Source organism: Nocardioides sp. (assembly GCF_041913365.1).
Taxonomy (GTDB): domain Bacteria; phylum Actinomycetota; class Actinomycetes; order Propionibacteriales; family Nocardioidaceae; genus Nocardioides.
Genome location: NZ_JAYSFM010000013.1, coordinates 1 through 55,404, shown reverse-complemented (window position 1 = coordinate 55,404; position 55,404 = coordinate 1). Strand labels below are relative to the sequence as shown.

Below are 55,404 nucleotides of genomic sequence, written 5' to 3'. Positions count from 1 at the left end.
GTTCACCACCAATGTCTGAAGGAGGTTCGGTGCCATGATCGACCACCCCTCCTTGCAGCACATCTCCGCCGCCGAGACCATGTCCAGCGAGGCAGCGACGCTCGCGAGCGAGATCCTCGAGGGCGAGATCAGCATCGACCACTCGATCGCCAAGGTGGCCGACCTCCTGCTGTCCAGCGCCCGGGTCGACGTCGTGGCCACGGCCTTGACCAGCTTCAGGCCCGAGGACGAGACCGGCTGGACCCGGCTGGGCGGGCGCGCGTGGGTGCGCGAGTGGGTCCGCCCCGGAGCCCGGGCCACCATCCTGCCCCCGGCCGGCGCGGGCCCCGAGCACGCGTTGAGCATGCCGTGGGTCTCCCAGGTCGCGCGGGCCGGGCTGGCCGCCATGATCGACCGCGACCTGATGCCCCCCGAGGCGGACCAGGACCGCGAGGAGCTCACGCGCGTCGGCGTGCGGAGCCTGCTGGGCTCCGTCTACAGCGCCCGGGGCGAGATGTTCGGGAGCCTGTCGGCGGGCAGCGAGGACGTCGGCACCTGGCCCGACGTGCTGGTCGGTGACTTCCGGCTCCTCAACGCCGCCCTCACCTCGCGCCTCTCGCTCGAGGCCTCCCGCCGAGCACTCGCCGAGGCGATCGAGACCGGCAGCGAGGCCCAGCTGGCCTACCAGCACTTCTTCGGCGCGGTCGGCCACGAGCTGCGCACCCCGCTCGCCGCGATCATGGGCTACACCGAGGTGCTCATGGACGACGCGAGCAGCAACCCGCAGGACCCGGTGTCCGCCGGGCTGCTGGCCGACGGGCCGGTCATCCTGCGCGCCTGCGAGCAGCTGGTCTCGGTCGTGGACAGCCTGCTCGGGGCCGGGCGCACCTTCTCCCACGACGACCAGCGGCAGGACGTCGTGGTCGCCGACGCGGTCGCCGACGTCGTCCACTGGCACCGGGCGCCCTCGCGCAACGCCAACGTGACCGTGGAGGCGGAGGTCGACCCGACGATCACGACCTGGGCCCACCCCGCCGCCGTCCGCCAGGTGCTCACCAACCTCGTCGGCAACGCCATCGCCTACCACCGCCCCGAGGGCGGGACGGTGCACCTGTCGGCGGAGTCGCTGCTCGGCGAGAGCGGCCAGGAGATGGTGCGGATCATCGTCCGCGACGACGGTCCCGGGCTCACGCCCGAGCAGCTCCACCGGGTCTTCGAGCCGTTCGTGCGCTTCGCGGACCGCACGTCGAAGGGCAGCGGGCTCGGTCTGTCCATCTCCCGCACGATCGCCGAGCGCGACGGCGGCGCGGTGCAGGGCACCTCGACGGCGGGTGTGGGCTCGTCCTTCTGGCTCGAGCTGCCGGCGAAGGACCCGTACGGCCTGTGAGGCCGGTCGATTCTCCGCAGCCGGGAGGCCTGCGGTAGTCTCCTCCGCGTTGGCCAGGTAGCTCAGTTGGTACGAGCGACCGACTGAAAATCGGTAGGTCGGCGGTTCGACCCCGCCCCTGGCCACCACACACGCCGCAGGGCCCCGATCGCGTCCCGATCGGGGCCCTGCGGTGTCTACCGACACAATGGCCGCGTGCTCCCCCGCCTCGAGATCGTGCGACGCCTGCGCCCGATCGACCTCGTGGCTCCCACCGCCGTGCAGGTCGAGACGACGTCGGGCGGCACGTTCCCGCTGCCGAGCCCGGCACCGTACGTCGCCGCGTCCACGGGCCTTGAAGGCCCGGTGGTGCTTCACCTCGGCGAGCACCGCCTCGCCGCCGTGCTCGACGACGGGTCGGTGTCCCTCGACGTGACCGGCAGCGGGACGCTGCGCAGCCGGCGCTTCCACCGTGCCGAGTCGCCGATCGGGCTCGGGCTGAGCCTCACCGGCACCCACGTCACGGCGTGGAGCCACGAGGGCGGCCGGTGGGTCGCCCGCGCGCGGCACGACCTGCGCGAGGTCGTCGACACCCGCGACGAGGCGGCGCTGTCCGCCCTGCGGGTCGAGCTCCCCGCCGGCGGGGGCACCGCGGGCGGCTTCGGCCAGCTCGGCCTGCGCGACGTGCGCTTCGTGACCGACGAGGACGGTACGCCGCTGCGCGAGGGCGACAGCCTCTGGCTGACCGCGACGTCGGCGGGCCCGGGGTTCTTCGACACCGCCCACACCAGCGTGTGGCGCTTCGACCCCACGGCGGTGGAGGTGTCGCACACCGCGGACCTGTACTTCCGGCGGCCCGACCGGTCGGGGGTCTTCGGCGACCACGCCACCCACCTGCTGCGCAGCGACGGCCGGTGGCTGGTGGCGACCAGCACGTGGGGCGACTTCGAGCGTCCGCGGACCAGGGCCGGACGGCGTACGCCGTCTGAGCTGAGGGTCACCCTCGCCGAGTCGACCGCCGACCTGCTCGACGGCCGGCACGTCCTCGACACCCGCGAGCTCCCCCTGCCCACCGACGGCTTCCCGTCGATCGCCACGTGGGACCCGCACCTGGTCCGCCGCGACGGCGGGTGGCTGGTCGGCTTCGTGAGCGCGCGGAAGTTCTTCGACTTCCACCCCGCGGTCGCGGGTGGCCCCGCGCTCGACGACCTGCACCTCCTCGGGGCGGCCACAGACCGCACGGCCACCGAGGGCACCACGCTGCTCGAGGTGGACGGCGAGGTGGTGGTGCTGGCCAGCGACGGACGGGACGGACCTCGGGGCCTGCGGGCCCGCTTCCCCGCCTTCGACCTGGCGATGGCGGACCGCGGCGTGCTGGACGCGCCGTACCCCACGAACCTGCCGTGGCCGTCCCTCGCGCGCGTCGGCGGGGACTGGCTGATGGCCTCCTTCAACGGTCGTCCGGCCGGCGGGAAGCTGCTCGGCTACGGCACGCACGGGGACCTCGTGGTGATGCGGTCGCGGTGACCGCTCAGGGCTACCCTGAGGGTGACGGCGGTCACCACCCCTCGACCGCGCTGACCAGGTCCGCACACCCCGCGGCCGCACCCACCAGAAAAGGATCCAGGCATGTCAGGAGCACGCAGTTCCGGAGTCGACGTCTTCGAGCTCGGGAGCGAGCACGAGCAGGTCGTCTTCTGCAACGACCAGTCGACCGGCCTCAAGGCCATCATCGGCATCCACTCCACGGCACTGGGCCCGGCCCTGGGCGGCACGCGGTTCTACCCCTACGCCAGCACCGACGACGCGATCGTCGACGTCCTCAACCTCTCGCGCGGCATGTCCTACAAGAACGCGCTCGCCGGCCTCGACCTCGGCGGCGGCAAGGCCGTCATCATCGGCGACCCGGCCGAGCTGAAGACCGAGGCGCTGCTGCGCGCCTACGGCCGCTTCGTCCAGTCGCTGAACGGCCGCTACTTCACCGCGTGCGACGTGGGCACCTTCTCCGACGACATGGACCACATCGCCCGCGAGTGCGACTTCGTCACCGGCCGCACCGTCGCCCACGGCGGCGCGGGCGACAGCTCGGTGCTGACGGCGTACGGCACCTTCCAGGGCATGCGCGCCGCGGCCGAGCAGGTCTGGGGCGAGCCCACGCTCGCCGGCCGCACCGTCGGCATCGCCGGTGTCGGCAAGGTCGGCCGCCACCTGGTGCGCCACCTCATCGAGGACGGCGCGACCGTCGTCGTCACCGACGTGCACGCCCCGTCCGTCGAGGCCGTCCGGGCCGAGTTCCCGCAGGTGCAGGCCGTCGCGTCGACCGACGAGCTGGTCGCGAGCGAGCTCGACGTCTACGCCCCCTGCGCGATGGGTGGCGCGATCAGCGACGAGGTCCTCGAGGTGCTCACCGCGAAGATCATCTGCGGCGCGGCCAACAACCAGCTCGCCCACCCGGGCATCGAGAAGCAGGTCGACGAGCGCGGGATCCTCTACGCCCCCGACTACTGCGTGAACTCCGGCGGCGTGATCCAGGTCGCCGACGAGCTCGAGGGCTTCTCCTTCGAGCGTGCCAAGCAGCGCGCGACGGGCATCTTCGACACCACGCGCCAGGTCTTCGAGCTCGCCAAGGCCGACGGCGTCACCACCGCCGCTGCCGCCGACCGCCTGGCCGAGCGCCGGATGCGCGAGGTCGGCCGCCTCCGCGGCCTCTACCTCGGCTGACCGGGCGGTTCATCCCCGTCACGAGCACCGACCGGGCACCTCGTCCGCCACACGGCGCGACGAAGTGCCCGGTCGTCGTACGTGACGGGGAGGACGTGCCCGCTCGCTGTGCGTGACGGGGACGAAGTGCCCGGTCAGCTCGTGTGGGCGCGGTCGTACGCCCGGAGGACCGGGACGGTGCTGCGCTCAGTCAGGCAGCGGGTGGATCAGTCTGCGCGACGACGCGGGTCGGCGTAGTCCGACCATTCGTCGTCATCGGGCTCGACCTCACTCGAGGAAGAGTGATGGTCCTCGCCGTGCAGCTCCTTCGCCAACGCGCCGAAGTCCGTCTCGTGGGTACGGTACTTCAGGTCGCGTGCGACCTTCGTCTGCTTCGCCTTCGCTCGGCCGCGCCCCATAGGGTCGACCCCCTCGCACACTTGGCCGGGGCTGCCGAGGAGCACCTCGACGCGCCCGGTCTGATCGGTTACATATCGTGAGGACAACGCTACCTGAGCGGTGGCTGTTCCCGCACACCGAGACGCGGCATTTCGTTCCGCTCGCAGCGAAAATACCGACTCGGAGGTCTACCAGCCGGGGTGCTGACCCTCCAGGTGGACCCGGCCGCCGTGCTCGGCGTCGGCACGTGCCTCGCCCGCGACCCAGGCCCGGATGCCGTGGCCGGCGAGGACGGAGATGGCGGTGTCGACCGACTCGGGCGCGGTGAGCGCGACCATCCCGACGCCGCAGTTGAGCGTCGCCTCGAGGTCGGCCTGCGACACCCCGCCGACCCGGCGTACGACGTCGAAGACGGGCTGCGGCGTCCAGGTCGACCGGTCGATGCGGACCGACAGCTCCTCGGGGAGCACCCGCTCGAGGTTGGCCGCCAGGCCACCACCGGTCACGTGCGACATGGCGTGGGTCTCGGTGCGCTCGGCCAGGTCGAGGCAGGCCTTGGCGTAGATCCGGGTGGGCTCGAGGAGCTCCTCGCCGAGCGTGCGGCCGAAGTCGTCGACGTGGCGGTCGACCGTCCAGCCCGCTCCCCCGGAATCGAGCGAGCCGAGGAGGACGTGGCGCACGAGCGAGTAGCCGTTGGAATGCAGGCCGCTGGCCTCCATCGCGATGACCACGTCACCGGGGCGGACCCGGCCGGGACCGAGCAGCTTGCTGGCCTCGACGACGCCGGTCGTGGCGCCGGCGACGTCGTAGTCGTCGGGGTCGAGCAGGCCGGGGTGCTCGGCGGTCTCGCCGCCGATGAGCGCGCAACCGGCGACCACGCACGCCTCGGCGATGCCCTTGACGATCGCCGCGATGCGCTCGGGGACGACCCGGCCGCAGGCGATGTAGTCGGTCATGAAGAGCGGCTCGGCGCCGCAGACCACCAGGTCGTCGACGACCATGCCGACCAGGTCGAAGCCGATGGTGTCGTGGACGTCCATCAGCTGCGCGATCGCGACCTTCGTGCCGACGCCGTCGGTGGACGTGGCCAGCAGCGGGCGTTCGTAGCGGGTGAGCGCGGAGGCGTCGAAGAGGCCGGCGAAGCCGCCGAGGCCGCCGATCATCTCGGGCCGGCGGGCCTTCTCGACCCACCCCTTCATCAGGTCGATCGCGCGGTCGGCCGCCTCGATCGAGACCCCGGCGGCGGCGTAGGCCCCCTCGGATGCGGCAGCGTGCTGGTCGGTCAACGGGGCTCCCTCGGTGGCGGAACGGGGCTGGTCAGGGGTTGTTGAGGACCGGCAGCGCCCGGCCCATCGTGGGCGACTGCAGGGTCGCCTCGAGCAGGTGCTTGCCGAGCAGGCTCTCGTCGGGGAGCTCGATCGGGTACGCCCCGGTGAAGCACGCCTGGCACAGCCGCTCGGCGGGCTGGCCGGTGGCCTCGATCATCCCCTCGAGCGAGATGTAGCCGAGGCTGTCGGCGCCGACGCTCGCGGCGATCTCGTCGACGTCGAGCCCGTTGGCGATCAGCTCCGCGCGGGTGGCGAAGTCGATGCCGTAGAAGCAGGGCCACTTCACCGGCGGGCTGGAGATGCGCACGTGGACCTCGAGGGCGCCGGCCTCGCGCAGCATCCGCACCTGCGCGCGCTGGGTGTTGCCGCGCACGATCGAGTCGTCGACGACGACGACGCGCTTGCCGCGGATCATGTGCTCGAGCGCGTTGAGCTTGAGCCGGATGCCGAGCTGGCGCAGCGTCTGGCTGGGCTGGATGAACGTGCGACCGACGTAGGCGTTCTTCACGAAGCCCTGGCCGAACGGGATGCCGGACTCGGCGGCGTAGCCCGACGCGGCGGGCGTGCCGGACTCGGGGACGGGCATCACCAGGTCGGCCTCGACCGGGAACTCGCGGGCCAGCTGGCGGCCCATCTCGACGCGCGCCTCGTGGACGTTGCGCCCGGAGATCGTGGCGTCGGGGCGGGCGAGGTAGACGTACTCGAAGACGCAGCCCTTGCGGTCGGGCTCGGCGAACTTGTGGGACCGCAGGCCGTTCTCGTCGATGACGATCATCTCGCCGGGCTCGACCTCGCGCACGACGCTCGCGCCGATGGTCGCGAGGGCGGCGTCCTCGCTGGCGACGACCCAGCCGCGCTCGAGGCGGCCGAGGACCAGCGGACGGATGCCCTGCGGGTCGCGGGCGGCGTAGAGGGTGTTCTCGTTCATCCAGACGAAGCAGTAGGCGCCGCGCAGCTGGGGCAGCACCTCCAGGGCCCGCTGCTCGAGCGAGGTGTCGGGGTGGTGCGCGAGCAGCGCGGTGACGAGGCTGGTGTCGTTGGTCGCGGACTCGACGCCCTTGATGTCGAGCTCGCCGTCGGGCCCGGGCAGCGCCTGGACCATCTCGCGCAGCTCGTGGGTGTTGATCAGGTTGCCGTTGTGGCCCAGCGCGATCGAGCCCTCGGCCGTGGGCCGGAAGGTCGGCTGCGCGTTGTGCCACGTGCTCGCGCCGGTCGTGGAGTAGCGCGAGTGGCCGATCGCGAGGTGACCCTTGAGGGACTCCAGCGTCGACTCGTCGAAGACCTGGGAGACCAGGCCCATGTCCTTGTAGACCAGGATCTGGCGCCCGTTGCTGACCGCGATGCCCGCCGACTCCTGGCCGCGGTGCTGCAGGGCGTAGAGCCCGAAGTAGGTCAGCTTGGCGACGTCCTCGCCCGGGGCCCAGACGCCGAAGACGCCGCACGCGTCCTGCGGGCCCTGGTCGTGGGGGTCGATGGCCGTGGTCAGACGGCCGTCGCCGCCCTTCCGCATGCTCGTCTGGTAGGGCACGACCTGCAGTCTACGGGCGTTCGCCGCCAGCGCCGCACTCGCGCCGCACCCCGGTCACCCGAGGAGCGAGCGGACCCGGTGGACGGCCAGCCGGGCGGCGGCCTTGCCGACCGCCGGGAGCGGTACGACGTCCAGCACAGGCAGCGGCCGGGTCCACGCCGGGTCGGAGGGCAGCGCGCCCTCCGGGCCGGCATACATCGGGGTGGACGCGCGCCGGACGGCCTCCTCGACGTCGAGCAGCTCGCCGCCCTGCGCGGGCGCCCACGTGCGGCCGGGGCGGCAGACCATGTCGTGGTGCAGCGACTCGATCAGCGCGGTCACGGTGTGGAACGGCGCCGTGGTGGCGAGCGCGGTGGCCAGGCCGACGAGGCCCGGCGGGGCGACGGGGGTCGGCAGGCTGAGCCGGGACAGGCCGGCCTCGCGGCCGCAGGTGCGCATCAGGTCGGGGTAGGAGAGGACGTCGGGGCCGCCGAGATCGACCGCGCCCTCGACCGGGCCGTCGAGCAGCTCGCGGACCGCCCGCAGCACGTCGGAGACCGCCACCGGCTGGACCGAGTGGTACATCCACGTCGGCACCGGCTGCACGAGGAAGAGCGTGGCGATCTGCCGGATGATCTCGAAGGACGTGGACCCGGCGCCGATGACGACGCCGGCCCGGAGCGCGACCGCGCTGGTGCCGGCGGCGAGCAGGATCCGCTCGACCTCCAGCCGCGAGGCGAGGTGGGCGGAGAGGTCGGCCTCCGGCACGTCCGGGACCAGGCCGGAGAGGTAGACCACGCGGCGTACGCCGGCCGCCTCCGCCGCACCGGCGACGTTGTCCGCCGCCCGGCGGTCGCGGTCGGTGAAGTCGGTGCGGTCGAGCGAGTGGACGAGGTAGACCACCGCGTCGACACCCGTGACCGCCTGCGCCACCGCGCCGGCGTCCGTCACGTCGCAGCGCACCGCCTGCACGCGGTCGTCCCACCCGAAACGCTCGGGGTCGGGAGCCGAGGAGGACGCGGCCACCACCTCGTGGCCGTGCTCGAGCAGGTGCGGCACCAGGCGGGACCCGACGTAGCCGGTCGCCCCGAGGACGAGGACCCGCATCAGGCCTCGCCCAGGTGCTTCAGGAGGTTGCGGGAGAAGACCGTGCCCATGTGCTTCACGACGCCGGCCATCACCCGCTCGACCGCGGGCCGCGCGAGCCCGGGCAGCGGCAGGTGGCAGGAGATGTCGAGCTCGATGCTGACCTCCGTACCTCGCTGATGGTCGGCGAGGAGGTAGACGCCCTCCACCGCGGTCATCTCGTCCGGACGCGTGGGGTCGTGGGTGAAGTCGATGCGGTCCTCGGGCGCGAAGGTCATCACCTCGGTGAACCGCGGCGCCACCGAGGCGCCGAGGACCGGGATGGTGCCCATCCGCCAGGTCCACCGGTCGCCGTCGACCTCGATCGAGGTGACGTACGGCGTGATCCTCGCGATCAGGTCGGCATCGGTCAGGGCCGCCCACACCTCGCTGCGCGGGGAGCGCAGCACGGCCGTGGAGCGGTCGCCGGCACGGAAGGTCGCCATGCCGTCACGCTACCGACGTACCCGAGTGCCCGGGCTCACCCGCCCGAGCGAGACCACGAGCGGTGGTCCACCTACATTCCGACGCGCAGGAATGTAGGTGGAGCACCGCCCGCCGGCGCGTCGGAACAGACACGCCGTGGTGGCGGTGGTGGACCCACATTCCATGAGCCCGGAATGTAGGTGGAGCACCGCTGGGGAGCGTCAGCGGGGCAGGTCGCCGAGGTTGCGGAGCAGCAGCGCCTCGGCCTTGACCACCTTCTCGAACTCGGCGAGGTGCAGGCCCTCGTTGGCGCCGTGGGCCCGGGTGTCGGGGTCCTCGACGCCGGTGACGAGCACGCTGGCCTGCGGGAAGGCCTCGAGGAACTCGGCGATGAACGGGATCGAGCCGCCGACGCCCATGTCGACGGGCGCGGTGCCGTCCCAGGCCTCGGCGAAGGCCGCGCGCGCGGCGTCGTACGCCGGTCCGCTGGCCTCGATCTGGGTGGCCTCGCCGGTGTCGACCACGGTCGTGGTCAGCGTGGCGCCCCACGGCGTGTGCTTCTCGAGGTGGGCCTGGAGGCACTGCACGGCGTTGGCGGTGGTGTCGCCCGGGGCGATGCGCATGCTGATCCGGCAGCGCGCGGCCGGGACGAGGGTGTTGGAGGCCCCGTCGACCTTGGGGGCGTCGAAGCCGGTGATGCTGATCGACGGCTTGGTCCACAGGCGCTCGACGACGGAGCCGGAGCCGATCCACTCGATGCCCTCGGCGGCGCCGGACTCGGCGCGCAGGCGGTCCTCGGGGTACTCCACGTCGGCAGCCGGGCCGGAGTGCAGCCCCTCGACGGCGACGTTGCCGGCGTCGTCGTTGAGCGAGGCGATGAGCCGGCTCAGGGTCATGATCGAGTCGGGGACGAGACCGCCCCACATGCCGCTGTGCACGGCGTGGGTGAGGGTGCGGACCTCGACGTCCATCCGCACGAGCCCCCGCAGCGACGTGGTGAGGGCGGGCTCGCCGATGTCCCAGTTGCCGGAGTCGGCGATGACGATGACGTCGGCCTCGAGGCGGTCCTGGTAGGTGTTGAGCAGGTCGACGAGGGTGTCGGAGCCGACCTCCTCCTCGCCCTCGATGAACATCACCAGGTTGACCGGGAGGTCGTCGCCGAAGATCCGGACGGCGCCGAGGTGGGCGGCGATGCCGGCCTTGTCGTCGGCGGCGCCGCGCGCGTACAGCCGGAGGTCGCCGCGCGCATCCTCTCGTGACGTCGGCTCCCACGGCGGGGAGTCCCAGTCGGCGTGGTCGTTCTCGGGCTGCACGTCGTGGTGGGCGTAGAGCAGGACGGTCGGGGCACCCTCGGGGCCGGCCTTCTTCGCGATCACGGCGGGCGGGGCGCCGTCGTACGCCCGGACGATCTCGCACTCGAAGCCCTCGGCGGCGAACAGGTCGCGCGTGGCCTCGGCGCTGCGCTCGACCTCACCGGCACGAGCCGGGTCGGCGGACACCGACTCGATGCGGACCAGGGCCTCCAGGTCACGGCGGATGCCGGGCATGACCTCGGCGAGACGAGCGGGGATGTCGACAGTCATGGCGACACCCTAAGCGCGGGTGTCTAGCGGTCGAGAGTCGCCCATTCGCCGCTGCGCTTCTCCATCATCAGCTGGCGTTCGGAGTCGGCGAAACCGAGCCGGCGGTAGATCCCGATGGCATCGCCGTCGGTGTCCGCGACGATCACCAGGGTGCGTACGCCAGCCCCGTGGAGGAGGTGGTCGAGGGCGTGCTGGCCGGCCGCGTGGACGCTGGCCGCGGCCAGCCCCTTGCGGCGGTGGTCGGGGTGCGTCTCGACGCTCTGGAAGCGCGCGACGCCCTCCTCGGTCACGAAGATCCCGGCCGTCGAGGCGAGCACCCCGTCGACGTACGCCCCGAGGCGGGTGCCGCGGCCCGCGTCGACGAGTCGGCGCTCCTGGGCGTTCTTCTGGCGCGCGAAGGTCATGAAGGCCTCCTCGGAGGTCTGCGGGTAGAGCTGCTGGCTCAACCGCGCACGCGCCTCCCAGTCCTCGTCGCTCACCAGCTCGCGCACCTCGGCCTCGACCTCGCGCGGCGGCTGCAGCGTCCCGGTGGTGAGCACGGTGGCGACGTCGACGGTCATCCCGGCGGCCTCGAAGGCGGCGCGCCCCTCGTCGGACAGGTCGGCGGTGTCGATGCCGATGCTGACGTGGTCGGCCTCGGGGAACTCGGTGTGGAACGCCGCCACGACCTCCTTCTCGCCCCCGGGCACGGGCGGCTTCCCGAGCAGGATGAAGTTGCCCCAGAAGTACGACGGGTTGTCGGGCGAGCGGACCACGAGGTGCGTCCCGCGGTCCTCCACGACGCTGCCCGAGGAGGTCAGGAGGGCGAGGTCGGTCCGGAAGCCGAGCGAGGTGACGTGCATGGGCGCACGCTAGTCCCCCGGCCCCTAGATGTTGTCCGCGGAGGTGTCCGGGTCGGCGGTCGTCGACGGGGACTCGCCGCGCTCGGGGTCGGCGTCGGCGTCCCACCGCCAGTCCCGCACCTCCGGGAGGTCGTCGCCGTGCGTGCGCGTCCACTGCCGGGCCCGGCGGCGGGTGTCGGTCATCAGCTGGCGCACCTCCGCGGCACGCTGCCCGAGCCCGGGCACGCGGTCGATCACGTCGAGCACGAGGTGGTAGCGGTCGGTGTCGTTCATCATCACCATGTCGAAGGGCGTGGTGGTGGTGCCCTCCTCCTTGTAGCCGCGCACGTGGATGTTGTCGTGGTTGGTGCGGCGGTAGGTCAGCCGGTGGATCAGCCACGGGTAGCCGTGGTAGGCGAAGATGACCGGCTTGTCGGTGGTGAAGACCGTGTCGAAGTCGCGGTCGCTCATCCCGTGCGGGTGCTCCCGCTCGTCCTGCAGGCGCATCAGGTCGACGACGTTGACGAAGCGGACCTTGAGGTCGGGCAGGTGCTCGCGCAGCAGCGAGGTCGCGGCCAGCGCCTCCAGGGTGGGTACGTCGCCCGCAGCGGCGATCACGACGTCGGGGTCTCCCGCGTCGTTGGACGCCCAGTCCCAGATGCCGAGCCCCCGGGCGCAGTGCAGGTCGGCCTGCTGGGCGTCCAGCCAGTCGAAGCTGGGCTGCTTGCCGGACACGACCACGTTGACGTAGTGCTCGCTCTCCAGGCAGTGCGCCATCGTGGAGAGCAGGGTGTTGGCGTCCGGCGGCAGGTAGACCCGGACGACCTCGGCCTTCTTGTTGACCACGTGGTCGATGAAGCCGGGGTCCTGGTGGGAGAAGCCGTTGTGGTCCTGCCGCCACACGTGTGAGCTGAGCAGGTAGTTGAGGCTGGCGATCCGCGGGCGCCACTCGATCTCGCGGGTCGTCTTGAGCCACTTCGCGTGCTGGTTGAGCATCGAGTCGACGATGTGGATGAAGGCCTCGTAGCAGCTGAACAGGCCGTGCCGCCCGGTCAGGAGGTAGCCCTCGAGCCAGCCCTGGCAGGTGTGCTCGGAGAGGATCTCCACCACCCGGCCCGACCGGCCGAGGTGCTCGTCGAGGTCGCTGAGCTCCCCCGCCCAGACCTTGTCGGTGACCTCGTAGACCGCGTCGAGCCGGTTGGAGGCGGTCTCGTCGGGGCCGAAGATCCTGAAGTTGGTGTCGTTGTCCTGCACGACGTCGACGAGGTACTGCCCCAGGACGCGGGTCGGCTCGTGGATCGAGGCCCCCGGGCGCGCGACCTCGACCGCGGAGTCGCGCCAGTCTGGCAGCCGCAGCGGGCGCTTGAGCAGGCCGCCGTTGGCGTGCGGGTTGGCGCTCATCCGCCGCGTCCCCGCGGGCGACTGGGCGGTGATGGCCTCGACGGGCCGTCCGTCGTCGCCGAAGAGCTCGTCGGGGCGGTACGACCTCAGCCACTCCTCGAGCTGCGCCCGGTGGTCGTCGTTCTCCCGGGTGCCGGCGAGCGGCACCTGGTGGGACCGCCAGGTCCCCTCGACCGGCTTGCCGTCCACCTCGGCCGGGCCGGTCCAGCCCTTCGGCGTGACGAGCAGGATCATCGGCCACGGCCGCCGCTCCACGTCACCGTCCTCGCGGGCGGCCCGCCAGATCTCCCGGACCATGTCGTGCGCCTCGTCGAGCGCCGCGGCCATCTGCCGGTGCACGTCGGCGGGGTCGTCGCCCTCGACGGTGATCACGTGGTGCCCGTAGCCGCGCAGCAGGCTCTCGAGCTCGTCGCGGTGGATGCGCGCCGGGATGGTCGGGTTGGCGATCTTCCAGCCGTTGAGGCTCAGGATCGGCAGCACGGCGCCGTCGTGCACCGGGTCGACGAACTTGTTCGCGTGCCAGCTCGCGGCGAGCGGCCCGGTCTCGAACTCGCCGTCGCCGACGACCGCGGTCACCAGCAGGTCGGGGTTGTCCATCGCGGCGCCGTACGCGTGCGAGAGGACGTAGCCGAGCTCGCCGCCCTCGTGGATCGAGCCCGGCGTCTCCGGCGCCACGTGGCTGGGGATGCCGCCGGGGAAGGAGAACTGGCGGAACAGCCGCGCCATCCCGTCGCGGTCGTGGGTGACGGCATGGAACACCTCGGAGTAGGTGCCCTCCAGCCACGCGTTGGCCACCGCAGCAGGGCCGCCGTGACCCGGGCCGCACAGGATGATCGCGTTGGTGTCGCGCTCGCGGATCAGCCGGTTGAGGTGGGTCCAGACGAGGTTGAGGCCGGGCGTGGTGCCCCAGTGGCCGAGCAGCCGCGGCTTGATGTCGTCGCGTTCGAGGGGGCGCTCGAGCAGCGGGTTGTCGAGCAGGTAGATCTGCCCGACGGCGAGGTAGTTGGCTGCGCGGAACCAGAGGTCGAGGTCGTGCACCTGCTCATCGCTGAGGGTCGCCATGGACCTTTCGTACCGGAACCGGGCATGCGCGCGCATCCCCTCCCGAGCCGGTCTGGACGGCTCAGCCGCTCACCACGTTGACCAGACGCTCGCCCGCGACCATCCGGCGGAGCTGGTCGCGCACCAGCGCCGAGACCCGCGGCAGCATCGCGGTCGTGCCGCCGGCGATGTGCGGGGTGATGAGCACGTCGGGCGCGCCCCAGAGCGGGTGGCCGTCGGGCAGCGGCTCGGGGTCGGTGACGTCGAGGGCGAAGCGCAGGCGTCCCGCGTGCGCGAGCACCGCGTCGGTGTCGACCACGGGCCCGCGCGCCACGTTGACCACCAGCGCACCGTCGGGGAGCAGCGACATCGCAGCGTGGTCGAGAAGGCCGCGGGTGGCGTCGCTCAGCGGGACCAGGACGACCACGACGTCCTGCTCGGGCAGCAGGTCGGGCAGGTCGGCGATCGACCGCACCCGGCCCACCAGGTCGTCGTCGCGCTCGCGCGTGGCGACCGCGGTCAGCGAGGTCTTCATCGGCAGCAGCCGCTCGGCCAGGGCGCGGCCGATGGAGCCGTAGCCCAGGACCATCACCCGCGAGTCGGCGAGCGAGCGCCGCATCTTGTCCGAGGTCCAGTGCCCGTGGCTCCGCACGGCCTCGGGGATCCCGCGCAGGCTGGCCAGGACCAGGCCGACCGCGTGCTCGGCGGTGGCGTCGTCGTGCACGCCGGTCGCGTTGCACAGCGTGATCCCGTCGGGCAGCCGCGCGGCGATCCCGTCGTAGCCGGCGCTCTGCAGCTGCACCACCCGCAGTCCCTCGAGCAGGTGGCCGCGGTCGATGACGTCGGCGCGGGTGGCGTAGTGCGGCACCCAGAACGGGACCTCGCCCTCGGGCGGTGGGCCGTCGCCGTTCCAGACCACGACCTCGACGCCGTCGACCGGGCCGACCGCGTCGGCGAGCTCCTGCGTCGCCAGTGCGGCCCTCATGCCTGCCCGCCCGTGAGCGGGAGGTACGGCGTCAGGTCGGTGCGCTCACCGCTCGCGGACACCTTGCCGGAGTCGAGCGCCTCGGCCCAGGTCGTACGTCCTGTGGCGACCGCGAGCCAGGTCTCGGCGTCGGTCTCGACGACCGCGGGCGGCGTGCCACGGGTGTGGCGGACGCCGGGGATCGCCTGCACCGCGGCGAAGGGCGGCACCCGGACCTCCACCGAGCGGCCGGGCGCGCGCGTCTCGAGGACGGCCAGGTAGTGCTTCACGAGCGCCTTGGTGTCGGCGCCCTCCAGCTCTGCTGCGGTGAGGACCTTGAGTCGTGCGGGCACCCGTCGAGCCTAGTTGCCGGGTCGAGTGCGCAGCCCCGCGGCGACCAGTGCCGCGGGCGCACTCGACTCAGGCGATCGAGTCGAGCACCTCGACGCAGGCCGCCCAGGCGTCACCGGCGGTGTCGATCACGCCGAAGTGCCCGCCGGTCACCTCGACCAGGGTGGCGTCAGCACCGGCCCGCTCGGCCGCGGCGACGTACGTCTCCGCCTGCGCGAACGGCACCGTGTCGTCGTCGCGCGCGTGCACCGCCCACACCGGCACGTCCAGCGGCACCTGCGCCAGCGGGTCCGCGCGGTCGTACGCCGCCTCGTCGGGGTCGCCGAGGAAGGCCAGCGCGGCGTCGGTGCCGAGGTGCTCGCGGACGGCGGACCGGAGGTCGAGCACGCCGGCCTGGCTGACCACGTGGGTGAGGTCGGGACCACCCGACCACCGGTCGAAGCGGCCACGCGCGGCGGCCCAGGTGGCGAGGTGGCCGCCAGCCGAGTGCCCGAGGGCGACCAGCGGCCCAGCCGCGAAGGGGGCGAGCACGCCGAGGGCGGCGTGGACGTCGTCGAGGGTCTCGGGGTAGCCGCCGCCGTTGCCGACGCGGCGGTACTCGAGGGTGGCGGTGGTCCAGCCGCGGCCGACCAGGTCGACGGCGAGGGGCTCGGCGTACTCGGCGCCGTACTGCGCCTTCCAGAAGCCGCCGTGGATGACGGCGACCAGCCCGCGGCTGGGGACCTGGGGTTCGCGGACGTCGACCCACTGGCTGGGGTCGTCGCCGTAGGTGATCCGCTGCACTCGTGGCTCCACGGCCGCCACCCTGCCCGACTCCGTGCGCTCGCAGCCAGCCGCGGCGACGCCGATCCCGCCGGAGGCGAGGAGCACCGTCCGCCGGGAGACCCTCACCGCTCCTCGTCCGCCGGCTCGGTCTCGGGGTAGGGCTGCACGAGCTGGAGCAGGAGGTAGGTGCGGCGCTGCGGGTCGCGGCCGCGCGTGCGCGTCGCCCACGACTCGACGAGGTCGTCGATCTCCTGGCGCAGCTGGTGCGCCTCCTCGTCGGTGAGCTTGATCGCGTGGTCGGAGGTCGCGAAGACGCCGCTGCCCTTCGGCATGCCGGTGGCGAAGGCCCGGTCGACGACGTGGCGCATCCAGGCCAGCTTGCTGGTGCGGAAGACGTTGACCGCCGCCCGGCCGCCGGGTGCGTCGCTGAGCTCCGTGAGGTTGACCGTCAGCCCCGCACCGGCGGCCGCCTTCCACACCCGGTCGCGCTTGTCGCGCGCCTCCTCGGGCGCCTCCTCGACCAGGCCGTACTTCGCGAGCTGGCGCAGGTGGAAGCTCGCCTGGTTGGCGGGGATGCCGAGCTCGCGGGCGATGTCGGCGGCGCGGACCGGCCCGCTCGCCTCGAGCTCGTCGAGGATCCGGGTGCGCACCGGGTGGGCGATCGCGCGCAGGACGCGGGGGTCGCTGACGGGCTGCATCTCGGCCATGTCGGCATCCTACCGAATTGCGCACGCACTGTTGCGCAACGTTCCTTGCGCAACATATGGTGCGCATATGCCCGGATACCGCCAGCTCTCGAAGAACCGCGACTTCACCGTCCTCTGGATCGGGGACACCGCCAGCGAGCTCGGCAGCACGCTGTCGATGTTCGTCTTCCCGCTCATCGCCTACGCCCTCAGCGGCTCGGCACTCACCGCCGCCGTCGTCGAGGCGGCGTACCTCGGCGGCCTCTGCGCGACGCTGCTCCCCGCCGGCGTGCTCGCCGACCGCGTCGACCGGAAGCGGATCATGCTCGCCTCGAGCGCGACCGGCCTCGTGTCGTACGCCTCGCTCGCGACCGCGGGGGCGCTCGGCTCCCTCACGCTCCCGCACCTGGTCGCCGTCGCGCTCGTCAGCGGCGTCGCGGCCGGCGCCTTCGACCCCGCGCAGCTGTCGGCGATCCGCTCGGTCGTCTCGACCGAGGACCTGCCCACGGCACTCAGCCAGAACCAGGCGCGCCAGCACGTCGCCTCCCTGCTCGGCGGCCCGCTCGGCGGCGCGCTGTACGCCGTCACCCGCTGGCTGCCGTTCGCGGTCGATTCGCTGACGTACGCCATCGCGTGCGTCACGGTCAGCCGGGTCCGCACGGACCTGTCGGCGCCCCACCGCCGGCACGAGCCGTTGCGGCAGCAGCTCACCGAGGGCTTCCGGTTCATGTGGGCGCGGCCGTTCTTCCGCACGCTGATGACGTGGTCCTCGCTGGCCAACCTCGTCGTCAACGCCCTGTTCTTCGTGGTCGTGCTGCGGATGGTGGCCGCCGGCGTGCCCGCCGCCCAGATCGGCCTGGTCTCGACCGCCGCCGGCGTGGGCGGGATCCTCGGCGCGATGATCGCGCCGAGCCTGATCCACCGGATGCCGACCGGGCGGCTGACCGTGCTCATCGGGTGGATGTGCTGCCTGCCGCTCGTGCCGCTGACGCTGTCGGACAGCGTGTGGACCGCGTGCGCGAGCACCTTCTTCCTGCTGCTGCTCAACCCCGTCGGCAACGCCGGCATCAGTTCCTACCGGATGGCGGTCACCCCCGCCCACCTCCAGGGCCGGGTCGGGTCGACCAGCCAGTTCGTGTCGATGTCCGTCATGCCGCTCGCCCCGCTCCTCGGCGGCTGGTTGCTCGAGCACCAGGGCGGCACGACGGCGATCACCGTGCTCGTCGTGGCCTCCGCGCTCCTCGCGCTCCTGCTCACCGCGAGCCGCTCGATCCGCTCGGTCCCGCGGCCGTCGGAGTGGGTGCTCGAGGACGCCCCGCCGGTCAGCACCCGGGTCGCCGCGTCGCCCTGGGGCAGTGGGGGGGCTGGGGGGGGAACCCCAGGGGCTGTGGGCTGTCGGCCGGGCCCCGGGACAGCCATCTGCCACTGGACTACCCCGGCGGGAAGGCTCCGTGGATGTCGGGGTAGTTAGGGACGTTCTGGTAGGTGGATCGGCCGATTCTCCTACGAGAACGTCCCTAACTACCCCGACTGCGAGGTGGTGGCCCGACTGAAGCGGGCGCCGACCTCCGCCACCTTCTCGACCAGCTCGGGCGGGGACTCCACGACGAAGTCGCCGCCCGAGCCGGCCAGCACCATGACCGGCCAGGCCAGGTCGTCGACGTTCATCTCCAGGAGGCAGCCCGCGCCGTCCGGCGTGACGGTGCCCCAGCGCCCGACCTGGGCGGCGAGCTCGTCGGGCGGCACGGCCACCCGCGCCCGTACGGCGTACCGCTGGGGCATCCGCTTGATGCCCTGCTGGACGAAGGCGAGGGCGTCGTCCGCCGGGAGGTCGCGCGGCCGGAACCGCTGCCCGGTCGGCTCCGGATCGGCGATCCGGTCGAGGCGGAAGCTGCGCCAGTCCATCCGGTCGCGGTCCCAGGCGACGAGGTACCACCGGCGCCCGATCGAGACGAGCCGCAGCGGCTCGACCCGACGGTGCGTGGCCTCCCCCTCGCGCGCGGTGTAGTCGAAGCGCAGCAGCTCGCTGTCGCGGCAGGCCTGGGCGAGCGTGGTGAGCACGGCGGCGTCGAAGACGGGCGCGCCCTCCCACGGCCCGGGCGAGTCGGTCTGGCTGGCGACCGCGTCCATCTGCCGGCGCAGCCGGGGCGGCATCAGCGAGAGGACCTTGGAGAGCGCCTGGACCGACCAGTCGTCCATCCCGGCGACCGCCCCGGCGGCCGCGGTGCGCAGCCCGACGGCCACCGCGACGGCCTCCTCGTCCTCGAGCAGCAGCGGCGGGAGCGAGCCGCCGGCGCGCAGCTGGTAGCCGCCGGCCGCGCCCCGGACCGCGTCGACGGTGTAGCCGAGGTCGCGCAGCCGGTCGACGTCGCGACGCAGCGTGCGCGGGCTCACCTCGAGGCGCTCGGAGAGCTCCGGACCCGGCCAGTAGCGGTGGGTCTGGAGCAGGGACAGCAGCCGCAGCATCCGCTCACTCGTGCTCATGGCTCCCAGAATATTCCGAATGCGGTCAAGAACTGGCCGCTTGGGTCCTTAGCGTCATCTGCATGACCCACACCCACCACACCGGACCGGCGATCGTGACCCGTGGCCTGACCCGCCACTTCACCTCGCGCAAGCAGACCGTCGAGGCCGTCCAGGGCCTCGACCTCGAGATCGGGCAGGGCGAGCTCGTCGCCTTCCTCGGACCCAACGGAGCGGGCAAGTCGACCACGCTGCGGATGCTCACCACCCTCATCCCGCCCACGTCCGGCGCGGCCAGCGTGGCCGGCCACGACGTCGTCACCGCGCAGCGCGACGTACGCCGCGCGATCGGGTTCGTCGGTCAGGGCAACGGCGCCGGCCACCGCCAGCTCGGCCGCGACGAGCTGGTCAGCCAGGGCCGCGCCCACGGCCTCTCCCGCGCCGACGCCCAGCGGCGGGCGGGCGAGCTCATCGAGGACCTCGACCTCGGCGCGGTCGCCGACCGCAAGGTCTCCTCCCTCTCCGGCGGCCAGCGCCGTCGTCTCGACATCGCGATGGGGCTGGTGCACCTGCCGCGCGTGCTGTTCCTCGACGAGCCGTCGACCGGTCTCGACCCGCAGAACCGCGCCAACCTCCAGCAGCTCATCCAGCGACTCCACGCCGAGAGCGGCAGCACGGTCGTGCTGACCACGCACTACCTCGAGGAGGCCGACGCCCTCGCCGGCCGCGTCGTCGTGGTCGACCACGGCCGGGTGATCGCCGACGACACCGCCGCCAGCCTCAAGAGCGGGCTCGGCGACCTCGTCCGCCTCGGGTACGCCGACGCGGCCCACGTCGCCCGGGCCGCCGCCCGCGTGTCCCGCGTGCCCGAGTCGCGGGTCGAGGTCTCCGCCGACTCCGTCGACCTGAGGGTCAAGGACGGGTCCGCGATGGTCGGCGAGCTGCTCGCCGACCTGGCCGCGGACGGCGTACCCCCGTCGCGGGTCGAGGTGGCCAGGCCCACCCTCGACGACGTCTTCCTGGACCTCACCGGCCGCAGCCTGCGCGAGACCCAGTCCACCCCCGAGTCCACCGAGATCGAGAGCGAGGTCGCAGCATGAGCACCTTCTTCACCGACACCGTCAACGTGATGAACCGCGAGCTCAAGCCGGTCTGGCGCGAGCCGATGGCGGTGGTCTTCGCGATGATCCAGCCGCTGGTCTTCCTCGGCCTCTTCGCGCCACTGCTCCCGGAGATGGCGTCCGGGTCCGCACTGCAGTGGTTCGTGCCGGGGATCGTGGCGATGACCGCGCTGATGGGGGCGTCGTTCACCGGGTCGAACCTGATGGAGGAGATGCAGTCGGGCTCGCACGAGCGCCAGCTGGTCTCGCCGCTCGGCCGCCCGGCACTGCTCGTGGGCCGGGCGCTGAAGGAGGTCGTGCCGATGCTGATGCAGGTCGCGATCATCGTCGCGGTCGTGACGCCCTTCAGCTTCGACCTGCACCTCGCCGGCGTCCTCGCGGCCGCCGCGGTGCTGTCGCTCTTCAGCATCGGGATCGGCGCACTGTCGTTCGCGCTGGCGCTGGCGTCGAAGGGCGAGGACTGGATGTTCTGGACGGTCCAGCAGACGCTGCTGTTCCCCACCCTCCTCACCGCAGGTGTGCTGCTGCCGATGGCGGGCGCCCCGCGCTGGCTCGAGGTGGTCTCCACCCTCAACCCGATGACGTACGTCGTCGACGCGGTGCGCGCGCTCTTCGCCGGCACCTTCCCGGTCGACGTCGTCGCCCAGGGTGTCGCCGGCGCGGCCGCGGTCGCGGCGCTCGGTCTCTGGGTCGGGGTGAGGGCGATGCGCCGCTCGAGCTGAGGGGGCTCCCTCTTCCCGCCGGGGTAGTCCAGTGGCAGATGGTCGCTCGGCCCGGGTAGTCCAGGGGCAACCGTCCGTCGGCCGATCAGGAGCCGAGGACCGCCGGGAGGGTCGCCCGCCAGGCGGCCTTGGCCTCCGCGACGGGGACCTCGAAGGCGCCGTCGACCGAGATCGTGTCGCCACCGGTGCGCCCGAGGGGCGTGAGGGGTACGCCGTGGCGCTCGGCGAGCGCGAGCAGGGCGTCGACCTGCTCGTCGGTCACCGTGACGAGCGCGCGGGCCGTCGACTCGGAGAAGAGGTCGACGAAGGCGTCGCCGGGCAGCGCGACCGACACCCCGATGCCGGCCGCGAAGGTCGACTCGGCCAGCGCCTGGGCGAGGCCGCCCTCGGACAGGTCGTGGGCGCTGGTGACCACACCGTCGCGGGCGGCGTCCTGGAGCAGCGAGGCGAGCGCCTGCTCGGCGGCCAGGTCGAGCCGGGGCGGAAGACCGCCGAGGTGGCCGTGCACGACGTGCGCCCACTCGGACCCGGAGAGCTCGTTGTGGGTCTCGCCGAGCAGGAAGACCCGCTCGCCCGCGGCGCGGAAGCCGGTCGGCGTACGGCGGGTGACGTCGTCGATGACGCCGAGGACCGCGACCACCGGGGTCGGCAGGATCGCCGTCTCGCCGGTCTGGTTGTAGAGGCTGACGTTGCCGCCGGTGACCGGGATGCCGAGCTCGAGGCAGGCGTCCTTGAGGCCGCGGCAGGCCTCGGCGAACTGCCACATCACCGCCGGGTCCTCGGGCGAGCCGAAGTTGAGGCAGTCGGAGACCGCGAGCGGCCGGGCGCCGCCGGTGGCGACGTTGCGGAACGACTCGGCCAGCGCGAGCTGGGCGCCGGCGTAGGGGTCGAGCTTGGCGAAGCGGCCGTTGCAGTCCGTCGAGACCGAGACGCCGAGGTTGGTGTCGGCGTCCACGCGCACCATGCCCGAGTCGGCGGGCTGCGCGAGGACGGTGTTGCCCTGGACGTAGCGGTCGTACTGGTCGGTGATCCACGACTTGTCGGCGAGGTTGGGCGACGCCACGAGCCGGAGCAGGGTGTCGCGCAGCTCCTCCCCGGACGACGGGCGGGCCAGGCGCGAGGCGTCGTCGGCCTGCAGCTCGTCCTGCCAGTCGGGACGGGCGTAGGGGCGCTGGTAGGTCGGGCCGTCGTGCGCCACCGACCGCGGGGGTACGTCGACGACGCGCTCGCCGTGCCAGTCGATGTGCAGGCGGCCGGTGTCGGTCACCTCGCCGACGACCACTGCCTCGACGTCCCACTTCTCGCAGATCGCCATGAAGGCCTCGACGTCGCCGGGCTCGACGACCGCCATCATCCGCTCCTGCGACTCGCTCATCAGGATCTCCTCGGGCGCGAGCGTGGAGTCGCGCAGCGGCACCCGGTCGAGCTCGACGTGCATGCCGCCGTCGCCCGCCGAGGCGAGCTCGGAGGTGGCGCAGGACAGCCCGGCACCGCCGAGGTCCTGGATGCCGGCGATCACGCCGGCGGCGAAGAGCTCGAGCGTGCACTCGATGAGCAGCTTCTCCATGAAGGGGTCGCCGACCTGCACGCTCGGGCGCTTGGCGGGACCACTGCTCCCATCAGAGTTGGCGTCGAAGGTCTCGCTCGCGAGCACCGAGACGCCGCCGATGCCGTCGCCGCCGGTGCGGGCGCCGTAGAGCACGACCTGGTTGCCGACACCGGACGCCTTGGCGAGGTGGAGGTCCTCGTGACGCAGCACGCCGACGCAGAGCGCGTTGACCAGCGGGTTGCCGGCGTACGTCGCGTCGAAGACGGCCTCGCCGCCGATGTTGGGCAGGCCGAGGCAGTTGCCGTAGCCGCCGACGCCGGCCACGATCCCCGGCAGCACCCGCGCGGTGTCGGGGGCGTCGAGCGGGCCGAAGCGCAGCGGGTCCATGACGGCGACCGGGCGTGCGCCCATCGCGAGGATGTCGCGGACGATGCCGCCGACGCCGGTCGCGGCTCCCTGGTAGGGCTCGACGAACGACGGGTGGTTGTGGCTCTCGACCTTGAAGGTCACGGCGTAGCCCTGGCCGATGTCGATGACGCCGGCGTTCTCGCCGATGCCCGCGAGCATCTTGCCTACGGGCGTCTCCTGCGGGATCTCGCCGAACTGCTTGAGGTGCACCTTGGTGGACTTGTAGGAGCAGTGCTCGCTCCACATGACCGAGTACATCGCCAGCTCCGAGCTGGTCGGGCGGCGGCCGAGGATCTCGCGGATCCGGGCGTACTCGTCGGCCTTGAGGCCGAGCTCGGCCCACGGCTGCTCGCGCTCGGCGTCGGCGGACGCCTGGGCCACCGTGTCGAGGGTGCCGGTCGCGCCGGACGTGGTCAGGGACTGCTGGGCGCTCGTGTCGGGCACGGGCGCCAATCTACCGGCGGACCGCTTGAGGCTGCTTGCCGGTCCATCAGGTCTCGACACGCTCCGTCCCGGCTTCGCAGGCTCAGCCGGGGTCGCTGCTCGACCACCGTCGAAGTAGTCCGCTGACGCGTCCTACTTCAGCAGTCCGTCGGCGAGGACCTCAAGCATCGGGCGCACGGCCGCGGGCTCGAGGTCGGACTGGTCGGCGACGGTGGCGACTCCTCCGACGAGACGGGCGACCTGGAGCGACGACACGTCGTCGCGTACGGCGTCCTCCGCCCGCAGCTCGTCGAGCACCCGCTCGCTCGCGTGCTGCAGTACCTGGCACTTCGTGCGGATCGGCGACGCCTCGTCGCCCATGGCGCCGGTGATCTTGGCGGGACCGCCCTTGTGCACGCTGATCAGCCGGACGTACTCCTCGAACCAGTTGAGCAGCAGGTCGCGCGGGCCGCCCTCGTGGGCCAGCGCCTTGTCGGCGGTCTCCTCGACGTGGTCGACCCACGCCTGCATGACCGCGTCGATCAGGTCGTCGCGGCTCGGGAAGTGCCGGTAGAGCGTGCCCGGACCCACCCCCGCCTGCTTGGCGATGAGGTCGAGGGAGGCGTCGTAGCCCTGCTCGCGGAAGACCTGGCGGGCGACCTCGACGATGCGGTCACGGTTGCGCTGGGCATCGGCTCGCACGGAAATCTCACCTCAGGGCTTGCTAAACGGAGACAGTCTCCGTATTGTCGTGGAGGAAGCGGAGTCATCCTCCGGATCTACTGTACCTCGGCCCACGAGGCCAGAACAGGACCGCACCTCATGTCATCGACCACCTCCCTGCAGCCGCAGGGATCCCGCCGGGAGCTCCCCGTGGACCTCCCGCCGCAGGCCGGCCGCGCAGCCGCCGGCATCGCGATCGTGCTGGTCGCCCAGCTGATGATCGTGCTCGACGCCACCGTCGTGAACGTCGCGCTCCCCCGCATCGACGCCGACCTGGGCTTCGGCCCCGCGTCGCTGTCGTGGGTGCTCAACGCGTACACCCTCGCCTTCGGCGGCCTGCTGCTCCTCGGTGGGCGCCTCGGCGACGTCTTCGGCCGCCGCCGTGCCTTCGAGCTCGGCCTGGCCGTCTTCACCGTCGCCTCCGCGCTCGGCGGCCTGGCCCAGACCCCGGGCCAGCTCGTCGCGACCCGCGCCCTCCAGGGCGTCGGCGCCGCGCTCGCCGCACCCAGCGTCCTGGCGCTGCTCACCACGAGCGCGCCCGACGACGCCGCCCGCAACCGGGCCTTCGCCCTCTTCGGCGCCGTCTCCTCAGGTGGCGCATCCATCGGCCTGATCCTGGGCGGCCTGCTGACCGACGTCGGCTCCTGGCGCTGGACGCTCTTCATCAACGTGCCACTCGGCCTCGCCGTGCTCCTCCTCGTCGGCCGCTTCGTCGACGAGACCCCGCGTCGTCCCGGCCGCTTCGACCTCGTCGGCGCCGCCAGCGCGACCGTCGGCGCCGTCTCGCTCGTGTGGGCGCTCATCGGCGCTCCCGAGCACGGCTGGGGCTCGGCCCGCACCATCGGCGGCTTCGTCCTCGGCGCGGCGCTGCTCCTGCTGCTCGCCCGCACGGAGACCCGGCACCCGCACCCCATGGTGCAGCCGCACCTGGTCCGCAGCCGCCGCCGCATCGGCGCTCTCGCCGCGATGGCCCTGGTCATCGGCGCGAACTTGTCGATGTTCTTCCTGGTCGTCCAGTACGTCCAGACGGTGCTCGGCTTCGGCCCGCTGATGTCGGGCTTCGCGTTCCTCCCCTTCAGCCTCGGCATCTTCGGGATGTCGCGCTTCACCCCGTGGCTGATCGCCCGGGTGGGGCCGCGCGCCATGCTGATGACCGGCACGGCAGCCCTCACCGTCGGCTACGCCTGGCTCAGCGGCGCGGACGCGACCGGCACCTACCTCGGCGCCGTCTTCGGCCCGATGTTGATCGCCGGTCTGGCGACCGGCCTGGTGTTCATGCCGATCACCGTGACGGTCCTCGCGGGCGTCGAGAACGAGCACGCCGGCTCTGCGTCGGGACTGCTGCAGACCACGCAACAGCTCGGCAGCGCCGTCGGCGTCGCGGTGATCGTCTCGGTGTACGCCGCCGGCGCGGTGCCCGGCCAGTTCGTGCCCGGGCTCCGGGCCGCCTTCCTCACCTCGGCCGGCTTCGCGGCCCTCGCGCTGCTGGTCGCCGCCACGGTGCTCCGCACGCCGCGGGCCGAGGTGGATCCGGCGGTGCTCGACCCCGAGCCGGAGGTCGTCGCCGAGGCCGCCTGACCCGCCCGGCGGATCAGCGACCCGCGCCCCCGTCGTCGGCCTCCCGGCCGGCGTCGGGGGCGTCGTCGTCCCCCGCGACCTCGAGGTCGTCGGCGTCCTCGGTCTCCTCGACCTCCGGCAGCCGCTCCTTGTCCTGCTTCTCCGCCTCGCGCTCGGCCTTCCGGGCGGCGCGCTCGGCGCGCTTCTCCTCGAGCGCGGCGCGCTTGGCGTCCCTGGCCGCCTGCTTCGCGGCGTCCTTGTCGCGTGCGGCGCGCGACTCCCCGTCCTCGGACTGGCCCTGCAGCTTCGGCGTCGCGAGCCGCTGCGCCCCGGCGCGGCCACTGGCCATGCCGCGCGACATGGTGCCGGCCCGGGCCGCCATGGCGCCGCCGCCCATCCCGCCGATCGGCGGGGTCGCCCCCGGCGCCTGCCGACGGCTGCCGCGCAGCCCCGGCGCGGCACCCGCCGCGGTCGCGATGACGGGGGCGAGACCGGCAGCCGAGATGCCGGTGAGGTGCGGCATCGTGAACGAGATCGGGGCGATCGGCGGCAGTCCGGCGACGCCGCCTGCCCCGCCCTGCGCGGAGCCGAGCACGGAGGTGCTGGGGACCGGCACCAGGCCGACGCCCGACTCCTCCTCGCCGATCTCGAGCCCCCGGGCGAAGGTCCCGCCGGTGAGGGTGGTCAGCTCCGTGCGGACCATCATGAACTCGGCGCGCGCGGACCGCAGCCGGGTGCTCTCCTGGTCGAGCGCGAGGGTGAGCCGACGGCGGATCTCCTCGGCCTCCAGCTGGCCGGCGCTCACCTTGGTGCGGTCGTCGTCGGCCTCGGGCTTGAACACCAGGAAGCGGCTCTCGCCCACCACCTCGTGGGGGATCGTCGCGACCTTGTTCCAGGCCTGGTCGAGCTCCTTCTGGGCGGAGGTGATGATGCTGCCGACCGCCCGCAGCGAGCCCGAGACCTGGGTCGCGAGGGTGGTGAACCGGTCGAGGTTGGCCAGCACCTGCCGGCGGTGGTGCTCGTAGCTCTCGGCAGCCGCGGCGTCCCAGCCCTCCGTCGCGCGCAGCGCGGCGTCGACGATCTCGTCGCCGCGCCGGGCCATCAGGGTCGCCACCTCGCTCCACCGCAGCGCCGCCACCTCCAGCGGTCGTACGTCGGAGCGCAGCTCCCACAGGTGGGCCGGCACCGTCAGCGCCCCCCGTGCCCGGGCATCCTGCCGAACCCGCCGTCGCCCATCTGGTGCGCGGCCCGGTCGAGCTCGGAGGCGACGGTGTCGTCGGCGCGCACCGCGTCGTGGGCGGCGTCGAGCAGGCCCTCGACGCCGAGGCCGAGCGCTCCGGTCAGCGCGGCGACCACCTCTCCCGCGTCGGCGAGCGAGTCGGCGTACGACGCGGCGACGTTGCGCGTGCCGGCGGCGTCGCCGAGCGCCGCACAGGCGTCGGTGAGGTCGTCGAGCGCGGCGGCCCAGTCCTGGACCATCGCCGCGAGGATCGCCTCCGAGGACGCGGCGAGCTCGACCAGCCTGGTCGGCTCGACCTGCATCAGGGACCGCTTGCCGCTCGTGCTCACCCCTCCGGGATACCCGTGCCGGCAGGGCCCAAACCGCCTCGGCCGAACCTGTGGGCAAACAAATGGCGACCGGCGGTTTCGCCGCGGGGACTTCGGGGAACGTGACCCGGCACAGCTCGACCTCCTCCCCTCGGCCCCCAGGAGATGCGCATGAACGCCGTGATGACCGTCGACCTCTCCGAGCTCGATGCCTGGTCCGCGCAGGTCCAGCGCGCGAGCGACGACCTCACCGGCATCGCGCGCAACGGTGGCCACAGCCTCGTCCAGACCGACTTCGGGCCGATCCTCGAGACGATGATGGGCGCCTACAACGCCCTGCTCCCCTCGGTGCACCAGTCGCTGACCGACAACGGCACCGGGATGGGCGACCACGCCGAGGCCCTGCGTGCCACAGCGCGCGACTTCACGCTGACCGAGGACGGCGTCGTACGCCGCCACCGCGCCGCGGGCATCGACGGGCGCGACGGGTCGAGCAGCTTCTTCGACGTCGCCGACACCACGATCCGCCGGGCCGGCCCGACCGAGTCGAGCCTGCCGCAGATCAGCTTCGGCTTCCCCTACGACACCGTGTGCGACCTCGTCCGGATGCTCACCGGCTTCGACATCCGTGCCGAGCTCGCCGAGAAGATCGGCGGCGACGTGGTCGGCGCCTCGTCGCAGGGCTCGTCGTTCGGCAGCCTCGGCACCTCGATGAGGGGCGTCGCCGCCAACCTGCAGAGCGGTGGCGAGACGATCTCGAAGACCTGGCAGGGCGGCGCGTCCGACGCGGCGATCAAGCAGATCGGCACCTGGGTCGGGTCGCTGAACACGCAGGCCGGGCAGCTGATCCAGATGGGCCAGAACGTCGTGCAGATCTGCCGCGACGCGTGGCAGACCGCGCTGTCGGTCGTGCAGTGCGTGAAGTCCGCGGTGCAGACCGTGTCGTCGGCGCTCGCCACGATGAGCATCCCCGGCGTCGGCTGGGCCCGCGTGGTGCAGGCCGTGTGGCAGGCGTTCCAGGCCGTGATGAAGGCCTACAAGGCGATCATGAAGCTGATCAACATCCTCAAGCAGGTCAAGTCCTTCATCGAGACCGTGAAGAACTTCTTCGACGGGGACAAGGCGCCGGTCTCCACTCCGACCGCCCCGGGCTCGACCGGCGCGCCGAGCAGCGTGATCCGCGACCCGGAGTCGGTCTCGACGCCGACGATCGGCCAGCGAGCACCTGTCGCGCCGACGCCGGCCTTGGCATGAGCGACGAGGCGCGCAGCCAGGCCGAGATCCTGGCCGCCATCGACGAGGCCCGCGAGGACCTCGGCGCGAGCCTGGCCGACCTGAAGGCGACGGTCGAGCAGATGAACGCCCGCCCGCTGCTCACCGACGAGGAGAAGGAAGCCCTCGAGGAGCAGGCGGAGTCGGGCGAGCTCGGCGAGGACATGAAGACGCTCGTCGGGAAGATCAAGGGCGGCGAGGACACCTGGGAGCAGGTGTTCGCAGGCGAGTCCGCCAACGGTGCACTCCTCCAGGGACACCTCACGCGGATGTTCGAGGAGCACAAGGAGGACATCGCGCTGGCCTTCGAGGATCTGATCGAGGAGGAAGAGGCCAAGGGCAACTTCCTCCTCGACGAGGTGCCGACCCGCGACTCCTGAACTACACGCCTGTAGTTCTCCCGAAGCCCTGTTACGTGTGTGACTGGTGTGGTTTCCTGCTGGGGCCTCGCCCTTCCCCGCCTGATCCACGCCGGAGTCACCGCATGCGTCCCCTGCCCCGTACGCTCCTCGCCGCCCTCGCGCTCGTCCTCGCCGCGCCGCTCGTCGGGTCGGCCCCGGCGGGGGCCGAGGGCTCGAGCAGCGCGTCCCGGTTGGCCAGCCAGCGACAGGTCGCGCTGGCGACGCCCGGCGACTTCACCGGCTACGGCTTCGACCAGTGCATGGCCCCCACCCAGTCGGCGATGGACACGTGGTGGGCGAAGTCGCCCTTCACCGCCGTCGGCATCTACATCTCCGGCGACTCGCGCGCGTGCCGCACGCAGACCAACCTGAGCCCGACGTGGGTCGCGACCCAGGTCGCGCGCGGCTGGCGACTGCTCCCGATCGCCCTCGGCCCACAGGCCTCGTGCCAGCCGCGCTTCCCCCGCTACAAGGACGACTTCAAGATCTCCAACAAGCCGGCCGGCGGCTACGCCACGGCGGCCGCCCAGGGCGTGGCCGAGGCCGACAAGAACGCTTCCGACGCGACGGCGTACGGCATCGGCCCGGGCAGCACGATCTGGTACGACCTCGAGGGCTTCGACGTGAAGAACACCGCGTGCCGCGAGTCCGCACTGGTCTTCACGTCCGCGTGGGTCACCCGGATCAAGCAGCACGGCTACGTCGCCGGCTTCTACTCCAGCGCCAGCTCCGGCATCAAGATGCTCGACGACGCGCGCACCCGGCGGCCCGGCCAGTTCGCTCTGCCGGACCGGATCTGGATCGCCCGCTGGGACGGCGCCGCCAACACCTCGACGTCGTACATCCCCGAGGACGGGTGGCGTCCGGGTGGGCGGATGAAGCAGTACCGCGGCGGCCACAACGAGACGTGGGGCGGCGTGACGATCAACATCGACAGCAACTTCATCGACCTCGGCGCCGGCTCGCAGCCCGTGGCCGAGGGACGCTGCCCGGGCACCCGGCTCGGCTACTGGAAGTACCCGACCCTGTCGCCGACCTCCGCGCAGGCCACCCGCGTGAAGGTGCTCCAGTGCCTGCTCACCGAGCAGGGCACCTACTCCGGGCCGGTCAACGGCGCCTACGACGCCGCCACGATCGCCGCGGCCCGCGCCTGGCAGGCGGCCCGGAAGTTCACCCCCACCGACACCTTCGAGAAGCGGCACTGGACCGCGCTGCTCTCCGCCGGGGCGCGTACGACGATCAAGCGCGGCTCGGTCGACGAGTCGGTCCACCGGCTCCAGCGGGCGCTCAACGCGGCCGGGGCCGGCAAGTTCCGGGCGACGGGGGTCTTCGACGCCAAGACCGAGACCGCGCTGCGGACCTACCAGTCGCGGCTCAAGATCGCCGTCTCCGGCGTCGCCACCCGCCAGACCTGGAACAAGCTCCAGCGCGGCCTCTGACCCTCCGTGGACCTCGTTCGTGATCCCCGGCTGACCGACCGGGGATCACTGACGTCAGGCGGGTGGGCCGACGACCAGCGCGACGCCGGTGAGGCCGGCGACGGCGAGCAGGCCGACGACGAGGCCCTGGGCCGGGCGTCGGAGCAGCCAGGCGGCGAGGCGCTCGAGGACGCCACGCGGCTCCTCGGCGCGGAGGCGCCAGGTGTCACCGAGGAGCCCGGCGCGCTCGGCGTACCGCTCGAAGGGCACCGTCGCGAACGGCGGGACGGCCGCCAGCAGGCCGAGCGCGACGCGGCCGACCGACCACCGCTGGTCGATCCACAGCAGCACGGTGGTCAGGCAGTAGGCGATGAACACGACGCCGTGGACCATGCCGAAGACCTGCACGCCGAGCTCGGTCGTCTCCGTGACGTACTTGAGGAACATGCCCGTCAGCAGCAACGCCCAGGTGACGGCCTCGGCGCGCGCGACGAGGCGGTAGAGACGCACCGGGTTCATGCGAAGACCTTCTCAGCGAGCGAGGTGAAGAAGCCGAGCCCGTCGGTGCCGGGACCGGTGAGGTCCTCGACGGCGTGCTCGGGGTGGGGCATCAGGCCGACCACGTTGCCGCGCTCGTTGGAGATTCCGGCGATGTCGCGCAGCGAGCCGTTGGGGTTGTCGTCGAGGTAGCGCGCGACGACGCGGCCCTCGCCCTCGAGCCGGTCGAGCGTCGCCTCGTCGGCGACGAAGCCGCCCTCACCGTTCTTGAGCACGATCGTGACCTCCGCCCCGGCGGCGTACGCCGACGTCCACGGGGTGTCGACGCGCTCGATGCGCAGCCGCTGGTCGCGGCAGACGAACTTGCGGTGGTCGTTGCGGATCAGCGCACCGGGCAGCAGGTGGGACTCGCAGAGGATCTGGAATCCGTTGCAGATGCCGAGCACAGGCATGCCCTTGCCGGCCGCCTCGACGACCGAGGTCATCACCGGCGCGAAGCGCGAGATCGCGCCGCAGCGGAGGTAGTCGCCGTAGGAGAAGCCGCCGGGCAGCACGACCGCGTCGACGCCCTGCAGGTCCTCGTCGCCGTGCCACAGCGCGACCGCCTCGTTGCCGCCGATGCGCACCGCGCGGCGCGCGTCGACGTCGTCGAGCGAGCCGGGGAAGGTGACGACCCCGACCCTCATGCGCGGCCGGCCTCGTGCGCGACCTCGGCGACCGAGTGCTCCTCGACGTGGACCTCGTAGTCCTCGATCACCGGGTTGGACAGCAGGGTCTCGGCGACCTTGTCGATCTCGGCGAGCACCGCGTCGGTGATCTCGCCGTCGACCTGCAGCTCGAACCGCTTGCCCTGGCGGACATCGGTGACGAGGTCGAACCCGAGGCGGGGCAGCGCACCGAGCACCGCCTTGCCCTGGGGGTCGAGGATCTCGGGCTTGGGCATGACGTCGACGACGACTCGGGCCACGGAGTGCTCCTGGGGACAGGCTGGAGGGGGCGAGGCTGATTCTAGTGACGTCCCGGTGCGGGCCCCGCGCCGGGCACGCATGTGCGGACACCGGCCCGGGTACGCGGAGTCCATGATCCGCGTCGGCATCTCCGGCTGGCGGTACGCCGGCTGGCGCGGCGTCTTCTACCCGCCCGGCCTCCCCCAGCGCCGCGAGCTCGAGCACGCCGCGGCCCGGATGTCCACGATCGAGGTCAACGGCTCGTTCTACGCGCTCCAGCGGCCGTCGAGCTGGCGGTCGTGGGCAGCCGAGGTGCCCGAGGACTTCGTCTTCGCCGTGAAGGGCCCACGGTTCATCACGCACATGAAGAAGCTGGTCGACGTGGAGGCGCCGCTGGCCACGTTCCTCGCCACGGGTGTGCTCTCGCTCGGCCACCGCCTCGGACCGATGCTGTGGCAGCTGCCGCCCAACCTCGGCTTCCACCCCGACCGGCTGGCGGCGTTCTTCGACCTGCTCCCACGGCGTACGTCCGAGGCGGCGGCGCACGCCACTGCCCACCACGACGCGTCGAAGCTCAAGGAGCCCGCCGACACCGCGACGCCGGAGGACCGCCCACTGCGCCACGTGCTCGAGGTGCGGCACGACTCCTTCCGCAACCCCGAGTTCTGCGAGCTGCTCCGCGCGCACGACATCGGGATGGTGGTCGCCGACTCGGCCGGCACGTGGCCGATGTTGGACGAGGTCACCAGCGATGTGGCGTACGTCCGGCTCCACGGCGACCAGGAGCTCTACACCAGCGGCTACTCCGACGCTGCCCTCGACCACTGGGCCGAGAAGGCCCGCCGCTGGGACGCCGACGGCCTCGACGTGTACGTCTACTTCGACAACGACGCCAAGGTCCACGCCCCCTTCGACGCCCTCGCCCTCCAGGAGCGCCTCGGGATCACGCCGCCCGAGCGTTGAGGGGTCATTCGCGGCGGCGCGCCGCGACGATCACGAGCGCGACCCCGAGGCCGGCGACGAGGGGACCGAGGATCGCCCAGATGCTCTGGTCGGTCATCGGGCTGCCCTCGAGGTAGCCGAGGCCCTGCGCGGTCCAGACGCCGCCGGTCGCCACCATCACCACGCCGAGCGCGATGAGGAGTGCGCGCATCAGCTCAGCTCCCGCTTGAGGATCTTCCCGGTCGCGGTCATCGGGAGGGCGTCGACGAACTGGACGATGCGGGGGTACTTGTAGGCGGCCATCTGCTCCTTGGCCCACGCCACCAGCTCGTCCTCGGTCACCGTCGCGCCGTCGTTGCGGATCACGACCGCCTTGACCTCCTCGCCGTGGCTGTCGTGGGGTACGCCGATCACAGCGGCGAGCGACACGTCGGGGTGCGTCATCAGCACCTCCTCGACCTCGCGCGGGTACACGTTGTAGCCGCCGCGGATGATCATGTCCTTGGAGCGGTCGACGATGTAGTACCAGCCGTCGGCGTCCTTGCGGCCGAGGTCGCCGGAGCGGAACCACCCGTCGACGATCGCCTCCTTGGTGGCGTCGGGGCGGCCGTAGTAGCCCTTCATGATGTTCGGGCCCTTGATCGCGATCTCGCCGACGACGTCGGGCGCGTCCTCGACGTCCTCCCGGACCCCGGGCTCAGGGTCGATCAGCTTCATCTCGACGCCCGGGATCGGCTTGCCGATCGACCCGACGCGGACCGGCTCGCCCCACACCGAGAAGCTCGCGACCGGCGAGGTCTCGGAGAGTCCGTAGCCCTCGAGGATGGTGACGCCGAAGCGGCGCTCGAACTCCTTGTGCACCTCGACCGGCAGCGCGGAGCCGCCGGCGACGGCGACCCGCATCCGCTCGGCGAGCTTGTGCACGTCGACGCCCGAGTCGTCCAGGGCACCGAGCAGCCCCCAGTACATCGTCGGGACGCCGGCGAAGAACGTCACGCCCTCCTTGTCCATCAGCGCCAGCGCGGGACCGGCCTCGAAGCGCGGCAGCAGCACGACGGTGCCGCCGAAGGCGAAGCCGGCGTTCATGATCACGGTCTGGCCGAAGGAGTGGAACAGCGGCAGGACGCACAGCAGGGTGTCGGGGGTCTCGGCGTCGGCGCCGAAGAGCGCGTCGCTGGCCAGCGCGTTGCTGATCATGTTGCGGTGCATCAGCTCGGCGCCCTTGGGCTGCCCGGTGGTGCCAGAGGTGTAGAGGATGACGGCGGTGTCGTCGCCGTCGACGTCGACGGTCGCGAAGACCGGCGACTGTCCGACGAGCGCCTGGCCCAGGGTCGGCGCCCCCTCGATCGGCGACTCAGCCGCCGGGTCGGCGGTGATCAGGAAGAAATGCTCGCAGCCCTCGGCCTGCTCGAAGCCGGCGTGCCCCTCGGCGCCGATCGGCAGCTCGGGCGTGCCCTGGAAGCAGAAGTACGCCTTCGCGTCCGAGTCGTCGAGGTGGTAGGCCACCTCGCGGCCCTTGAGCAGCACGTTGAGCGGCACCACGGTCGCGCCGGCCTTGAGGATGCCGTAGTAGACGATCGGGAAGTACGGCAGGTTCGGGCAGCTGAGCGCGACCTTGTCCCCCGGCTGGATGCCGCGCGAGACCAGCAGGTGGGCGACCTGGCTGGCGGCGGCGTTGACCTGCGCGTAGGTCAGCCGGGTGTCGCCGAGCACCACGGCGGTGCGGTCGGGGTGGGTCTCGGCGGTGCCTTCGAGGAGCGAGGAGAGGTTCGGCATGGCGCCAACCTACTCAGCAGTCAACAGGCCGTCACCCGTCTGCGCGTGGCTCCTTGTGCTGCGCGATCCGGTGGCTGGCGGTGCGCAGGTCGGCGGCGATCGCGCGGCCGGCGAGCAGGCCGGAGCTGCCCGCGGCCATGGCGTACACGCCGGAGCCGTTCACCTCGCCCTCGGCCACGACCCGGCACCCGCGCGCGGTCGAGGTGAAGCGCAGCCGCAGCGTCGCCTCGACCCCGCGCCACGTGCCGCGCTCGGCCCACGAGCGGAAGGGCGCGAACTCCACGACCACCAGGCTGGGTCGGACGCCGACCATGGTGAGCTCGGTCCAGGCCTGCCCGAGGTGTGGCTCCTCGTCCTCGGGGACGTCGGTCGACAGCAGGCTCGACTGCCACTCCGGCCGCAGCCGGGGATCGACGAGGTAGGTGAACGCTTCCTCCGCCGTGTGCGGCATCTCCTCGGTGGCGGAGAAGCGGCGGGTGGTCAGAACGTCTCCCCGGTGAGCAGCTCGAACGCCTCGACGTAGCGGGCGCGGGTGCGCTCGACGACCGCGTCGGGCAGGGGCGGCGGGGCCTCGCCGGAGTGGCGGTCCCAGCCGGACTCACCGGTCAGCCAATCGCGCACGATCTGCTTGTCGTACGACGGCTGGGCGCGGCCCGGCTGCCACTGGTCGGCCGGCCAGAAGCGGCTGGAGTCGGGGGTGAGGACCTCGTCGCCGAGGATCGTGGTGCCGTCGGGTCGCCGGCCGAACTCCAGCTTGGTGTCGGCCAGGATGATCCCGCGCTCTCGCGCGATCGCGTGGGCCTTGTCGTAGACCTCCATGGTCAGCATCCGCAGCTCGGCCGCGGCGTCGTCGCCGACGGCCTCGACGACGGCCTCGTAGTCGACGTTCTCGTCGTGGTCGCCGAGCGCGGCCTTCGTGGCGGGGGTGAAGATCGGCTCGGGCAGGTGGCTGCCGTCCTGCAGTCCGGCCGGGAGCGGGATGCCGCAGACCTCGTTGGTGCGCTGGTAGTCGAGCAGCCCGGAGCCGGTGAGGTAGCCGCGCGCCACGCACTCCACCGGGAACATCTCGAGCCGCTCGCAGACCACCGCGCGGCCGGCGACCTCCTTGGGCACATCGGTCGACACGACGTGGTTGCCGACCAGCGCGGAGAGCTGGTCGAACCACCACAGCGACATCCGGGTGAGGATCTCGCCCTTGTCGGGGATGGTCGTGTCGAGGACGAAGTCGTAGGCCGAGATGCGGTCGCTGGCGACCATCAGCAGCCGACCCTCGTGCTCGCCGGAGTCGATCCGGTAGAGGTCGCGCACCTTGCCCGAGTGGATGTGGGTGGCGCCCTCGATGACAGGGGCTGCGGGGATGTTCAGCTCGGCCACGCGGCCAGCCTATCGGTGACCGACGGGGGTCAGCGGTGCAACCACCACGACATCCTCCGCGTGATCCACGGGAGGAAGACGTAGGTCATCAGGGGCGTCATCACCGTGGTGACCAGCACGACGCGCGGCACCAGGGGCCAGCCCGAGATGGTGTGCGAGGCGATGAAGTTGGCGGTCAGGCTGAGCGGCAGGAAGACCAGGAAGATCACGACCATCTGCTTCCAGCGCGGCGGCGGGACGGGCGCGGCGCTGAGCGCCTCGACCGAGGCGGGCTCGTCGAACCAGCCCTCGATGCCCGTACGCCGCTCGCGACGGCTCTCCTCGACGTCACCCTGCGCGGCCTCGAGCCACCAGGCGCGCTGCGGGGAGGCCTCCCACGCGGCGAGCGAGTCGGCGTCGGCGAAGCGGTAGAGCATGTGCCAGTCGGTCGAGTCGGTGCTCGGGCGGACCCAGCCGGAGCCGAGGAACCCGTCGAACCTCTCGGCCATCGAGGTCCCCGCCTGCATCCAGGCCAGCATCTGCGCGGTGTGCGACGGGTCGACGTGGCGGGTGACGGACACGGTGACGGGGGCGGTCATCCGTCCAGTGTCGAGCGTGGGCGCCCGCGGAGTGAAGCCGCGGGCGACGAGATCCCGCCCACTCCGCACTGGTCCTCGCTTTGTCGACTGACTTACTCTAGATTCGGACCGACGCCCTGGGAGGGGACCCGCATGAGCCGAGCACCACGCCCCGACTTCCTCGTGATCGGCGCACCCAAGGCCGGCACGACCGCGCTCCACGCGGCGCTGGCCCAGCATCCCGACGTGTTCGTCTCCACGCCCAAGGAGCCGAAGTACTGGCTGTGCGACGGCGCCCCGCCGCCGGCCTGGCGCGGCCCGGGCGACAAGCACTCCCAGCAGGAGTGGATCTGGCGCGCCGACCAGTACTACCCCCTCTTCGAGCCGGCGGCCGAGCACCAGGTGCGCGGCGAGAGCACGCCGTTCTACCTCTGGAGCCGCGGCGCCCACCGCCGCATCGCCGAGGACCTGCCCCGCGTCAGGCTGATCGCGGTGGTGCGCGACCCGATCGACCGGGCCTACAGCAACTGGATGCACCTCTGGTCCGACGGCCTGGAGCCGGAGTCGGACTTCGTCACGGCGTTCGAGCGCGAGGCCGAGCGGGTGCGGGCCGGTTGGGCGCCGTTCTGGCGCTACCGCGGCCTCGGCCGCTACGGCGAACAGCTCGACCACCTCCACCGCCACGTCGACCCCGAGCGGGTCCTGGTGCTGCGCTACCGCGACCTGGTCGACGACCCGCGCACCGCCGTCGACCGCGTCAGCCGGTTCCTCGGGATCCGGGAGGGGATGGTCGGGTCGATCCCCCGCGACAACTCCCGCAGCTTCGTCTCGCCCGGCTGGCGCCCGCGCCTGCTCGGCCCGGTGGTGCGCGGTGGCGCCCGGCTCGGCCAGTTCGCCCCGCCGGAGGTGTGGCGGGTCCTGCACCCGCCGCTGATCGGGCTGCTCGGTGACGGCCGGCAGGCGCACCGGCCCAAGCTCGACGCCGTGCTGCGCGAGCGGCTGGTGGAGTCGTACGCCGACGACGTCGCGCTGCTCGAGCAGCTGACCGGGCAGCGCTTCGACGACTGGCTCTCTCCGGAGAGCCGCGGTTCCTACCAGGAGCGGGCGACCGTCACCCCGATCAGCGCACGCAGGTGACCAGGTCGTGCGCGCCGTCGGGGCGGGCCGCCTCGACGTAGTAGCGCACCCGGCCGTCGGGCAGCGGCACCGCGGTCGCGTAGCGGAACGCCCCGTCGGAGTGCGGCGAGGAGATCGGCGGGTGCTCGGTGCGGGTCAGGGCCGTGCCGTCCCACACGGCGACCCCGGTGGTCTCGAACCAGTTCGACTCCGCGTCGGGGCGACCGTCGTAGAGCACCGTGCCGTCGGGCAGGACCGCGGACACCCGGGCGCCGCGCGCGTCCCACTGACCGTCGCGCCCGGCCAGCACCTCGCCGTGGTCCTGCCACTCCAGGCCGTCGGTGCTGGTGAGCCGGCGGGTGGTCATCCGGTCCTCGTGACCGGGCACGTCCAGGGGGTGGCAGCACAGCCACATCTCGTAGCCGTCCGCGCCGACCGTGATCACGGGGTCCTTCACGCCGGTGGCGGCGTCGCCCTCGTGCACGACACGTCGTACGCCGTCGGGCAGGCCCGCGACGGTGTCGGCGGTGAGGCTGTCGACCCACCAGTGCTTGGAGTCCGGGGTCGCGCAGGACAGGTAGAGCCGCCACCCGCCCTCGCGGAGCGGCACCAGCACCGGCCGCTCGAAGGACTCCGCGCCGAATGCCTCGCGGGAGACCTCGGTGACCGGCTCGAAGGCGACGCCGTCGGTCGAGCGCGCCACCACGACCGAGACCCCGCGGCCGTCGGTCAGCGGACGGCGTACGCGCCAGGTGAGCCAGAAGACGCCGTCGACGAGGACCGCACTGGCGGCACCCGCCCAGTTGCCGGCGCCGGTGCCCGGCGCGGGCACGACCACCTCGACGTCGTCGTAGGTCGGCGGGATGACAGTGCGCGTCGTCATGACCCCACGATAGTCGACAAGGTCACACCACTTTGAGACCTCGCTGTCAGTAGCGGGTCTCGAACGACGTCGCCCCGCTCGGGCTCGCCTCGCGCACCGCGACGTGCTCGACCCGAGCCGCCGACGGCCCCGACCGGCACCAGGCGACGAGCGCGTCGACCGCGTCGTCGTCACCCTCGGCGTGCACGAGGACCGAGCCGTCCGGCTCGTTGCGCACCCAGCCGGAGACGCCGAGGGACCTCGCCCGCTCCTCGGTGTACCACCGGAACGAGACCCCCTGGACCCGACCGCTGACCCGTGCCTGGACCGCCTTCATGCCCCCATCATGCGACGGATCAGCCGGCGCCGATCGTGTAGGTCACCTGGCCCGACGCGGCGTCGGCCATGACCATCGCCGACTGGTCGCCCTTGGAGTACATCGCCAGGCGGGACTCACCCGTCTCGGTGACCTGCTCCTTGGTCCACCCGTTGGCCTCGAGGTCGGCGACCGCCTCGTCGAAGGCCGCGATCGCGTCGTCGGTCGCGATGGTGACCATCGCACCCTCGGGGGTGTCGACGGAGGAGACGATGTCGCCGTCGACGACGGACAGCTCGTCGGGGAACGCCTCGGGCACCTCGCCCGTCCCGACCTTCACGGTGCCGTCCTCGCCCTCGATGGTGACCTCGTCACCGTCGATGTCGACGTCGACGTCCTCCCCCGCGTCCTCGATCGCCTGCTCGGCGAGCTTCTCGCCCGCCTCGTCGGCCGCCGAGTCGCTCGCGTCACCGCCGCAGCCCCCGACCAGCGCGGTCGCCGCCACCAGCACTGCCGCGCCTGCGGCGCGACGCCATCCGATCCTGCCGATCCTGCCCACCCTGCGCATCGTGCCCCTGTTCCTCGTCCGTGTGGGGCCAGCCTCCCGACACACGACGGGGTGTGGCAAAGCAGGCTGGACCAGTGGTCCAGTGGCGACCGACCGGCCCGGCTCGGGCCGGGGTGAGAGGCTGGCGAGGATGACCGAGCAGACCCGGGACGCGGCGGCCGCGGAGGCGGCGTACGAGCCCGACCCGCGGCGCTGGCGGGTCCTCGCGGTCTCCCTCGTCGTCGGCTTCATGTCGCTGCTCGACGTCACGATCGTCAACGTCGCGGTCCCCTCCATCCGCGCCGGGCTCGACACCAGCGCGGCCACGGTCCAGTGGGTCGTCTCGGGATATGCCCTGGCCTTCGGCATGACCCTGGTGGCCGGCGGCCGGCTCGGCGACGCGCACGGCCGACGGCGGCTGATGACGATCGGCCTGGTCGGCTTCGTCGTCTCCAGCGCTGCCGTCGGGCTGGCGCCCAACGCGGCGGCCATCGTGGTCGCCCGCCTCGCGCAGGGCGCCAGTGCGGGCCTGCTCACCCCGCAGAACTCCGGGCTGATCCAGCAGCTGTTCCGCGGGGAGGAGCGCGGGCGTGCGTTCGGGATGTTCGGGTTCACGGTGGCGGTCGCCTCGGCGACCGGGCCGCTGATCGGCGGGGCGCTCATCGGGCTGCTCGGCGACGAGCGCGGCTGGCGGTCGCTCTTCCTGGTCAACGTCCCCATCGGGCTCGTGGCGCTCGTGCTGATCCGGCGGCTGGTGCCCGACAACCCCGACGCGGAGGCCGACGCCGACCGCGACCCGCGCGTGGACCTGCCCGGTGCCCTGCTGCTGGGGCTCGCCGTGCTGTCGGTGCTCTTCCCGCTCATCAGCCTCGAGGGCGGGGCCGGCCTCCCGCTCGTGCTCCTGCTGGCCTTCCCGCCGCTCGCGTGGGCGTTCGTGCACTGGGAGGTGCGGACCGTGCGGCAGGGGCGGTCGCCGCTCCTCGACGTCTCGCTCCTGCGCGGGTTGCCCGGCTACGCCAACGGCCTCCTCGTCGGCACCCTCTACTTCACCGGCTTCACCGGCATCTTCCTGGTGTTGTCGGTCCACCTGCAGGAGGGCGAGGGCTTCTCGCCCCTGCACACCGCCCTGCTGATGACCCCCTTCGCCTTCGGCGCGGCCGTGACCTCACCGCTCGCCGGGCGCCTCGTCGGACGGGTCGGCCGCCGGGTCACGCTCGTGGCGCTGTCGGTGATGATGACCGGCACCGCGCTCGCGGCGTGGCTGGTGACGTCGCCGCCCGACACCCTGTGGTGGACCCTGGCGCCCGCGATGTTCCTCGCCGGGATCGGCGGCGGAGGGGTCATCTCCCCGAACTTCACCCTCAGCCTCGCCGAGGTCCCGCCGCGGATGGGCGGGGCGGCCGGCGGCGCGCTCCAGACCGGCCAGCGCATCGGCTCGGCGCTCGGCGCCGCGCTCCTGATGACGGTCTACCAGGCCGTCAACGCCCTCACGTCCGCACCCGTCGCGGCGCGCGCGGCGCTCCTGGCCGCCCTGGTGGTGCTCTCGATCGCCCTCGCCGCCGCCGTACGCTCCTGGCGCGCGGGCGACTGACCGCGGGACGACTACAGGATCGCGCCCGGGACGTACGCCGCTGCGTCGGGGTGGGCGGCGGCCAGCGCCTCGATCCGGCGCACGACCGCACGGGTCTGGGCCACGGCCGCACCGGTGAACTCGATCGGGTCGGCGACGAGCGCGTCGATCTGGTCGAGGGTCAGGCCGAGGCGCTCGTCGGCGGCGAGCTTGGCGAAGACGTCGTTGTCGGCCTGCCCGGCGCGCATCGCGAGCGCGGTGCCGACGGCGGCCTCCTTGATCGCCTCGTGCGCGGCCTCGCGGCCGACGCCGTTGCGCACGGCCGCCATCAGCACCTTGGTGGTGGTGAGGAACGGGAGGTAGCGGTCCAGCTCGCGCTGGATGACGGCAGGGAAGGCGCCGAACTCGTCGAGCACGGTGAGGAAGGTCTGGAAGAGGCCGTCGGTGGCGAAGAACGCGTCGGGCAGGGCGACGCGGCGCACCACCGAGCACGAGACGTCGCCCTCGTTCCACTGGTCGCCGGCGAGCTCGCTGACCATCGAGAGGTGGCCGCGGAGGATCACCGCGAGGCCATTCACCCGCTCGCAGGAGCGGGTGTTCATCTTGTGGGGCATCGCCGACGAGCCGACCTGACCCTCCTTGAAACCCTCGGTCACCAGCTCGTGGCCGGCCATCAGGCGGACCGTGGTGGCGAGGTTGGACGGCGCACTGACGAGCTGGACGAGGGCCGAGACGACGTCGAAGTCGAGCGAGCGCGGGTAGACCTGCCCGACGCTGGTGAGCACCAGGTCACCGAAGCCGAGGTGGTGGGCGACCCGCTCCTCGAGCTCGTGCAGCTTGTCGGCGTCGCCGTCGAGCAGGTCGAGCATGTCCTGCGCGGTGCCCATCGGGCCCTTGATGCCGCGCAGCGGGTAGCGAGCGAGCAGCTCCTCGACCCGGTCGACGCCGATCATGAGCTCGTCGGCGATCGTGGCGAAGCGCTTGCCGAGGGTGGTGGCCTGCGCCGCGACGTTGTGGGAGCGGCCGGCCATCACGGTCGCCTCGTGCTCGGCGGCGAGGCGGCCGAGGCGGACCAGGGCGGCGACGGCACGGTCGCGCACCACCTCGAGCGAGCGGCGTACCTGCAGCTGCTCGACGTTCTCGGTCAGGTCGCGCGAGGTCATGCCCTTGTGGATGTGCTCGTGCCCTGCCAGGGCAGAGAACTCCTCGATGCGCGCCTTCACGTCGTGGCGGGTGACCCGCTCGCGGGCGGCGATCGAGTCGAGGTCGACCTTGTCGATGACGGACTCGTAGGCCTCGACGACGCCGTCGGGCACCGCGACGCCGAGGTCGCGCTGGGCCTTCAGCACGGCGACCCACAGCTGCCGCTCGAGGACGATCTTGTGCTCGGGCGACCAGATCTCGGCGAGGTCGGCACCGGCGTAGCGGGTGGCCAGGACGTTGGGGACGCTCACGGCCCCGATTCTCCCATCACGGCGCGACGAGCCGGCGGGCCGCCTCCACCACGGACGCCCGCCGCTTGGGCCGGGTGTTGTTGCGGGCCGACGGCGTGTACTCCGGCGGCAGCGACGCCCACGTGGTGGCGATGCTGATCAGCAACCCCAGCAGGACGTCGGCGGTGAAGGCGTCGGTGATGCGACCCTCGCGTTGGGCCGCGCGGATGGCCGCGAGCTTGGCGGCGTTGGCCTCGACGATCGCGGGGTGCGGCGCGTCGTCAGCGGAGCGCTCGAGGCGGTACCAGGTGGCGAGCCGGGCGAGCGAGGGGTCGTCCTCGAACTGGTCGAAGATCCGCCCCATCGACTCGGGCAGGTCGTCGGCGTCGAACGGGTCGGCCTCCAGGACGTCCTGCAGGAGCCCGGCGAGGACGGCCTCGAAGAGCCCGTCCTTGCTGCCGAAGTAGTGGTAGATCTGCGCCTTGTTGGTCCGGGCCGCGACGGCGATGCGGTCGACCCGGGCACCGGCGATGCCGAGCTCGGCGAACTCGGCGGCAGCCGCCTCGAGGAGGCGCTGCCGGGTCGCCTCCGCGTCGCGTGCCATGGGCGGAACTTATCAACCAACCATCCAGTTGTTCAGTCCGTTCGGGCCGCAGCGCCCTCCACCGCGCCGAGCGGCTCGGCCGCGATGTCGCGGCGCCACTGGGCGCCGGGGAAGCTGATGCTCGAGATCCCTTCGTACGCCTTCGCGCGGGCGTCGGCGACGTCGGTGCCGGTCGCGCGGACGGCGAGCACCCGTCCGCCGGCGGTCACCAGGCCGGCCCCGGTGCGCGCGGTGCCGGCGTGGATGACGTCGACGTCGTCCTCCTCGAGCAGGGTCTCGGTGCCGACGATGACGTCGCCCGACCGGGAGCCCTCGGGATAGCCCGCGCTCGCCATCACGACCGTGACCGCCGCCCCCTCGGCGAAGGTCGGCTCCGGCACGGCGGCGAGGTCGCCCGCAGCGGCCGCGGCCAGCAGCTGGCCGAGCGGTGAGGTCAGCAACGCCAGCACGGGCTGGGTGTCCGGGTCGCCGAAGCGGCAGTTGAACTCGATGACCTTCGGGCCGGTCGAGGTGAGCGCGAGCCCGACGTAGAGGCACCCGACGAACGGCGCCCCGCGGCGCTGCATCTCCGCCAGTGTCGGCACGACGACCTTCGCCATCACCGCCTGCACCATGTCGCCCGGCAGCCAGGCCAGCGGGGCGTAGGACCCCATTCCGCCGGTGTTGGGCCCGCGGCCACCGTCGAAGATGCGCTTGAAGTCCTGGGCCGGAAGCAGGGGCACGCCGGTCGTGCCGTCGCAGACCACGAAGATCGAGAACTCCGGTCCGTCGAGGAACTCCTCGACCACCACGCGGTCGCACCCGGCCGCGTGGGCGAGGGCCTCCTCGCGGTCGGTGGTGACGACGACGCCCTTGCCGGCGGCCAGCGAGTCGTCCTTGACGACGTACGGCGCGCCGAAGGCGTCGAGCGCCGCGGCGACCTCCTCGGGCGTGGTGCACGTGTGCGAGCCGGCCGTCGGCACACCGGCGGCGGCCATGACCTCCTTGGAGAAGGCCTTCGACCCCTCCAGCCGGGCGGCCTCGAGCGAGGGGCCGAAGCAGGCGATCCCCGCGTCCCGTACGGCGTCGGCGACGCCGGCGACCAGCGGGGCCTCCGGGCCGATGACCACCAGGTCGGCGCCGATCGAGGCGGCGAGCGCGGCCACGGCCGCGCCGTCCATCGGGTCGACGTCGTGCAGGGTGGCGACGGCGCCGATGCCCGGGTTGCCGGGTGCGGCGTGCACCTCGGTCACGGCCGGGTCGTGGGACAGGGCGAGGGCGAGCGCGTGCTCACGGCCGCCGGTGCCGATGACGAGAGTCTTCACCCGTGCACGACCACGGTCTGCTCGCGACCCGGGCCCACGCCGACGCCCCAGATCTTCGCGCCCGACATCTCCTCGAGGGCCTGGACGTAGATCTGGGCGTTCTTGGGCAGCTCGTCGAAGCTGCGGCAGCCGGAGATGTCGCTCTTCCAGCCGTCGAAGAACTCGTAGACCGGCTTCGCGTGGTGGAACTCGGTCTGGGTCATCGGCATCTCCTCGACCCGCTGCCCGTCGATCTCGTAGGCGACGCAGACCGGGATCCGGTCCCACGCGCCGAGGATGTCGAGCTTGGTGAGGAAGAACTCGGTGAGGCCGTTGACCCGGCTGGCGTAGCGGGCGACCACGGCGTCGTACCAGCCGCAGCGCCGCGTGCGGCCCGTCGAGACGCCGATCTCGCCGCCGAGCTGCTGGAGCTGGGTGCCGTCCTCGTCGAAGAGCTCGGTGGGGAACGGGCCGGAGCCGACGCGGGTCGTGTAGGCCTTGATCACGCCGATCACGCGGTCGATGCGGGTGGGGCCGATGCCGGCGCCGACGCACACGCCCCCGGCGACCGGGTTGGAGGACGTGACGAACGGGTACGTGCCGTGGTCGACGTCGAGCATCGTCGCCTGGGCGCCCTCGAACAGCACGGTCTGGCCGGCGTCGAGCGCCTGGTTGAGCAGCAGCGAGGTGTCGCAGACCATCGGCCGCAGCCGGTCGGCGTACGACGTGAGCTCCTCGACGACCGAGTCGACCTCGATCGCGCGGCGGTTGTAGACCTTGGTCAGCAGGTGGTTGCGCACGTCGAGCGCGGCCTCGACCTTCTGCGTGAGGATCTTCTCGTCGAAGATGTCGGCGATGCGGACGCCGACGCGGTTGATCTTGTCGGCGTAGGCCGGGCCGATGCCGCGGCCGGTGGTGCCGATCTGGTTCTTGCCGAGGAAGCGCTCGGTGACCTTGTCGATCGTCGCGTGGTAGCTCGCGATGACGTGGGCGTTGGCGCTCACCTTGAGGTCGGCCACCTCCACGCCCCGCTCGACCAGCCCGTCGAGCTCGCGGAAGAGCGCCTCCGGGGAGACGACCACGCCGCCGGCGATGACCGACGTGGCGCCCGGCGTGAGGATGCCGCTGGGCAGCAGGTGGGTGGCGTACTTCTCGCCGTTGACCACGATGGTGTGGCCGGCGTTGTGGCCGCCGCTGGTGCGGACCACGAAGTCGATCGGGTCCGTGGTGGCCAGCAGGTCGGTGGCCTTCCCCTTGCCCTCGTCGCCCCACTGGGCGCCGAGCACGACGATCGCGGGCATCTCAGCCCTCCTAGTCACGTCAGCAGAAATGACGACAGCCCCGGCACAAGGCACCGGGGCTCTTGCGGCGCCACGTTACCGCACCTCGCCGGGGCTGCCGATACGGCGGCACGGGCCCGGACGTACGCCGCCACCTGAGGGTGGGATGTGGCCGCGCGACGGTGGGCTAGTGTCCGGCCGTGCGCTCCTTGCTCGTGATCACGAACGCCGACGCCGGCACCTCCGACGAGGAGCGCCTGGCCACGGCCCTCGAGGTGCTGCGTGAGAAGGCCTCGGTCGAGGTCGCCAAGACCTCCAACCCCGGCGAGCTCGACGGCGTGCTGCACCGCGCCGGCGGGCGCACGGTCGTGGTCGCCGGCGGCGACGGCAGCCTGCACGCCGTCGTGACGGCGCTCTACAAGCGCCAGGAGCTGGCCGGCACGACGCTCGGCCTGCTGCCGATGGGCACGGGCAACGACTTCGCGCGCGGCAACGACATCCCCCTCGAGATCGAGGACGCCGCTCGGCTGGTGCTCACCGGCCGGCCGCGCAAGGTCGACCTGCTGGTCGACGAGACCGGCAACATCGTGGTCAACAACGTGCACGTCGGCGTCGGCGCCCAGGCCAGCCGCAAGGGCGCGACCTGGAAGACCCGCCTCGGCGCGATCGGCGTCGGCAAGGTCAACCTCGGCAAGCTGGGCTACCCGATCGGGGCCGCGATGTCGGCCTTCCACCCGCCGAACTGGCGGCTGCGCGTGGAGCTCGACGGCGAGGTCGTCAACGACGTCAACCGCCCGGTCCTGATGGTGGCGATCGGCAACGGCGGCAACGTCGGCGGCGGCACCGAGCTCAACCCCGACGCCGACACCGAGGACGGCCTGCTCGACGTGATGATCAGCCGCGCCGTGAAGCCGCTGGCCAAGCTGGGCTACGTCGCCCGCCTCCGCAAGGGCGAGCACGACGAGCGCGACGACGTGGTGACGCTGCGCGGCCGCACGGTCAAGGTCAGCGGCGACGAGTTCTGGCTGTCGGCGGACGGGGAGGTCTCCGGCCCGGAGCGCAGCCGCAGCTGGCGCCTGGAGCCGGCGGCGTACGCGATGATCCTGCCCTGACCGACACCCTCGCCGGGGTCGAGTGCCTTCGCGGCAGCAGTCCCCGCGGGGCTGCGCACTCGACCTCAGAGCCAGCCGCGACGGACGGCCTCCACCCCGGCCTGGAAGCGGGTGTCGACGCCCAGCTCGGTCATCAGGGCGGCGATCCGGCGGCGGACCGTGCGCAGGCCGATGCCGAGCTTGCGCGCGATGACCTCGTCGGTCGCGCCGGCCATCAGCTGCTCCAGCAGGAACTGCTTCCCGTCGAGGCTGATGTCGCCCTCCTCGAGCTCGGGGACCGGGGCGGCGCTGGCCCACATCGACTCGAACCACATCGTCAGCGCGGCCACGATCGAGCGCTGCCGGATGTGCACCCGCGGCTCGTCGACGAAGCCGAGCGGCTCGGGCAGCACCGCGTGGGCGTCGCCGAAGATGAACATCCGCGTGCGCACCTCCGACATCACGCGCACCTCCTCGCCCATCCGGGCGCGGACCCGCAGCGCCTCCGGCGCCTCGGTGAGCGCGCGCACGGGATAGATGGCACGCGAGCGCCGCCCCGTCGCCATCGCCTCGGCGAGCATCTCGCTCACCAGGGACTCCCGCGGCATGGCCCACGCGTCGGGCCGCAGCCACAGCATGTCGCCGCGGCTGGTCTGCACCATGAGCTTGAGGAGCTCGAGCGGGTTGCCGCCGGAGCTGAGCTCGCCGTCGAGCGGGTGGACCTCGCTCAGGTGCTGGCGGTCCGGCCGCGTCGACGCCGCCACGAGGTGGGGCACGGCGCTGGACAGCTCGGCCAGCTTGGTGGCCGACGCCGCCGCCGAGCGTGCCTCGTGCAGCACGAGCGCGGAGAGGGCCTCGGCGAGAGGTGGTACGACGACGCGGTCCTCGCCCACGACCACGAGCCCCCGGTCGATCAGGGGCGCCAGGTCGCGCAGCAGCTTGTCGGGATCGGCCTGGACGAGCTGTGCCACGCCGGTGATCGTGTGCCCCGACACGGGGACGAGCCGGAAGTAGAGGTGCTCGGTGGGGCGGTCGAGGCCGAGCGCCGCGAGGACGGAGGACGGGTCACCGGGCATGGATGGCAGTTTAGTGCCAGCGGCACTCGCGACCCGTGTGGCAGGGTCCGGCCACCCCATACTTGACCGACCAGTCGCGTGCGGGGGTGTGCGACGCGGTCTGCTCCTCAGGAGCACAGCGTCGGAGTCGCCGCGGGGGACGGCTCCGGCGCTTCCTCGATTTCGGGCCCATCGACAGCCGCCCGCCACGTCCTCGTCCGCGTCTTCGCCCGCGCGTCGAGCGCCTCCCGCGCCCCGTTAGCCTTGCGCGCATGGCACGAGGACAGCAGGGCGATCCGGTCGACTGGGTGACGCGCGCGGCGGACGACGCCGTACGCCACGCCGGCGAGGGCAACCGGGTCACCGTCGCGTCCGGTGCCTCCCCCAGCGGCCCGATCCACCTGGGCAACCTGCGCGAGTTCATCACCCCGCACTTCGTGGCCGAGGAGCTGCGGCGCCGCGGCGTGCCCGTGCGCCACCTGCACTCGTGGGACGACTTCGACCGCTTCCGCAAGGTGCCGGCGGGGGTGCCCGCCGAGTGGGCCGAGCACATCGGCCGCCCGCTGACCGCGGTGCCCGACCCGTGGGAGTGCCACGCCAGCTGGGCCGAGCACTTCAAGGCGCCGCTGCAGGAGTCGCTGCGCGAGCTCGGGGTGGAGATGGAGGAGGTCTCCCAGACGGAGATGTACACCTCCGGCGCCTACCGCGACCAGGTGCTGCTGGCCGTCTCCCGCCGCGACGAGATCGAGGCGGTGCTGGCCAAGCACCGCACCAAGAGGGTCGCACCCGCCGACGACGCCTCCGAGCAGGAGGCCGCCGACCTCGCCGACTCGGTCGCCAACGAGGACGACGAGGAGGGCGACCCGTCCGCGGCCGCGTCCGCCGACGCGATCGCCCGCTTCCCCTACCGCCCCTACTGCCGCGAGTGCGGTCGCGACACCGTCACCACGACGGCGTACGACGACGCCACGACGACGCTCTCCTACACGTGCTCCTCGTGCGGCTTCGAGGGCACCACGGACCTCTCGACCGACACCGACGGCAAGCTGGTGTGGAAGGTCGACTGGCCGATGCGCTGGGCCTACGAGTCGGTGAACTTCGAGCCGGCCGGGCGCGACCACATGACGCCGGGGTCGTCGTACACCGTCGGCACCGAGCTGGTGTCCTCGATCTTCGACTGGCGGGCGCCGGCGCGAGTGATCTATGCCTTCGTCGGGTTCGCCGGCGTGCAGAAGATGTCGTCCTCGGCCGGCGGCGTGCCCACGGCCACCGACGCGCTGCGGATCCTCGAGTCGCCGATGCTGCGCTGGCTCTACGTCCGCCGCGCCCCGACCCAGGCCTTCGACATCGACTTCGGCGCGTCCGTCGTGCGGCTCTACGACGAGTGGGACGCGCTCGGCCGCAAGGCCGCCGAGAAGTCCGACGTCGCGACGCTGGCGTGGCAGCGCGCGTCGTCCACCGCGGCGGGCACCCTGCCCACCCCGGCGGTCCCGGTCCCGTTCCGGACGCTGTCCTCGGTCGCCGACGTGACGGCAGGCTCCGCCGAGCTGATCTCCCGGATCATCGAGTCCTCGGGCTTCCCGCACGACTCGGTCGACGACCTCGAGCCGCGGCTGACCAAGGCGATGCAGTGGACGGCGGAGCACGTCCCGGCCGACGAGCGCACCAACGTCCGCTCCGCTCCCGACACCGAGCGGCTGTCGTCGCTGACCGAGGACGAGGAGCTGTGGCTGCGGATCTTCCTCGACCGGCTGCCCGCCGAGCCCGACCTCGACTCTGTCACCGCGGTCGTCTACGGCACGCCCAAGGTCGCCCGCGGGCTGGGCTTCGAGGACGCCCCGACCGACCAGGTGAAGGCCGACCAGAAGGACTTCTTCCGGCTGCTCTACAACCTGCTGGTCTCCGCCGACCGCGGCCCGCGCCTCCCCACGCTGGTGCTCGCCCTCGGAACGGAGAAGGTACGCCACCTCCTCGGCGCCTGACACGTCACGACAATTCGGGAAACTTCCTCACCGTCGCTCGTCCTCACCCGTCGGGTGGTGCCATCGGGAGATCGGCTCCAACCCACGTGGAGGAAGAGATCATGCCCAGCAACGCACTCGGCTCGCTCCGGCGCGGCCTCCCGGCGATCGCCGTCGCCGCCCTGCTCGTCGCCGCCGCGGCCACCAGCGGCGCCACCGCCGCCCTCGTCATCACCGGCGACGACATCAAGAACAACACGGTGACCACCAAGGACATCAAGAACGCCACGCTGACGGCCCAGGACGTCAAGGACAGGTCGCTGTCGAGCAAGGACCTCAGGACATCGGTCGTCGAGGACCTGAAGGGCGCGACCGGGCCCGCCGGGCCCGCGGGCCCTCCCGGCATCTTCGGCTACCAGATCGTCACCAAGTCGGTCTCGCTTCCGCCCCTGACGACCACCGACGTGACCGCGACCTGTCCCGCGGGGAAGCGGCTGCTGAGCGCAGGCGGGTGGCTGATCAACCAGTACCAGGGCGCCGCGGTCATCTTCACCGAGACCAGCGCGACCGCGGCCGGCTACAACGACAGCGACCTGGCGACCGACACGCTGACCGTCCAGGTGGTCTGCGCCGTCGTCAGCTGACCCGGCGGAAGCCCACCGGAGCACCGAGGTAGTGCTCGAGGTCGGCGCGGACGGTGTCGCTGATCGTCCAGGCCGCCTGCGCGTGGTGGTCCCAGAGCACGTTGACGCACTCCCAGACCGCCGCCGGGTGGCCGCCAGCCTCGACCCGGAGCTCGGCCGACACCGTGAAGGAGGACCGGCCGACGCGCGACACCCACAGCGCGGCGAGGAACGGCTGGTAGGGCACGAACCGCATCTCGGAGTGGTACTCGATCGTCTGCGACGCGACGAGCTCGGACACCCCGGGGTCGGCCCGGTGCAGCAGCCCGGCGGCGCCCTCGGGCAGACCGGGGAGGCGGGCGAAGCGGAGGAACTCGTAGCGGGCCTCGTCGAGCACTCGGACCGCCTCCACGTTGTCCACGTGGCCCGCGAGGTTGATGTCGCGGAAGCGCGCCTGGATCTCGGTCGTGAAGGTCTCACCCATGGGAGGAGTCTCCCCGACCCGGATCTAGGGTTGGCCCATGACCTCCGGTTCCTTCGGCGGCGACCTGATGGCCGGTCCCCCGCCCACCCACCTGCCCGCCGACCCCGCCGACGCCGAGCTCGCCGGCGGCGACGCCCCGGCTGCCGTCGTACGCCGTCACCCGGCGTCGCCGGCCGCGTGGGCGGCCCTCGCCCAGCAGGCGCAGGAGGCCGGCGCGGACGACGTGACGGTCTACGCCTACGCCCGCGTCGGCTACCACCGCTCGCTCGACATGCTCCGCCGCAACGGCTGGAAGGGCCACGGCCCGGTGCCGTGGGAGCACGAGCCCAACCGCGGCTTCCTGCGCTCGCTCGCCCTCCTCGCCCTCGCCACGCGGGCGATCGGTGAGACCGACGAGTGGGAGCGCTGCTCGACCTTCCTCCGCGACTCCAGCGCCACGGCGGCCGACGAGCTGCTCGGCTGAGCCGAGCCTGCGCGACCGTTCGTCGCGCCAGACCGACCGCTCGTCGGCGCAGGGTCCCGCCCCTTCCCAGGGGTGGGTGACGGCCGTCACGCCGGGAGTAGGGTCTCGCGGGTGAATTCCGGGAACACACCACAGTCGCGCCCCGACCAGGGCCCACCCCCGACCGACAAGGGCAAGATGGCGATCGCCGGCGTCCTGCTCCTGATCCCGATCGTCGCCCTCCTCTGGGTGCCGAGCTATGCGAAGACCGATCCGGAGCTGTTCGGCTTCCCCTTCTTCTTCTGGTACCAGTTCCTGTGGGTCTTCATCTGCTCCGCGCTGACCTTCGCGGCCTACCGGCTCACGCTCTCGGCCCGCGGCCTGAGCGGCCACAAGGTCGGTGAGGACCGATGACCCCGCAGCTGACCGTCCTCGCCGCCGACACCGGCGGCGTCAACGGCGTGGCCCTCGGGGTGCTGATCGCGCTCTTCGCCGTCGTCACGGTCGCCGGCTTCATGGCGAGCCGCTTCATGCGTGCCGACTCGATGGAGTCGCTCGACGAGTGGGGCCTGGGCGGCCGCAAGTTCGGCACCTGGATCACCTGGTTCCTGCTCGGCGGCGACCTCTACACGGCGTACACCTTCGTCGCGGTCCCCGCGGCGATGTTCGCCACCGGCGCGGTGGCTGGCTTCTTCGCCGTCCCCTACACGATCGTGCTCTACCCGATCATCTTCATCTTCATGGCGCGGCTGTGGTCGGTGAGCCACCGCCACGGCTACGTCACCACCGCCGACTTCGTCCGCGGCAGGTACGACGACCGCGGGCTGTCGCTGGCCGTCGCGGTCACCGGCTTCGTGGCCACCATGCCCTACATCGCCCTCCAGCTCGTCGGCATCCAGGCGGTGCTCGAGGTGGCCGGCCTCGGCGGCGGCGACAACATCATCGCCAAGGACGCGCCGCTCTTCATCGCCTTCGCGCTGCTCGCCGCCTACACCTACTCCAGCGGCCTGCGGGCCCCCGCGGTGATCGCCTTCGTCAAGGACATCCTGATCTACCTCGTGATCATCGTGGCGATCGTCTACCTCCCCGGCCAGGTCGGCGGTTGGGACGCGATCTTCGGTGCCGCGCAGGACAAGATGGAGGCGACCAACGAGGTCACCGGCAAGCCCACCGGGGCGTTCATCCCCGGCGTCGGGCAGGGCTGGGCGTACGCCACCCTCGCGCTCGGGTCGGCGATGGCGCTGTTCATGTACCCGCACTCCGTCACCGCGTCGCTGTCGTCCAACTCCCGCAACACGATCCGCCGCAACGCCGCGATCCTGCCGGCGTACTCCTTCGTGCTGGGCCTGCTGGCCCTGCTCGGCTGGGTGGCCATCGCGGCCGGGACGCAGCCGATCGGGCTCGACGGCGAGCCCAACGCGCAGCTGGTGATCCCGCAGCTGTTCGAGGACATGTTCCCGTCATGGTTCGCGGGCGTGGCCTTCGCGGCCATCGCGATCGGCGCGCTCGTGCCGGCCGCCATCATGTCGATCGCCGCCGCCAACACCTTCAGCCGCAACATCTACAAGGAGTGGCTCAAGAAGGACGCCACTCCGGCGCAGGAGGCCAAGGTCTCCAAGCTGATGTCGCTGCTGGTGAAGGCCTTCGCTCTGGTGTTCGTGCTGACGCTGGACAAGCAGAACGCCATCAACTTCCAGCTCCTCGGCGGCATCTGGATCCTGCAGACCTTCCCGGCCGTGGTGTTCAGCCTCTTCACGCGCTGGTTCCACCGCTACGGCCTGCTCGTGGGCTGGGCGGTCGGCATGGTCTACGGCACGGTCGAGGCCTACCAGGTCATCAACCCGGTCACCGGCAAGCACTTCGGCGGCTCGCTCGGCGAGATCCCCGGGCTCGGCGAGATGGGCTACATCGCGATGACCGCGTTTGTGATGAACGTGGTGCTGGCCGTGGTGATCAGTGCGGTCCTCAACGCGATGAAGGTGTCGAACGGCTCCGACGAGACGATCCCGTTCGACTACTTCGCCGACGCCGACGACCCGCGCGTGCAGAAGGACCTCACCGAGCACGGGCACCACGGTGACGCCTACGGCGACCCGGACGACATCCCCGGCAACGCGCCCGCGCGCTAGCCACCGCTGGTTGAGGCGCGAGGAGCGCCAGCGACGAGCCTCGAGACCTGTGTGGTTTCGAGGCTCGTTGCGCTCGCACCTCGACCAGCGTCCGGCGCCGGGGAATCGATGTCGGGACGCCGGTGTTCACTGGGACCGTGACCGCCATCCGAGACTCCGCCACCACGACCGGCACCGAGATCAGGCCCTGGCCCGCGCTGGGCGCGCTCTGCGTCGGCTTCTTCATGATCCTCGTCGACATGACGATCGTGTCGGTGGCGACGCCTGCGATCCTCGAGACCTACGCGCCCCACGGCGCCTCGGTCAACGACGTGATCTGGGTGACCAGCGCCTACCTCCTGGCCTATGCCGTCCCGATCCTGATCACGGGCCGGCTCGGTGACCGGATCGGGCCCAAGCGGATGTACCTCGGCGGCCTGGTGGTCTTCACCGTCGCGTCCCTGTGGTGCGGCCTGGCCTTCGAGATCTCCGACAGCATCTGGATGCTGGTCGCCGCCCGCGTGCTGCAGGGCTTCGGCGCCGCAGCGGTCGCGCCGCAGACGATGGCCGTGATCACCCGCATCTTCCCGCGCGAGAGCCGCGGCTCGGCGATGAGCCTGTGGGGCGCCACCGCCGGCGTCGCCACGCTCGTCGGCCCGATCCTCGGCGGGGTGCTGGTCGACGCCGCCGGCTGGGAGTGGATCTTCTTCATCAACATCCCCGTCGGCGTCGTCGGCTTCTACCTCGCCTGGCGCCTGGTGCCCTCACTGGAGGTGCACGAGCACTCCTTCGACTGGCTCGGCGTCGCGCTCAGCGGGGTCGCCCTGCTGCTGCTGGTCTTCGGCATCCAGGAGGGCCACGCCCTCGACTGGAACGGCACGATCATCGCGATGATCGTCGGCGGCCTGGTCGTCGGCGCCGTGTTCGTGTGGTGGCAGTCGAGGATCCAGCGCGAGCCGCTGATGCCGCTCTCGCTCTTCCGTGACCGCAACTTCTCGCTGGCCAACATCGCCATCACGTCCGTCGGCTTCGTCTTCGCCTCGATGGGCTTCCCGCTCATGCTGTGGGCCCAGCTGGTGCGGGGCGACTCCCCCACGCAGGCCGGACTGCTGCTGGCCCCGATGGCGGTCATGTCGATCGTGCTCGCGCCGATCGCCGGCCGGCTCACCGACCGCGTCCACCCGCGGATCCTCGCCGGTGCCGGCCTGGTCGTGCTGGCGATCTCGCTGGTGCTGCTGGCGTCCTCGCTCGGCGCCGACACCCCCCTCTGGCAGGTCCTCGGCTCGATGGCACTGCTCGGCGTCGGCAGCTCGTTCGTCTGGGCGCCGCTGACCACGACGGCCAACCGCAACCTCCCGCTCCACCAGGCCGGTGCCGGCGCGGGCATCTACAACGCCAACCGCCAGATCGGATCGGTCGTCGGCGCCGCCGCGATCGCGGTGCTGATCGACAGCCGCCTCGCGGCCAACGGCCTCTCCGGCGGTGGCACGTCCGAGGCCTCCCTCGGCGGCACCCTCCCCGAGGCCGTGCACGGGGCCTTCAGCACGGCGATGTCGCAGGCGATGTACCTCCTGCCCGCGGTCCTCGTGCTCGGTGTCCTCGCGGTCCTGCTCTTCGAGCGGCCCCAGCACTTCGGCGACGCGCCCGCCGAGGCACCCGCCCCCGCCGCGCACTGACGTACGCCACCCTCGGCTCCCGCCAACGCACGAGCGGTGACCCACCTACATTCCGTCGACCGGGAATGTGGGTGGACCACCGCTCACACGCGTGTCGGCGTACGACGCGCCCGCGGGCGGTGGCCGACCTACATTCTGACGACTGGAAATGTAGGTGGACCACCGCCCAACGGACGATCAGCCGGCGAGCGAGGTGCCCGCCGACCGCAGGTTCTGGCAGGCCTCGACGATCCGCTCGGCCATGCCGGCCTCGGCGGCCTTGCCCCAGGCGCGGGGGTCGTAGGTCTTCTTGTTACCGACCTCGCCGTCGACCTTCAGCACGCCGTCGTAGTGGGCGAACATGTGGGCCGCGACGGGGCGGGTGAAGGCGTACTGGGTGTCGGTGTCGACGTTCATCTTCACGACGCCGAAGTCGACCGCGTCGCTGATCTCCTGCGCGGTCGAGCCGGAGCCGCCGTGGAAGACCAGGTCGAACGGGCGGGCGTCGGAGCCGAGGCCGAGCTCGGACGCAGCGGCCTCCTGCGCGGACTTGAGGATCTCCGGGCGCAGCTTGACGTTGCCCGGCTTGTAGACGCCGTGCACGTTGCCGAAGGTCAGGGCGGTCATGTAGCGACCGCGGTCGCCGGCACCGAGCGCCTTGATCGTGGCGATGGCGTCCTCGGGGGTCGTGTAGAGCTGGTCGTTGATCTCGTTGGCGACGCCGTCCTCCTCGCCACCGACGACGCCCACCTCGATCTCGAGGATGATGTTGGCCGCGGCGCACTTGGCGAGCAGCTCCTCGGCGATCTGGAGGTTCTCCTCCAGCGGCACGG

General features: G+C 72.2%; 56 protein-coding genes and 1 tRNA gene (1 of these 57 only partly in view). 22 read left to right on the top strand and 35 right to left on the bottom strand.

What is annotated here, in order from left to right; genetic code table 11:
* From ACE3QY_RS20080 to ACE3QY_RS20060, 5 genes are all read left to right on the top strand, one after another.
* Positions 1-19: the 3' end of a cytochrome P450 gene (locus tag ACE3QY_RS20080; protein ID WP_374457853.1), read on the top strand. The gene continues 1,073 nt to the left of window position 1, outside the view; only the last 19 of its 1,092 coding nucleotides appear in the window; its start codon lies beyond the left edge, outside the window; its stop codon occupies positions 17-19.
* 15 nt (positions 20-34) lie between these two features.
* A complete protein-coding gene (locus ACE3QY_RS20075; protein WP_374457830.1) occupies positions 35-1,366 on the top strand; it encodes a sensor histidine kinase in 1,332 nt (443 codons plus the stop codon).
* 51 nt (positions 1,367-1,417) lie between these two features.
* Positions 1,418-1,494: transfer RNA gene (locus ACE3QY_RS20070), tRNA-Phe, on the top strand.
* Positions 1,495-1,561: 67 nt separating this feature from the next.
* A complete protein-coding gene (locus tag ACE3QY_RS20065) occupies positions 1,562-2,872 on the top strand; it encodes a hypothetical protein (RefSeq protein ID WP_374457829.1) in 1,311 nt (436 codons plus the stop codon).
* A 102-nt stretch (positions 2,873-2,974) separates the two neighbouring features.
* Positions 2,975-4,066, top strand: coding sequence for a Glu/Leu/Phe/Val dehydrogenase (locus ACE3QY_RS20060; protein ID WP_374457828.1), 1,092 nt, complete (start codon positions 2,975-2,977; stop codon positions 4,064-4,066).
* A gap of 206 nt (positions 4,067-4,272) precedes the next feature.
* Here the strand turns inward: ACE3QY_RS20060 and ACE3QY_RS20055 are convergent, their stop codons facing one another.
* The 12 genes from ACE3QY_RS20055 to ACE3QY_RS20000 all read right to left on the bottom strand — a co-directional run bounded on the left by ACE3QY_RS20055 (position 4,273) and on the right by ACE3QY_RS20000 (position 16,463).
* Complete coding sequence (locus ACE3QY_RS20055) at positions 4,273-4,464, bottom strand: DUF3073 domain-containing protein (protein ID WP_374457827.1); 192 nt, start codon at positions 4,462-4,464, stop codon at positions 4,273-4,275.
* A 168-nt stretch (positions 4,465-4,632) separates the two neighbouring features.
* Positions 4,633-5,730 carry a phosphoribosylformylglycinamidine cyclo-ligase gene (purM, locus tag ACE3QY_RS20050; RefSeq protein WP_374457826.1) on the bottom strand — a complete coding sequence of 366 codons (1,098 nt, stop codon included), beginning with the start codon at positions 5,728-5,730 and terminating at the stop codon, positions 4,633-4,635.
* A 31-nt stretch (positions 5,731-5,761) separates the two neighbouring features.
* Positions 5,762-7,282: an amidophosphoribosyltransferase gene (purF, locus tag ACE3QY_RS20045; protein WP_374457852.1), complete on the bottom strand. Its 1,521-nt coding sequence runs from the start codon at positions 7,280-7,282 to the stop codon at positions 5,762-5,764.
* A 72-nt stretch (positions 7,283-7,354) separates the two neighbouring features.
* On the bottom strand, positions 7,355-8,386 hold the full coding sequence (locus tag ACE3QY_RS20040) for an NAD(P)H-binding protein (RefSeq protein WP_374457825.1): 1,032 nt from the start codon (positions 8,384-8,386) through the stop codon (positions 7,355-7,357).
* On the bottom strand, positions 8,386-8,850 hold the full coding sequence (locus tag ACE3QY_RS20035) for an SRPBCC family protein (protein ID WP_374457824.1): 465 nt from the start codon (positions 8,848-8,850) through the stop codon (positions 8,386-8,388). Before ACE3QY_RS20035 ends, ACE3QY_RS20040 begins: the two co-directional genes overlap by 1 nt.
* 201 nt (positions 8,851-9,051) lie before the next feature.
* Entirely contained in the window at positions 9,052-10,413 is a 1,362-nt protein-coding gene (locus tag ACE3QY_RS20030) for a dipeptidase (protein ID WP_374457823.1), read from the bottom strand.
* 23 nt (positions 10,414-10,436) lie between these two features.
* Positions 10,437-11,255, bottom strand: a complete 819-nt coding sequence (locus ACE3QY_RS20025; protein WP_374457822.1) for a GNAT family N-acetyltransferase — start codon at positions 11,253-11,255, stop codon at positions 10,437-10,439.
* Positions 11,256-11,279: 24 nt separating this feature from the next.
* On the bottom strand, positions 11,280-13,733 hold the full coding sequence (locus tag ACE3QY_RS20020) for a phosphoketolase (protein WP_374457821.1): 2,454 nt from the start codon (positions 13,731-13,733) through the stop codon (positions 11,280-11,282).
* 25 nt (positions 13,734-13,758) lie between these two features.
* Positions 13,759-14,661: a 2-hydroxyacid dehydrogenase gene (locus ACE3QY_RS20015; protein WP_374457820.1), complete on the bottom strand. Its 903-nt coding sequence runs from the start codon at positions 14,659-14,661 to the stop codon at positions 13,759-13,761.
* Positions 14,658-14,993 (bottom strand): sterol carrier family protein, encoded by a 336-nt coding sequence (locus ACE3QY_RS20010; protein WP_374457819.1) that lies wholly within the window; start codon positions 14,991-14,993, stop codon positions 14,658-14,660. The genes ACE3QY_RS20015 and ACE3QY_RS20010 overlap by 4 nt, the downstream gene beginning before the upstream one ends.
* Before the next feature lie 67 nt (positions 14,994-15,060).
* Entirely contained in the window at positions 15,061-15,882 is an 822-nt protein-coding gene (locus ACE3QY_RS20005; protein ID WP_374457818.1) for an alpha/beta hydrolase family protein, read from the bottom strand.
* The gene (locus tag ACE3QY_RS20000) at positions 15,879-16,463 is read right to left on the bottom strand and encodes a winged helix-turn-helix domain-containing protein (RefSeq protein WP_374457817.1); all 585 of its coding nucleotides are present in this window, start codon (positions 16,461-16,463) and stop codon (positions 15,879-15,881) included. The genes ACE3QY_RS20005 and ACE3QY_RS20000 overlap by 4 nt, the downstream gene beginning before the upstream one ends.
* A gap of 67 nt (positions 16,464-16,530) precedes the next feature.
* On the opposite strand from ACE3QY_RS20000, the gene ACE3QY_RS19995 reads away from it, so the two are divergent.
* Complete coding sequence (locus tag ACE3QY_RS19995) at positions 16,531-17,913, top strand: MFS transporter (protein ID WP_374457816.1); 1,383 nt, start codon at positions 16,531-16,533, stop codon at positions 17,911-17,913.
* Positions 17,914-17,963: 50 nt separating this feature from the next.
* Here the strand turns inward: ACE3QY_RS19995 and ACE3QY_RS19990 are convergent, their stop codons facing one another.
* Positions 17,964-18,926: a helix-turn-helix transcriptional regulator gene (locus tag ACE3QY_RS19990; protein WP_374457815.1), complete on the bottom strand. Its 963-nt coding sequence runs from the start codon at positions 18,924-18,926 to the stop codon at positions 17,964-17,966.
* Positions 18,927-18,988: 62 nt separating this feature from the next.
* On the opposite strand from ACE3QY_RS19990, the gene ACE3QY_RS19985 reads away from it, so the two are divergent.
* Complete coding sequence (locus ACE3QY_RS19985; protein WP_374457814.1) at positions 18,989-20,005, top strand: ATP-binding cassette domain-containing protein; 1,017 nt, start codon at positions 18,989-18,991, stop codon at positions 20,003-20,005.
* Entirely contained in the window at positions 20,002-20,748 is a 747-nt protein-coding gene (locus ACE3QY_RS19980) for an ABC transporter permease (RefSeq protein ID WP_374457813.1), read from the top strand. Before ACE3QY_RS19985 ends, ACE3QY_RS19980 begins: the two co-directional genes overlap by 4 nt.
* A gap of 85 nt (positions 20,749-20,833) precedes the next feature.
* Here ACE3QY_RS19980 and purL read toward each other — a convergent pair whose 3' ends face one another.
* Both purL and ACE3QY_RS19970 read right to left on the bottom strand, forming a co-directional pair.
* Positions 20,834-23,149: a phosphoribosylformylglycinamidine synthase subunit PurL gene (purL, locus tag ACE3QY_RS19975; RefSeq protein WP_374457812.1), complete on the bottom strand. Its 2,316-nt coding sequence runs from the start codon at positions 23,147-23,149 to the stop codon at positions 20,834-20,836.
* Between the two features lie 132 nt (positions 23,150-23,281).
* Positions 23,282-23,830 carry a TetR/AcrR family transcriptional regulator gene (locus ACE3QY_RS19970; RefSeq protein WP_374457811.1) on the bottom strand — a complete coding sequence of 183 codons (549 nt, stop codon included), beginning with the start codon at positions 23,828-23,830 and terminating at the stop codon, positions 23,282-23,284.
* Positions 23,831-23,950: 120 nt separating this feature from the next.
* Between ACE3QY_RS19970 and ACE3QY_RS19965 the strand changes: the two genes are divergently transcribed.
* Positions 23,951-25,429 carry an MFS transporter gene (locus ACE3QY_RS19965; protein ID WP_374457810.1) on the top strand — a complete coding sequence of 493 codons (1,479 nt, stop codon included), beginning with the start codon at positions 23,951-23,953 and terminating at the stop codon, positions 25,427-25,429.
* A gap of 13 nt (positions 25,430-25,442) precedes the next feature.
* Here the strand turns inward: ACE3QY_RS19965 and ACE3QY_RS19960 are convergent, their stop codons facing one another.
* Entirely contained in the window at positions 25,443-26,594 is a 1,152-nt protein-coding gene (locus ACE3QY_RS19960; RefSeq protein ID WP_374457809.1) for a hypothetical protein, read from the bottom strand.
* 2 nt (positions 26,595-26,596) lie between these two features.
* A complete protein-coding gene (locus ACE3QY_RS19955) occupies positions 26,597-26,977 on the bottom strand; it encodes a hypothetical protein (RefSeq protein ID WP_374457808.1) in 381 nt (126 codons plus the stop codon).
* 150 nt (positions 26,978-27,127) lie between these two features.
* Between ACE3QY_RS19955 and ACE3QY_RS19950 the strand changes: the two genes are divergently transcribed.
* From ACE3QY_RS19950 to ACE3QY_RS19940, 3 genes are all read left to right on the top strand, one after another.
* Positions 27,128-28,210: a hypothetical protein gene (locus tag ACE3QY_RS19950; protein WP_374457807.1), complete on the top strand. Its 1,083-nt coding sequence runs from the start codon at positions 27,128-27,130 to the stop codon at positions 28,208-28,210.
* Positions 28,207-28,608: a hypothetical protein gene (locus ACE3QY_RS19945; RefSeq protein ID WP_374457806.1), complete on the top strand. Its 402-nt coding sequence runs from the start codon at positions 28,207-28,209 to the stop codon at positions 28,606-28,608. The genes ACE3QY_RS19950 and ACE3QY_RS19945 overlap by 4 nt, the downstream gene beginning before the upstream one ends.
* A gap of 104 nt (positions 28,609-28,712) precedes the next feature.
* A complete protein-coding gene (locus ACE3QY_RS19940) occupies positions 28,713-30,068 on the top strand; it encodes a glycoside hydrolase domain-containing protein (RefSeq protein WP_374457805.1) in 1,356 nt (451 codons plus the stop codon).
* Between the two features lie 54 nt (positions 30,069-30,122).
* Here the strand turns inward: ACE3QY_RS19940 and ACE3QY_RS19935 are convergent, their stop codons facing one another.
* Genes ACE3QY_RS19935 through purS form a run of 3 tightly spaced genes read right to left on the bottom strand, consistent with a single transcriptional unit; the run spans position 30,123 to position 31,512 of the window.
* Positions 30,123-30,566: a DUF3817 domain-containing protein gene (locus ACE3QY_RS19935; protein WP_374457804.1), complete on the bottom strand. Its 444-nt coding sequence runs from the start codon at positions 30,564-30,566 to the stop codon at positions 30,123-30,125.
* Entirely contained in the window at positions 30,563-31,231 is a 669-nt protein-coding gene (gene purQ, locus ACE3QY_RS19930; protein ID WP_374457803.1) for a phosphoribosylformylglycinamidine synthase subunit PurQ, read from the bottom strand. The genes ACE3QY_RS19935 and purQ overlap by 4 nt, the downstream gene beginning before the upstream one ends.
* Positions 31,228-31,512 (bottom strand): phosphoribosylformylglycinamidine synthase subunit PurS, encoded by a 285-nt coding sequence (gene purS, locus ACE3QY_RS19925; RefSeq protein WP_374457802.1) that lies wholly within the window; start codon positions 31,510-31,512, stop codon positions 31,228-31,230. The genes purQ and purS overlap by 4 nt, the downstream gene beginning before the upstream one ends.
* A 112-nt stretch (positions 31,513-31,624) precedes the next feature.
* On the opposite strand from purS, the gene ACE3QY_RS19920 reads away from it, so the two are divergent.
* Entirely contained in the window at positions 31,625-32,455 is an 831-nt protein-coding gene (locus ACE3QY_RS19920; protein ID WP_374457801.1) for a DUF72 domain-containing protein, read from the top strand.
* 4 nt (positions 32,456-32,459) lie between these two features.
* Here the strand turns inward: ACE3QY_RS19920 and ACE3QY_RS19915 are convergent, their stop codons facing one another.
* The 5 genes from ACE3QY_RS19915 to ACE3QY_RS19895 are packed head-to-tail and all read right to left on the bottom strand — an operon-like array spanning position 32,460 to position 36,162.
* Complete coding sequence (locus ACE3QY_RS19915) at positions 32,460-32,645, bottom strand: hypothetical protein (protein ID WP_374457800.1); 186 nt, start codon at positions 32,643-32,645, stop codon at positions 32,460-32,462.
* On the bottom strand, positions 32,645-34,210 hold the full coding sequence (locus ACE3QY_RS19910) for a long-chain fatty acid--CoA ligase (RefSeq protein ID WP_374457799.1): 1,566 nt from the start codon (positions 34,208-34,210) through the stop codon (positions 32,645-32,647). Before ACE3QY_RS19910 ends, ACE3QY_RS19915 begins: the two co-directional genes overlap by 1 nt.
* A 31-nt stretch (positions 34,211-34,241) precedes the next feature.
* Positions 34,242-34,694 (bottom strand): SRPBCC family protein, encoded by a 453-nt coding sequence (locus tag ACE3QY_RS19905; RefSeq protein ID WP_374457851.1) that lies wholly within the window; start codon positions 34,692-34,694, stop codon positions 34,242-34,244.
* The gene (locus ACE3QY_RS19900) at positions 34,691-35,584 is read right to left on the bottom strand and encodes a phosphoribosylaminoimidazolesuccinocarboxamide synthase (protein ID WP_374457798.1); all 894 of its coding nucleotides are present in this window, start codon (positions 35,582-35,584) and stop codon (positions 34,691-34,693) included. The genes ACE3QY_RS19905 and ACE3QY_RS19900 overlap by 4 nt, the downstream gene beginning before the upstream one ends.
* A 29-nt stretch (positions 35,585-35,613) precedes the next feature.
* The gene (locus tag ACE3QY_RS19895; protein ID WP_374457797.1) at positions 35,614-36,162 is read right to left on the bottom strand and encodes an antibiotic biosynthesis monooxygenase; all 549 of its coding nucleotides are present in this window, start codon (positions 36,160-36,162) and stop codon (positions 35,614-35,616) included.
* A 132-nt stretch (positions 36,163-36,294) separates the two neighbouring features.
* Between ACE3QY_RS19895 and ACE3QY_RS19890 the strand changes: the two genes are divergently transcribed.
* The gene (locus ACE3QY_RS19890) at positions 36,295-37,278 is read left to right on the top strand and encodes a sulfotransferase (protein ID WP_374457796.1); all 984 of its coding nucleotides are present in this window, start codon (positions 36,295-36,297) and stop codon (positions 37,276-37,278) included.
* On the opposite strand, the gene ACE3QY_RS19885 is transcribed toward ACE3QY_RS19890, so the two are convergent.
* From ACE3QY_RS19885 to ACE3QY_RS19875, 3 genes are read right to left on the bottom strand one after another with little or no spacing between them, the layout of a single operon-like run.
* Positions 37,262-38,140 (bottom strand): hypothetical protein, encoded by an 879-nt coding sequence (locus ACE3QY_RS19885; protein WP_374457795.1) that lies wholly within the window; start codon positions 38,138-38,140, stop codon positions 37,262-37,264. The two genes, ACE3QY_RS19890 and ACE3QY_RS19885, sit on opposite strands and share 17 nt — an antisense overlap.
* A 46-nt stretch (positions 38,141-38,186) precedes the next feature.
* Entirely contained in the window at positions 38,187-38,456 is a 270-nt protein-coding gene (locus ACE3QY_RS19880) for an acylphosphatase (protein ID WP_374457794.1), read from the bottom strand.
* Positions 38,457-38,475: 19 nt separating this feature from the next.
* Positions 38,476-38,994, bottom strand: a complete 519-nt coding sequence (locus ACE3QY_RS19875; RefSeq protein WP_374457793.1) for a hypothetical protein — start codon at positions 38,992-38,994, stop codon at positions 38,476-38,478.
* Between the two features lie 139 nt (positions 38,995-39,133).
* Here ACE3QY_RS19875 and ACE3QY_RS19870 point away from each other — a divergent pair, with 139 nt between their 5' ends.
* Entirely contained in the window at positions 39,134-40,573 is a 1,440-nt protein-coding gene (locus tag ACE3QY_RS19870; protein WP_374457792.1) for an MFS transporter, read from the top strand.
* Between the two features lie 11 nt (positions 40,574-40,584).
* On the opposite strand, the gene purB is transcribed toward ACE3QY_RS19870, so the two are convergent.
* The 4 genes from purB to ACE3QY_RS19850 are packed head-to-tail and all read right to left on the bottom strand — an operon-like array spanning position 40,585 to position 45,173.
* A complete protein-coding gene (purB, locus tag ACE3QY_RS19865; RefSeq protein WP_374457791.1) occupies positions 40,585-42,006 on the bottom strand; it encodes an adenylosuccinate lyase in 1,422 nt (473 codons plus the stop codon).
* 16 nt (positions 42,007-42,022) lie between these two features.
* The gene (locus tag ACE3QY_RS19860) at positions 42,023-42,589 is read right to left on the bottom strand and encodes a TetR family transcriptional regulator (protein WP_374457790.1); all 567 of its coding nucleotides are present in this window, start codon (positions 42,587-42,589) and stop codon (positions 42,023-42,025) included.
* A 32-nt stretch (positions 42,590-42,621) separates the two neighbouring features.
* Positions 42,622-43,893 carry a phosphoribosylamine--glycine ligase gene (gene purD / locus ACE3QY_RS19855; protein ID WP_374457789.1) on the bottom strand — a complete coding sequence of 424 codons (1,272 nt, stop codon included), beginning with the start codon at positions 43,891-43,893 and terminating at the stop codon, positions 42,622-42,624.
* A complete protein-coding gene (locus tag ACE3QY_RS19850) occupies positions 43,890-45,173 on the bottom strand; it encodes an adenylosuccinate synthase (RefSeq protein ID WP_374457788.1) in 1,284 nt (427 codons plus the stop codon). The genes purD and ACE3QY_RS19850 overlap by 4 nt, the downstream gene beginning before the upstream one ends.
* A 179-nt stretch (positions 45,174-45,352) precedes the next feature.
* Here ACE3QY_RS19850 and ACE3QY_RS19845 point away from each other — a divergent pair, with 179 nt between their 5' ends.
* On the top strand, positions 45,353-46,264 hold the full coding sequence (locus tag ACE3QY_RS19845) for a diacylglycerol kinase family protein (protein ID WP_374457787.1): 912 nt from the start codon (positions 45,353-45,355) through the stop codon (positions 46,262-46,264).
* Between the two features lie 65 nt (positions 46,265-46,329).
* Here ACE3QY_RS19845 and ACE3QY_RS19840 read toward each other — a convergent pair whose 3' ends face one another.
* Positions 46,330-47,319: a DNA-binding response regulator gene (locus ACE3QY_RS19840; protein WP_374457786.1), complete on the bottom strand. Its 990-nt coding sequence runs from the start codon at positions 47,317-47,319 to the stop codon at positions 46,330-46,332.
* A gap of 251 nt (positions 47,320-47,570) precedes the next feature.
* Between ACE3QY_RS19840 and lysS the strand changes: the two genes are divergently transcribed.
* Together lysS and ACE3QY_RS19830 are read left to right on the top strand one after the other, a co-directional pair.
* On the top strand, positions 47,571-49,280 hold the full coding sequence (lysS, locus tag ACE3QY_RS19835; protein WP_374457785.1) for a lysine--tRNA ligase: 1,710 nt from the start codon (positions 47,571-47,573) through the stop codon (positions 49,278-49,280).
* Positions 49,281-49,381: 101 nt separating this feature from the next.
* Positions 49,382-49,903, top strand: coding sequence for a hypothetical protein (locus ACE3QY_RS19830; RefSeq protein WP_374457784.1), 522 nt, complete (start codon positions 49,382-49,384; stop codon positions 49,901-49,903).
* Here ACE3QY_RS19830 and ACE3QY_RS19825 read toward each other — a convergent pair.
* Positions 49,896-50,366 carry an acyl-CoA thioesterase gene (locus ACE3QY_RS19825; RefSeq protein ID WP_374457783.1) on the bottom strand — a complete coding sequence of 157 codons (471 nt, stop codon included), beginning with the start codon at positions 50,364-50,366 and terminating at the stop codon, positions 49,896-49,898. The two genes, ACE3QY_RS19830 and ACE3QY_RS19825, sit on opposite strands and share 8 nt — an antisense overlap.
* 37 nt (positions 50,367-50,403) lie before the next feature.
* On the opposite strand from ACE3QY_RS19825, the gene ACE3QY_RS19820 reads away from it, so the two are divergent.
* The 4 genes from ACE3QY_RS19820 (at position 50,404) to ACE3QY_RS19805 (ending at position 54,592) form a co-directional block, all read left to right on the top strand.
* A complete protein-coding gene (locus ACE3QY_RS19820) occupies positions 50,404-50,829 on the top strand; it encodes a DUF3151 domain-containing protein (protein WP_374457782.1) in 426 nt (141 codons plus the stop codon).
* A 111-nt stretch (positions 50,830-50,940) separates the two neighbouring features.
* Complete coding sequence (locus ACE3QY_RS19815; protein WP_374457781.1) at positions 50,941-51,222, top strand: DUF3311 domain-containing protein; 282 nt, start codon at positions 50,941-50,943, stop codon at positions 51,220-51,222.
* A complete protein-coding gene (gene mctP / locus ACE3QY_RS19810; RefSeq protein WP_374457780.1) occupies positions 51,219-52,937 on the top strand; it encodes a monocarboxylate uptake permease MctP in 1,719 nt (572 codons plus the stop codon). The genes ACE3QY_RS19815 and mctP overlap by 4 nt, the downstream gene beginning before the upstream one ends.
* Before the next feature lie 137 nt (positions 52,938-53,074).
* Complete coding sequence (locus ACE3QY_RS19805) at positions 53,075-54,592, top strand: DHA2 family efflux MFS transporter permease subunit (RefSeq protein WP_374457779.1); 1,518 nt, start codon at positions 53,075-53,077, stop codon at positions 54,590-54,592.
* A 177-nt stretch (positions 54,593-54,769) separates the two neighbouring features.
* On the opposite strand, the gene ACE3QY_RS19800 is transcribed toward ACE3QY_RS19805, so the two are convergent.
* Positions 54,770-55,404: class II fructose-bisphosphate aldolase (locus tag ACE3QY_RS19800; protein WP_374457778.1), on the bottom strand; the 635-nt coding region annotated here is incomplete at its 5' end.

Coding starts and splice junctions, on each gene's coding strand:
- ACE3QY_RS20075 (WP_374457830.1), top strand. CDS start 35: ATGATCGACCACCCCTCCTTGCAGCACATCTCCGCCGCCGAGACCATG.
- ACE3QY_RS20060 (WP_374457828.1), top strand. CDS start 2,975: ATGTCAGGAGCACGCAGTTCCGGAGTCGACGTCTTCGAGCTCGGGAGC.
- ACE3QY_RS20055 (WP_374457827.1), bottom strand. CDS start 4,464: ATGGGGCGCGGCCGAGCGAAGGCGAAGCAGACGAAGGTCGCACGCGAC.
- purF (WP_374457852.1), bottom strand. CDS start 7,282: ATGCGGAAGGGCGGCGACGGCCGTCTGACCACGGCCATCGACCCCCAC.
- ACE3QY_RS20040 (WP_374457825.1), bottom strand. CDS start 8,386: ATGCGGGTCCTCGTCCTCGGGGCGACCGGCTACGTCGGGTCCCGCCTG.
- ACE3QY_RS20035 (WP_374457824.1), bottom strand. CDS start 8,850: ATGGCGACCTTCCGTGCCGGCGACCGCTCCACGGCCGTGCTGCGCTCC.
- ACE3QY_RS20030 (WP_374457823.1), bottom strand. CDS start 10,413: ATGACTGTCGACATCCCCGCTCGTCTCGCCGAGGTCATGCCCGGCATC.
- ACE3QY_RS20025 (WP_374457822.1), bottom strand. CDS start 11,255: ATGCACGTCACCTCGCTCGGCTTCCGGACCGACCTCGCCCTCCTGACC.
- ACE3QY_RS20020 (WP_374457821.1), bottom strand. CDS start 13,733: ATGCGCGCGCATGCCCGGTTCCGGTACGAAAGGTCCATGGCGACCCTC.
- ACE3QY_RS20015 (WP_374457820.1), bottom strand. CDS start 14,661: ATGAGGGCCGCACTGGCGACGCAGGAGCTCGCCGACGCGGTCGGCCCG.
- ACE3QY_RS20000 (WP_374457817.1), bottom strand. CDS start 16,463: ATGGCCGAGATGCAGCCCGTCAGCGACCCCCGCGTCCTGCGCGCGATC.
- ACE3QY_RS19995 (WP_374457816.1), top strand. CDS start 16,531: ATGCCCGGATACCGCCAGCTCTCGAAGAACCGCGACTTCACCGTCCTC.
- ACE3QY_RS19990 (WP_374457815.1), bottom strand. CDS start 18,926: ATGAGCACGAGTGAGCGGATGCTGCGGCTGCTGTCCCTGCTCCAGACC.
- ACE3QY_RS19985 (WP_374457814.1), top strand. CDS start 18,989: ATGACCCACACCCACCACACCGGACCGGCGATCGTGACCCGTGGCCTG.
- ACE3QY_RS19980 (WP_374457813.1), top strand. CDS start 20,002: ATGAGCACCTTCTTCACCGACACCGTCAACGTGATGAACCGCGAGCTC.
- ACE3QY_RS19965 (WP_374457810.1), top strand. CDS start 23,951: ATGTCATCGACCACCTCCCTGCAGCCGCAGGGATCCCGCCGGGAGCTC.
- ACE3QY_RS19950 (WP_374457807.1), top strand. CDS start 27,128: ATGAACGCCGTGATGACCGTCGACCTCTCCGAGCTCGATGCCTGGTCC.
- ACE3QY_RS19945 (WP_374457806.1), top strand. CDS start 28,207: ATGAGCGACGAGGCGCGCAGCCAGGCCGAGATCCTGGCCGCCATCGAC.
- ACE3QY_RS19940 (WP_374457805.1), top strand. CDS start 28,713: ATGCGTCCCCTGCCCCGTACGCTCCTCGCCGCCCTCGCGCTCGTCCTC.
- ACE3QY_RS19935 (WP_374457804.1), bottom strand. CDS start 30,566: ATGAACCCGGTGCGTCTCTACCGCCTCGTCGCGCGCGCCGAGGCCGTC.
- purQ (WP_374457803.1), bottom strand. CDS start 31,231: ATGAGGGTCGGGGTCGTCACCTTCCCCGGCTCGCTCGACGACGTCGAC.
- ACE3QY_RS19920 (WP_374457801.1), top strand. CDS start 31,625: ATGATCCGCGTCGGCATCTCCGGCTGGCGGTACGCCGGCTGGCGCGGC.
- ACE3QY_RS19915 (WP_374457800.1), bottom strand. CDS start 32,645: ATGCGCGCACTCCTCATCGCGCTCGGCGTGGTGATGGTGGCGACCGGC.
- ACE3QY_RS19910 (WP_374457799.1), bottom strand. CDS start 34,210: ATGCCGAACCTCTCCTCGCTCCTCGAAGGCACCGCCGAGACCCACCCC.
- ACE3QY_RS19895 (WP_374457797.1), bottom strand. CDS start 36,162: ATGACCGCCCCCGTCACCGTGTCCGTCACCCGCCACGTCGACCCGTCG.
- ACE3QY_RS19890 (WP_374457796.1), top strand. CDS start 36,295: ATGAGCCGAGCACCACGCCCCGACTTCCTCGTGATCGGCGCACCCAAG.
- ACE3QY_RS19885 (WP_374457795.1), bottom strand. CDS start 38,140: ATGACGACGCGCACTGTCATCCCGCCGACCTACGACGACGTCGAGGTG.
- ACE3QY_RS19880 (WP_374457794.1), bottom strand. CDS start 38,456: ATGAAGGCGGTCCAGGCACGGGTCAGCGGTCGGGTCCAGGGGGTCTCG.
- ACE3QY_RS19870 (WP_374457792.1), top strand. CDS start 39,134: ATGACCGAGCAGACCCGGGACGCGGCGGCCGCGGAGGCGGCGTACGAG.
- ACE3QY_RS19860 (WP_374457790.1), bottom strand. CDS start 42,589: ATGGCACGCGACGCGGAGGCGACCCGGCAGCGCCTCCTCGAGGCGGCT.
- ACE3QY_RS19850 (WP_374457788.1), bottom strand. CDS start 45,173: ATGCCCGCGATCGTCGTGCTCGGCGCCCAGTGGGGCGACGAGGGCAAG.
- ACE3QY_RS19840 (WP_374457786.1), bottom strand. CDS start 47,319: ATGCCCGGTGACCCGTCCTCCGTCCTCGCGGCGCTCGGCCTCGACCGC.
- lysS (WP_374457785.1), top strand. CDS start 47,571: ATGGCACGAGGACAGCAGGGCGATCCGGTCGACTGGGTGACGCGCGCG.
- ACE3QY_RS19830 (WP_374457784.1), top strand. CDS start 49,382: ATGCCCAGCAACGCACTCGGCTCGCTCCGGCGCGGCCTCCCGGCGATC.
- ACE3QY_RS19825 (WP_374457783.1), bottom strand. CDS start 50,366: ATGGGTGAGACCTTCACGACCGAGATCCAGGCGCGCTTCCGCGACATC.
- ACE3QY_RS19820 (WP_374457782.1), top strand. CDS start 50,404: ATGACCTCCGGTTCCTTCGGCGGCGACCTGATGGCCGGTCCCCCGCCC.
- mctP (WP_374457780.1), top strand. CDS start 51,219: ATGACCCCGCAGCTGACCGTCCTCGCCGCCGACACCGGCGGCGTCAAC.